This window comes from Flavobacterium sp. CYK-55 (assembly GCF_018413465.1).
In the GTDB taxonomy this organism is placed as follows: domain Bacteria; phylum Bacteroidota; class Bacteroidia; order Flavobacteriales; family Flavobacteriaceae; genus Flavobacterium.
Genome location: NZ_JAHCDK010000015.1, coordinates 1 through 57,671, shown reverse-complemented (window position 1 = coordinate 57,671; position 57,671 = coordinate 1). Strand labels below are relative to the sequence as shown.

47 protein-coding genes (1 of these 47 running past the window's edge) are annotated in these 57,671 nt (G+C 41.8%); 11 read left to right on the top strand and 36 right to left on the bottom strand.

The window, feature by feature from the left end:
- On the bottom strand, nt 1-16 hold the 5' portion of the coding sequence (gene uvrB / locus KIH23_RS13180) for an excinuclease ABC subunit UvrB (RefSeq protein ID WP_213213971.1). The gene continues 1,979 nt to the left of window position 1, outside the view; 16 of the gene's 1,995 nt are visible here — the first part of the coding sequence; the start codon lies at nt 14-16; the stop codon falls past the left edge of the window.
- Nucleotides 17-358: 342 nt separating this feature from the next.
- Nucleotides 359-946, bottom strand: a complete 588-nt coding sequence (nudK, locus tag KIH23_RS13175) for a GDP-mannose pyrophosphatase NudK (protein ID WP_213213970.1) — start codon at nt 944-946, stop codon at nt 359-361.
- Nucleotides 947-1,082: 136 nt separating this feature from the next.
- Here nudK and KIH23_RS13170 point away from each other — a divergent pair, with 136 nt between their 5' ends.
- A complete protein-coding gene (locus tag KIH23_RS13170; RefSeq protein ID WP_213213969.1) occupies nt 1,083-1,721 on the top strand; it encodes a hypothetical protein in 639 nt (212 codons plus the stop codon).
- Here KIH23_RS13170 and KIH23_RS13165 read toward each other — a convergent pair.
- Nucleotides 1,718-2,380, bottom strand: coding sequence for a thiamine diphosphokinase (locus tag KIH23_RS13165; protein WP_213213968.1), 663 nt, complete (start codon nt 2,378-2,380; stop codon nt 1,718-1,720). The genes KIH23_RS13170 and KIH23_RS13165 overlap by 4 nt on opposite strands.
- 150 nt (nt 2,381-2,530) lie before the next feature.
- On the opposite strand from KIH23_RS13165, the gene KIH23_RS13160 reads away from it, so the two are divergent.
- Nucleotides 2,531-2,815: a hypothetical protein gene (locus KIH23_RS13160; protein WP_213213967.1), complete on the top strand. Its 285-nt coding sequence runs from the start codon at nt 2,531-2,533 to the stop codon at nt 2,813-2,815.
- Between the two features lie 395 nt (nt 2,816-3,210).
- Here the strand turns inward: KIH23_RS13160 and KIH23_RS13155 are convergent, their stop codons facing one another.
- The 6 genes from KIH23_RS13155 to KIH23_RS13130 form a co-directional block, all read right to left on the bottom strand.
- Nucleotides 3,211-4,035 carry a DUF4249 domain-containing protein gene (locus KIH23_RS13155; protein WP_213213966.1) on the bottom strand — a complete coding sequence of 275 codons (825 nt, stop codon included), beginning with the start codon at nt 4,033-4,035 and terminating at the stop codon, nt 3,211-3,213.
- Between the two features lie 6 nt (nt 4,036-4,041).
- Nucleotides 4,042-6,423 carry a TonB-dependent receptor gene (locus KIH23_RS13150; RefSeq protein ID WP_249684934.1) on the bottom strand — a complete coding sequence of 794 codons (2,382 nt, stop codon included), beginning with the start codon at nt 6,421-6,423 and terminating at the stop codon, nt 4,042-4,044.
- A gap of 270 nt (nt 6,424-6,693) precedes the next feature.
- Entirely contained in the window at nt 6,694-7,917 is a 1,224-nt protein-coding gene (locus KIH23_RS13145) for an NADP-dependent isocitrate dehydrogenase (RefSeq protein ID WP_213213964.1), read from the bottom strand.
- Nucleotides 7,918-8,133: 216 nt separating this feature from the next.
- The gene (gene rplS / locus KIH23_RS13140) at nt 8,134-8,484 is read right to left on the bottom strand and encodes a 50S ribosomal protein L19 (protein WP_213213963.1); all 351 of its coding nucleotides are present in this window, start codon (nt 8,482-8,484) and stop codon (nt 8,134-8,136) included.
- Between the two features lie 235 nt (nt 8,485-8,719).
- Nucleotides 8,720-9,397, bottom strand: coding sequence for a tRNA (guanosine(37)-N1)-methyltransferase TrmD (gene trmD, locus KIH23_RS13135; RefSeq protein ID WP_213213962.1), 678 nt, complete (start codon nt 9,395-9,397; stop codon nt 8,720-8,722).
- A 162-nt stretch (nt 9,398-9,559) separates the two neighbouring features.
- On the bottom strand, nt 9,560-10,009 hold the full coding sequence (locus KIH23_RS13130) for a DUF1569 domain-containing protein (RefSeq protein ID WP_213213961.1): 450 nt from the start codon (nt 10,007-10,009) through the stop codon (nt 9,560-9,562).
- Between the two features lie 73 nt (nt 10,010-10,082).
- Here KIH23_RS13130 and KIH23_RS13125 point away from each other — a divergent pair, with 73 nt between their 5' ends.
- Together KIH23_RS13125 and KIH23_RS13120 are read left to right on the top strand one after the other, a co-directional pair.
- Complete coding sequence (locus KIH23_RS13125) at nt 10,083-11,015, top strand: peptidylprolyl isomerase (RefSeq protein WP_213213960.1); 933 nt, start codon at nt 10,083-10,085, stop codon at nt 11,013-11,015.
- Nucleotides 11,016-11,093: 78 nt separating this feature from the next.
- Nucleotides 11,094-11,456, top strand: a complete 363-nt coding sequence (locus KIH23_RS13120) for a c-type cytochrome (RefSeq protein WP_213213959.1) — start codon at nt 11,094-11,096, stop codon at nt 11,454-11,456.
- 30 nt (nt 11,457-11,486) lie between these two features.
- Here KIH23_RS13120 and KIH23_RS13115 read toward each other — a convergent pair whose 3' ends face one another.
- Genes KIH23_RS13115 through KIH23_RS13105 form a run of 3 tightly spaced genes read right to left on the bottom strand, consistent with a single transcriptional unit; the run spans nt 11,487 to nt 14,746 of the window.
- On the bottom strand, nt 11,487-12,761 hold the full coding sequence (locus tag KIH23_RS13115; RefSeq protein WP_213213958.1) for a glucose-1-phosphate adenylyltransferase: 1,275 nt from the start codon (nt 12,759-12,761) through the stop codon (nt 11,487-11,489).
- Nucleotides 12,758-14,182 (bottom strand): glycogen synthase, encoded by a 1,425-nt coding sequence (locus KIH23_RS13110; protein WP_213213957.1) that lies wholly within the window; start codon nt 14,180-14,182, stop codon nt 12,758-12,760. The genes KIH23_RS13115 and KIH23_RS13110 overlap by 4 nt, the downstream gene beginning before the upstream one ends.
- Nucleotides 14,183-14,188: 6 nt before the next feature.
- Nucleotides 14,189-14,746, bottom strand: coding sequence for a thioredoxin family protein (locus KIH23_RS13105; protein WP_213213956.1), 558 nt, complete (start codon nt 14,744-14,746; stop codon nt 14,189-14,191).
- An 80-nt stretch (nt 14,747-14,826) separates the two neighbouring features.
- On the opposite strand from KIH23_RS13105, the gene KIH23_RS13100 reads away from it, so the two are divergent.
- On the top strand, nt 14,827-15,165 hold the full coding sequence (locus KIH23_RS13100; protein ID WP_213213955.1) for a tRNA-binding protein: 339 nt from the start codon (nt 14,827-14,829) through the stop codon (nt 15,163-15,165).
- On the opposite strand, the gene murB is transcribed toward KIH23_RS13100, so the two are convergent.
- From murB to recF, 6 genes are all read right to left on the bottom strand, one after another.
- Nucleotides 15,162-16,175: a UDP-N-acetylmuramate dehydrogenase gene (gene murB, locus KIH23_RS13095; protein ID WP_213213954.1), complete on the bottom strand. Its 1,014-nt coding sequence runs from the start codon at nt 16,173-16,175 to the stop codon at nt 15,162-15,164. The two genes, KIH23_RS13100 and murB, sit on opposite strands and share 4 nt — an antisense overlap.
- Before the next feature lie 30 nt (nt 16,176-16,205).
- The gene (asnB, locus tag KIH23_RS13090) at nt 16,206-18,074 is read right to left on the bottom strand and encodes an asparagine synthase (glutamine-hydrolyzing) (protein WP_213213953.1); all 1,869 of its coding nucleotides are present in this window, start codon (nt 18,072-18,074) and stop codon (nt 16,206-16,208) included.
- A gap of 2 nt (nt 18,075-18,076) precedes the next feature.
- Nucleotides 18,077-19,144, bottom strand: a complete 1,068-nt coding sequence (locus KIH23_RS13085; protein ID WP_213213952.1) for a glycosyltransferase family 4 protein — start codon at nt 19,142-19,144, stop codon at nt 18,077-18,079.
- A 5-nt stretch (nt 19,145-19,149) separates the two neighbouring features.
- Nucleotides 19,150-19,824: a DUF2461 domain-containing protein gene (locus KIH23_RS13080; protein ID WP_213213951.1), complete on the bottom strand. Its 675-nt coding sequence runs from the start codon at nt 19,822-19,824 to the stop codon at nt 19,150-19,152.
- A gap of 1 nt (nt 19,825) precedes the next feature.
- Nucleotides 19,826-20,524 carry a thioredoxin domain-containing protein gene (locus tag KIH23_RS13075; protein ID WP_213213950.1) on the bottom strand — a complete coding sequence of 233 codons (699 nt, stop codon included), beginning with the start codon at nt 20,522-20,524 and terminating at the stop codon, nt 19,826-19,828.
- Between the two features lie 72 nt (nt 20,525-20,596).
- On the bottom strand, nt 20,597-21,676 hold the full coding sequence (gene recF / locus KIH23_RS13070) for a DNA replication/repair protein RecF (protein WP_213213949.1): 1,080 nt from the start codon (nt 21,674-21,676) through the stop codon (nt 20,597-20,599).
- A gap of 190 nt (nt 21,677-21,866) precedes the next feature.
- Here recF and KIH23_RS13065 point away from each other — a divergent pair, with 190 nt between their 5' ends.
- The 6 genes from KIH23_RS13065 (at nt 21,867) to KIH23_RS13040 (ending at nt 27,850) form a co-directional block, all read left to right on the top strand.
- Nucleotides 21,867-22,655: a tetratricopeptide repeat protein gene (locus KIH23_RS13065; protein WP_213213948.1), complete on the top strand. Its 789-nt coding sequence runs from the start codon at nt 21,867-21,869 to the stop codon at nt 22,653-22,655.
- Between the two features lie 22 nt (nt 22,656-22,677).
- Nucleotides 22,678-23,172 carry a 6,7-dimethyl-8-ribityllumazine synthase gene (gene ribH / locus KIH23_RS13060; RefSeq protein WP_213213947.1) on the top strand — a complete coding sequence of 165 codons (495 nt, stop codon included), beginning with the start codon at nt 22,678-22,680 and terminating at the stop codon, nt 23,170-23,172.
- A 134-nt stretch (nt 23,173-23,306) separates the two neighbouring features.
- Nucleotides 23,307-25,178, top strand: a complete 1,872-nt coding sequence (gene mutL / locus KIH23_RS13055; protein WP_213213946.1) for a DNA mismatch repair endonuclease MutL — start codon at nt 23,307-23,309, stop codon at nt 25,176-25,178.
- Nucleotides 25,175-25,924 (top strand): rhomboid family intramembrane serine protease, encoded by a 750-nt coding sequence (locus KIH23_RS13050; RefSeq protein WP_213213945.1) that lies wholly within the window; start codon nt 25,175-25,177, stop codon nt 25,922-25,924. The genes mutL and KIH23_RS13050 overlap by 4 nt, the downstream gene beginning before the upstream one ends.
- Nucleotides 25,925-25,934: 10 nt before the next feature.
- The gene (locus tag KIH23_RS13045) at nt 25,935-26,807 is read left to right on the top strand and encodes a rhomboid family protein (RefSeq protein ID WP_213213944.1); all 873 of its coding nucleotides are present in this window, start codon (nt 25,935-25,937) and stop codon (nt 26,805-26,807) included.
- Entirely contained in the window at nt 26,804-27,850 is a 1,047-nt protein-coding gene (locus tag KIH23_RS13040; RefSeq protein WP_213213943.1) for an endonuclease/exonuclease/phosphatase family protein, read from the top strand. Before KIH23_RS13045 ends, KIH23_RS13040 begins: the two co-directional genes overlap by 4 nt.
- Here the strand turns inward: KIH23_RS13040 and KIH23_RS13035 are convergent.
- The 18 genes from KIH23_RS13035 to KIH23_RS12950 form a co-directional block, all read right to left on the bottom strand.
- A complete protein-coding gene (locus KIH23_RS13035) occupies nt 27,847-28,458 on the bottom strand; it encodes a WbqC family protein (RefSeq protein ID WP_213213942.1) in 612 nt (203 codons plus the stop codon). The genes KIH23_RS13040 and KIH23_RS13035 overlap by 4 nt on opposite strands.
- A 5-nt stretch (nt 28,459-28,463) precedes the next feature.
- A complete protein-coding gene (gene lepB, locus KIH23_RS13030; protein ID WP_213213941.1) occupies nt 28,464-30,002 on the bottom strand; it encodes a signal peptidase I in 1,539 nt (512 codons plus the stop codon).
- A 42-nt stretch (nt 30,003-30,044) separates the two neighbouring features.
- Nucleotides 30,045-30,752, bottom strand: a complete 708-nt coding sequence (gene dapB / locus KIH23_RS13025; RefSeq protein WP_213213940.1) for a 4-hydroxy-tetrahydrodipicolinate reductase — start codon at nt 30,750-30,752, stop codon at nt 30,045-30,047.
- Nucleotides 30,752-31,228, bottom strand: coding sequence for a DUF5683 domain-containing protein (locus KIH23_RS13020; protein WP_317197043.1), 477 nt, complete (start codon nt 31,226-31,228; stop codon nt 30,752-30,754). The genes dapB and KIH23_RS13020 overlap by 1 nt, the downstream gene beginning before the upstream one ends.
- Nucleotides 31,229-31,311: 83 nt before the next feature.
- Nucleotides 31,312-32,211, bottom strand: a complete 900-nt coding sequence (locus KIH23_RS13015; RefSeq protein ID WP_213213938.1) for a ParB/RepB/Spo0J family partition protein — start codon at nt 32,209-32,211, stop codon at nt 31,312-31,314.
- A gap of 6 nt (nt 32,212-32,217) precedes the next feature.
- Nucleotides 32,218-32,985, bottom strand: a complete 768-nt coding sequence (locus tag KIH23_RS13010) for a ParA family protein (protein ID WP_213213937.1) — start codon at nt 32,983-32,985, stop codon at nt 32,218-32,220.
- A 730-nt stretch (nt 32,986-33,715) separates the two neighbouring features.
- Nucleotides 33,716-34,597: an SDR family oxidoreductase gene (locus KIH23_RS13005; protein ID WP_213213936.1), complete on the bottom strand. Its 882-nt coding sequence runs from the start codon at nt 34,595-34,597 to the stop codon at nt 33,716-33,718.
- Nucleotides 34,598-34,663: 66 nt separating this feature from the next.
- Nucleotides 34,664-36,427 (bottom strand): T9SS type A sorting domain-containing protein, encoded by a 1,764-nt coding sequence (locus KIH23_RS13000; RefSeq protein ID WP_213213935.1) that lies wholly within the window; start codon nt 36,425-36,427, stop codon nt 34,664-34,666.
- Between the two features lie 133 nt (nt 36,428-36,560).
- Nucleotides 36,561-39,860, bottom strand: coding sequence for a T9SS type B sorting domain-containing protein (locus tag KIH23_RS12995; RefSeq protein WP_213213934.1), 3,300 nt, complete (start codon nt 39,858-39,860; stop codon nt 36,561-36,563).
- Between the two features lie 77 nt (nt 39,861-39,937).
- A complete protein-coding gene (locus tag KIH23_RS12990) occupies nt 39,938-41,056 on the bottom strand; it encodes a methionine aminotransferase (RefSeq protein ID WP_213213933.1) in 1,119 nt (372 codons plus the stop codon).
- Between the two features lie 86 nt (nt 41,057-41,142).
- The gene (locus KIH23_RS12985; RefSeq protein ID WP_213213932.1) at nt 41,143-41,823 is read right to left on the bottom strand and encodes a hypothetical protein; all 681 of its coding nucleotides are present in this window, start codon (nt 41,821-41,823) and stop codon (nt 41,143-41,145) included.
- A 160-nt stretch (nt 41,824-41,983) separates the two neighbouring features.
- Nucleotides 41,984-42,910 (bottom strand): T9SS type A sorting domain-containing protein, encoded by a 927-nt coding sequence (locus KIH23_RS12980; protein ID WP_213213931.1) that lies wholly within the window; start codon nt 42,908-42,910, stop codon nt 41,984-41,986.
- Nucleotides 42,911-43,050: 140 nt separating this feature from the next.
- Nucleotides 43,051-44,652: a helix-turn-helix transcriptional regulator gene (locus tag KIH23_RS12975; RefSeq protein WP_213213930.1), complete on the bottom strand. Its 1,602-nt coding sequence runs from the start codon at nt 44,650-44,652 to the stop codon at nt 43,051-43,053.
- A gap of 137 nt (nt 44,653-44,789) precedes the next feature.
- Entirely contained in the window at nt 44,790-46,919 is a 2,130-nt protein-coding gene (gene scpA / locus KIH23_RS12970; protein WP_213213929.1) for a methylmalonyl-CoA mutase, read from the bottom strand.
- A gap of 1 nt (nt 46,920) precedes the next feature.
- Nucleotides 46,921-48,288: a methylmalonyl-CoA mutase subunit beta gene (locus KIH23_RS12965; protein WP_213213928.1), complete on the bottom strand. Its 1,368-nt coding sequence runs from the start codon at nt 48,286-48,288 to the stop codon at nt 46,921-46,923.
- A 27-nt stretch (nt 48,289-48,315) separates the two neighbouring features.
- Nucleotides 48,316-48,669: an FtsB family cell division protein gene (locus KIH23_RS12960; RefSeq protein WP_213213927.1), complete on the bottom strand. Its 354-nt coding sequence runs from the start codon at nt 48,667-48,669 to the stop codon at nt 48,316-48,318.
- Nucleotides 48,670-48,770: 101 nt separating this feature from the next.
- Nucleotides 48,771-49,379 carry a uridine kinase gene (udk, locus tag KIH23_RS12955; RefSeq protein ID WP_213213972.1) on the bottom strand — a complete coding sequence of 203 codons (609 nt, stop codon included), beginning with the start codon at nt 49,377-49,379 and terminating at the stop codon, nt 48,771-48,773.
- A 112-nt stretch (nt 49,380-49,491) separates the two neighbouring features.
- Complete coding sequence (locus KIH23_RS12950; RefSeq protein WP_213213926.1) at nt 49,492-57,624, bottom strand: T9SS type B sorting domain-containing protein; 8,133 nt, start codon at nt 57,622-57,624, stop codon at nt 49,492-49,494.
- Nucleotides 57,625-57,671: the final 47 nt, after the last annotated feature.

Sequence of the window (57,671 nt, the reverse complement as noted above, 5' to 3'; positions counted from 1 at the left end):
TTACTTGAAATGGCATAAGTTGGTAGCGGGTTGTTGATGTTGCAAATTTAAAGAATTAAAGTTCGTGGTTTAAAAGTTGTAAAAAGTTGAAAAGGTTTAAAAAGTTTAAGAAGTTTAAGAAGTTTAAGAAGTTTAAGAAGTTTAGTTTGAAGCATCATTCGTAATTCTTAATTCCTAATTCGTAATTCTAACAGCGCAGCGTGTCTAAAGGCTTTTGCCGTGTCCAACAGCGCAGCGGTCTGTTTAAAAGGTTTAAGAAGTTTAGTTTGAAGCATCATTCGTAATTCTTAATTCCTAATTCTAACAGCGCAGCGTGTCTAAAGGCGTTAGTCGTGTCCAACAGCGCAGCGGTCTTTTTTTAATCAACAATCAACTGATGAATTTTAGCATATTGCAACAGCATAATGGTTTTGGCATCTTTGATTTCGCCACTGGCGATGAGGTTATAGGCGGTGTTAAAATCATATTCGAGCACTTCAATGTTTTCTTGTTCTGAGGCTACTCCGCCGCCATCGTTGATTTTCATGTCTGAGGCATATTCGCCGATAAAAAAAGTAACGGTTTCAGTTACCGAGCCCGGTGACATATACACCTCAAATAACTTTCGAACCTCGCGCACCAAATAACCGGTTTCTTCTTCGGTTTCGCGTTTGATGCAATCTTCGGCATTGTCGCGATCGAGTAGGCCGGCACAGGCTTCAATCATCATTCCGGTGGTGTTTCCGTTTACATAAGTCGGAAGCCTAAACTGTCGGGTTAGGATGACGGTCTTCTGTGTTGGATTGTACAGTAAAATGCAAGCACCGTTTCCGCGGTCATAAGCTTCGCGTTGTTGCGTTTGCCAAGTACCGTCTTTTTTGCGGTATTCAAAGGTGTATTTGTGCAGTTTGTACCAATTGTCAGACAATAGTTTTGCTTCAGAGATTTTAATTTCGGGCACGTACATAACAAAGATTTAAAAGTGATGCTAAAGTACAGATTCACGGGCTGTTTTAGGGCCTTGAAATGATAAAAATATGATAAAAAGCTTCAGGCTCTGACCAAAAAACGTAATTTTAGACCGCTTTTTTAAGGCTTTATTGATGAAACAGATACACAAGCTTTTGATGGTTTTTGGATGTTTGCTGGGTGCGACTGCACTTCAGGCGCAATCTGAATTTTCAAGTATGGGCAGTACGTTACCGCCGTCGGGCAGCGGACTGAGTACTCCTAAGATCATCAAGCCGACGATGTTTCCGCCTAAAACAACTACGCCAAGTAATTCCGGTTCGATTCTTGAAAATCAGAAAATTGAATTTACTAAGAATAATCAATTTCAAAATCCGGGTGACCCTATTAAAGATAAATTAAACCAAAGCAAAGAGCTGTTTAATTCTGAGTATAAAAACAAGAACATGGATTTTGGATTAATTCATACAAAATCAGATGAAATCAAACTGTGTTACCGAGATTTTAGTGAGATTGATGGAGATATGGTGAGCATATATACTTATGATATGATGATTGCTCCCAAGGTGGTTCTTGCCGATGATTGTGTATACAAAACGTTAGGATTGGTCAAAGGGAACAATATCATTTATTTTGAAGCGCTCAACGAAGGTTTTGGGTCTCCCAACACAGGAGAACTTCAGATCATTGATAAAGATGGTCAAGTGCTATCTTCAAACCGATGGGGCTTAGAAAGAGGTTTTAAGGCGAGTATTAATATTATTCGAGATTAATCCACACACTCCATGAGCAGCAAATCTCCGCTATGATGCTCAATACAAACCAAGCCGTCTTGTACTACTAAATTGCTGTTGCCGTGGCGATAACCCATGTGTAATGATTCATTGTTGAGCGGATACTCAAGGTTTTGTGTGGTGATGCCTTCAGCCAAACCCAGCGGAACCAGTGATAATTTTGTTTTGGCTGGATACCATTTCTTGAAGCTGCGCGGCAATAAATACACTTTTGAATGATCATCGTGGATGACTATTTTGAGTTTTTCGCGATATGCGGCAATGGTCGTTAAATTTGTGATGGTGTGATCAGCGCGCTTGCCGGTAGCCCATACGACATTGGCGGCCGGAAATCCTTTTTCAATTAAGTAATCAAAGGCCTTTTCAAGGTCGGTTTTGTTTTGATCAGGCGTGTGGATGATTTCAAGCGGGAATTGCTTTTCTAAGTATTTATTCGGATCAAAGTCGCGGTCAAAATCACCCAACAAAACATCTACTTTGATGTTGTAGTCCAACACACGTTCAATAGCCGAATCTAAGACTACTACCCACGGAGACCATTCGAGCAATTGACCGAGCAGTTCCGGATGACATTCAGCGCCATTGGCAATGATGAGTGCGGGTTCTTGGTCGTCGCGGACAATGTGGTGTGAGGACATGATTGTTAAAAGTATAAAAAGTTTAGGAAGTTTAGTTGCTGGCGACCGTAAATATAGCGATATTGGTGAATTCAATTATTTTGACGGAGCAATTTAATGGGCAAACAATGAAATTCAATTCAGGGCGTTAAGGTTTAAAAGCAAACAAATATGAAAAACAGTTCTTTAAAAGTCATGTTCATCATGGCTACAGTTATTTTGCTGATTCCGGCCATAGCTATGTTGTTGACAGCCGAGGTTCGGTGGAGTTTGGGTGATTTTTTGGCAGCAGCGATTTTGTTGTACGCAAACGCCTTTTTAGCGCATTGGATGTTGGGTAAAATAACTTCGACGCGCGGACGATTGATGGCCGTTGGCTTGTTGTTGGCCGTTTTGATTTTGATTTGGATGGAATTGGCTGTGGGTGTTTTTGGTTCGCCGTTTGCAGGAAGTTAGCTAGTTCGCTGTTGATGGTGAAGAGAACTAAAATCTTTAAAGATTTTTTGTGAACCTGAGCTGCTGAGCTGCTGAGTACCTGAGAAGCGGCGCATAATAAATGCGGCGTTTATCATTGTTGCTTGTGTTTTGCTGAATGATTTTTTGAAACACTAGGTTGTCTTTATTTCTTCTTTAATCTTTTTTGTCTTAAAGCGCAGCGTGTCTGTAGGCTTAGCCATGTCTAACAGCGCAGCGGTCACTTCGCAGCCCCGATGGAAACAAAAAGCCCCGCCCTGCGAACGATGTACGGTTGTGGTTTTGAGGTGGCGACCGGCGGAAGCCGACTCAAAGCCTACAAAAGTATCGAGCGCACGGCGGGCTTGAAGTGCACAGCGGGTAAAGCTGCCCTAACTTTATTGAATGGTATAACTCAAGCGGTCGGTTTCAGAAAGTGAGAAATAACCCAAGGCAAAATTGTTGGTGTTGGTTTGATTTACGATGTTTCCGCGCACGGTGGCCGGTGGTGTCGAGAACGGTCCGTCACTGCCTTGTGCAATCAAAATGATCTTGCTCATGTATTCAAAATAGCGTTTTGAAATTCCGTACAAGGTAATGTCAAGAACATCGCCGGTTTTGATTTTGTCGTTGGTGTAGTACCCAAAAAACTCGTTGCCTTGTACAAATTCGTCGTTGTCAACGTTATAGGTTGGTACAGCGTTGATATTGGCTTTGTATCGAAACATGTAGTAGTTGTCTACACCGTCCGGGTCATTTAAAAATGTTTTGATCTCAATTTCGTCGCTGCCCAATCCGCCTTCGTTGTTTTGCTCTATTGAGGTAATCGGATTCACTTCTAAGAGTGTTTCGGTTGCCGTATAGGTTTGGCCATTGAGCACAACCATTAGTTGGTAATTTTGGTTGATTTCAGGTATAAAATCATGACACAAGTACAGGCCTGAGCCCGCTTGTTCTTCAATAAATGAAAAAGTTTGATTGTTGGCGTTGGTCACGCTTACCACAGCGCCTGAAACGGTAGGGATGGTGCTGTTGTAAAAACCGGTTGTTGTACTGAGTTTGATGCTTTGTTCGCGTCCGTCGGTGCTTTTTTGCCAGCGGATTGAGGCATCAATAACCAATCTCGGTTTTGCGGTTTCTAGGTCTACATCAACAACTTCTTCGCAAGAACTCAACATCAGGAGGTTTAATAAAATGATCGGAAGGATATATATCTTTTTCATAATAGCTTAGAATTTAAAATTATAACTCACACCCGGTACCATTCCGAATATAGACAAGCGAACGGCTTCATTGGCGCCGGTGGTTTGGTTTTGTCTGAACGAAATGGAGGCGGCATTTTTGCGGTTGTATACATTGTATAAACTAAAAACCCATTCGCTTTGCCAGCGTCTTTTTTTATCGGGTTTCGGTACATAAGTAGCCGATAAATCTAAGTGGTGATAGGCCGGAAGACGATTGGCATTGCGGGCTCCGTAGGTAGGAATGGTAATGCCGGGGTCTTGGTTTTGGGCTAAATATTCATATTGACCGTTTGGAAAAGTAACCGGTTGTCCGGTTTGAAAAACAAAGTTTGCTCCGAAACTCCATTTCTTGTTTAAAGCGTAATTTGAAGTAATTGATACATTGTGTGTTTTGTCATAGCCGTTGCTGTACCATTGGCCATTGTTGATTCCGGTTTCAGAGGCGTTTCGGCCCGGGGTGCGTTGCTCAGATTTTGACAACGTATAGGCGAGCCAACCAGTGAGTTTTCCGGTGTTTTTTCGGAAGAGCAATTCTAGGCCATATGAACGCATTTCGCCGTTCAGAACTACTTGTTCAATGGCTTCATTGGCAATCAAATCAGCTCCGTCAATATAATCCATACGGTTTTTTACTTTGCGGTAAAAGGTTTCTATTTCAACAGAATAGGCGTCATCTTTTAAATTCTGAAAATAACCAACAGCCCACTGGTCGAGGATTTGGGGTTTTAGATAACGATCACTCGGTGTCCAGACATCAAGCGGGGTTGGTGAGGCCGTATTGGATACCAATTGCAAGTACTGAACCATGCGGTTGTAGCTGGCTTTTACCGATTGGTCGTCGGTAAGCTGATACGCAACGGCCAAACGCGGTTCAAAGTTGTCGTAACTTTTCATGACTTTGTTTTGGCTGTAGTATTTTGTTCCGATGGGTTGGGCCTTTTCGTAAATCTGAAGTTCTGGGTTAAATACAACCGGTTGGTCTTGAGCATAAAGATTTAGTGTTGAGCCCCCTAGTCTGTAAAACATACTGTAGCGCAAGCCGTAGGCAACGGTTATTTTTTTGGAAACCGTTTGTTCGGCATCGAGGTAAATGGCCGGTTCAAAAGCGTATTTCTTTTCGAGTTGTTTGTAGTTAATGCCTGAAGTGCTTCCGGAGGGTTTGATTTCGCCAGGATTAAAATCATAATAAATACCGTTGATGCCGTAATTGAGTTTGATTTTATCGGTTAAGTAATGCTTGAAATCATATTTGAGGTTGTAGTTTTTGATGCCTGAGTTCCACAAAAAACCAAACAAATTCAAATCAAGTCCGTAGTAATAATCGCTGTAAATAGCAGATAAGTTTGAGAATAGTTTGTCGTTGAACAAATGGTTCCAACGCACATTGAGTGTTGCGTTTCCGTAGGTATTGACAAATTTACCGTTGAGGTCAAATACATCTCTTCCGAAATATCCCGACAAGTACATGTTGTTGTTCTCGTTGATTTTGTAGTTGAGTTTGGTGTTTAAATCATAAAAATAAGCTGAGTTTTTGTTGTTGGCTGCTTTTAAGAATAAATGGGCATATGATCCGCGACCGGCAATTAAGAATGAGCCTTTGTCTTTTACGATTGGCCCTTCAGCCAAAAGGCGGCTGGTAATAAGACCGATGCCTCCGCTCATGGAAAATTTATTGCTGTTTCCGTCTTTTTGATACATGTCTAGCACCGACGACACACGTCCGCCAAAGCGCGCCGGTATACCGCCTTTGTACAGTTTTAAATCTTTGATGGCATCGGGGTTAAATACTGAGAAAAAGCCAAATACGTGTGATGAGTTGTAAATCGTGGCTTCATCTAATAAAATTAAGTTTTGGTCAGCACCACCGCCGCGGACGTTAAAACCTGATTGTCCTTCGCCTGCATTGGTCACTCCAGGCAAGGTAAGCAGCGCTCTGAGTACATCAACTTCGCCCATAACCACGGGTATTTTTTTGATGGTTGCGGTTGAGAGTTTACTCACGCTCATTTCGGCCTTGCGGATGTTGGTTTTTTGGCGTTGATCAGTTATGACTACTTCATCTAATTGTTGTTCTTGGCCGTTGAGCTTGAAGTTCTTTTTGAGGTTTTGGTCTAATGATATGCTTTCGGTTATGGTTTGGTAACCCAAATAACTGATTTGCAAGGTGTAATTTCCGGACGGAAGCGTAATCGAGTAAAAACCGTAAGCATTGGTGTTGGTTCCGGTTTTGAGCTCGGGAATGTAGATATTGACCCCTATAAGTGTTTCATTGTTTTGAATGTCTGAGATGGTTCCGCTGAGGGTAAATTTTTCTTTTGAGGATGAGTTCTCTATAGAATTTTGGGCAGATAATGAGCCGGTAAACATCAGGATGAAGCCCAGCCAGCTATAAAATTTTGTTGTCATGTACATGATTTGTTTTTTGTTTTGATGAATGCTCTTAGGACTATTCTCACAAGAGATTGTTACAACGGCATAGCTAAATAATTATTATTAAAAGCCCTTTTTAGGTTTTTGTTTTTGCTAAATATGTTGCAAAACACTGTTTTTGATGCTAAAACACATGTAAAATTAGTAAAATCAATAAAAAAGGCAGCTCACTTCAGGCTGCCTTTTTGATATAAATTTAAATCTATGTTATGCTCGTTTTTTCTCTAAGTTGTCTTTGATGGCTTCTAAGAAAGCTTCGGTGGTGAGGTAATCATCAGCCGTTAAGCCTTCGGGTTTGACCAACATGGCTAAATCTTTGGTCATTTTTCCGCTTTCAACCGTATCAATACACACTTGCTCTAAATCATGACAGAAGTCTATGAGTTCTTGATTGTTGTCTAATTTGCCGCGGTGTTCCAAACCTCTGGTCCAGGCAAAAATAGAGGCAATCGGGTTGGTTGAGGTAGCGCGTCCTTTTTGGTGTTCGCGGTAGTGACGCGTTACGGTTCCGTGGGCAGCTTCGGCTTCAACGGTTTTTCCGTCCGGAGTTACCAATACTGATGTCATGAGTCCGAGTGAACCAAAACCTTGTGCTACAGTATCTGATTGTACGTCGCCATCGTAGTTTTTACAAGCCCAAACAAATCCGCCGTTCCATTTCATAGCCGAAGCGACCATGTCGTCAATCAAGCGGTGCTCATACACAATGCCTATGGCTTCAAACTGCGCTTTGTAATGTTGTTGATAGACTTCTTCAAAAATGTCTTTAAAACGCCCGTCGTAGGCTTTAAGGATGGTGTTTTTGGTTGAAAGGTATAACGGCCATTTTTTGGTGAGTGCCATTTGGAATGATGAATGTGCAAATCCGTAGATGCTCTCATCGGTGTTGTACATAGACATCGCTACGCCATCGCCTTTAAAATCATACACTTTCCACTCGGTGGTTTCGCCGGCTTCGTTGGTGAATGACATGGTTAAAGTTCCTTTGCCTTTGATGACTTTATCAGTAGCTTTATACTGATCGCCAAAAGCGTGACGGCCAATCACAATAGGCTGTGTCCAACCTTGTACATAGCGCGGAACATTGCTCATGATGATCGGCTCTCTAAAAACCGTTCCACCTACAATGTTGCGGATGGTTCCGTTGGGTGATTTCCACATTTCAGAAAGGTTGAATTCTTGAACACGGGCTTCATCCGGTGTAATGGTGGCACATTTAATACCTACGTTGTATTTTTTGATAGCTTCGGCTGAATCAATGGTTACTTGATCTTTGGTGGCTTCGCGGTGTTCGATGCCTAAATCGTAGTATTTGATATCTAGGTCTAAATACGGAAGAATGAGTTTTTCTTTGATAAAAGTCCAAATGATTCGGGTCATTTCATCGCCATCCAATTCTACTACCGGATGGGCTACTTTAATTTTTGCCATGCTATGTTATTTTTGTGTTATTATATTTTTTTGCGGTAACAAATATAACAAAATGCATAGCACGATAGCGCGTTATGACTACGAAAACGATTGATTTGCGAATTTGATAATTTGGGTTTTAAAAAATATTAATGACGTAAAATTAGCCGTTGTTTTTTGTCAAAAAAAAAGTCCCGAACATGAGCTCGGGACTTTTTGTGTATGTTTTGCAAATCATTAGATACGTCTGTCTTTAATTTTTGCTTTTTTACCAGTAAGTTCTCTGAAGTAGAAAATACGAGCTCTGCGAACGTGACCTTTCTTGTTGATTTCAATTTTTTGCAATGCTGGCAAGTTTACCGGGAAGATACGCTCTACACCCACAGCACCTGACATTTTACGAATAGTAAAAGTTTCAGTAGCACCTGAACCTCTTCTTTGAATTACTACTCCTTTAAAGAACTGAGTTCTTGTTTTTTCACCCTCTTTAATTTCGTAGTATACAGTGATGGTATCACCAGCTCCGAATTCAGGGAAATCTTTTTTAGCAACTAATTCGTTTTGAACGAATTTCATTAAATCTGCCATGATAATATAAATTAAATATGGTTTAAAATCAGAGCAACGTTCACGGATATCGCCAGAGGTTGGTCTAAGTGGGCGCAAATATAAAAAAGAATTATGAATTACGAATTACGAATTATAAATTTTTCGAATCTTTTTCTGAAGCCTATGCGTTTGTATATCATTAAGTTACAAAAAGCATTCTGTGGGCTTATAATTCCTAATTCGTAATTCGCAATTCGTAATTCGTAATTTTTCACTATTTATCAAGCAAATCCGGCCTTCTGTTCTTGGTGTGCTCATACGCCATGTCTTCACGCCATTGGTCAATTTTGGCAGCATGACCGCTGAGTAAAACCTCCGGAACTTTCCAACCGTTGTAATCAGCCGGACGTGTATAAATAGGAGGTGAGAGCAAATTGTCTTGAAAACTATCGGTCAAGGCCGAAGTCTCATCACTCAAAACCCCGGGAATCAATCTAATAATGGCATCTGACAAAACCAATGCGCCTAATTCACCGCCCGAAAGCACATAATCGCCAATCGAGATTTCTTTGGTAATAAAATGATCGCGTACCCGTTGGTCCACACCTTTATAATGACCGCACAAAATAATTAGATTTTCATACAATGACATTGCATTGGCCATGGGCTGGTTGAGCGTTTCGCCATCGGGCGTCATATAAATAATCTCGTCGTAAGTGCGTTCGCTTTTGAGTTGGGTAATGCATTTGTCAATGGGTTCAATCAGCATCACCATTCCGGCACCGCCACCATACGGATAATCATCCACACTTTTGTATTTGCCAACGGTATAATCGCGCAAGTTGTGAAAATGCACTTCAACCAAACCTTTGTCAATAGCGCGTTTCATGATTGAGCCTTCAAACGGGCTGCGCAGTAATTCGGGTAAAACCGTAATGATGTCAATTCTCATGATGGAATAGCTAAGCTAATGGGCAGCAAAGATAGCAAGTTTTTTAGAAGCCGGGAACCTGCTGTGCGCTACAATCTTTGCTTTTCTAAAGAAAAAAAGCAAAGGATTTTCGCTGCCATCAGGGCTAGGGCATAGGTGCGCTCAGAAAGCCATTGGTTTTACTTAAACCCCAAATTGCTTCAAATGATGGTCCAAGTGTTTCCACATGAGCATATCCCATTCTTCCGTATTGAGTGGCCCCCAAAACGGATGATTCTTGAGTTTAATGCAGCTCGGCCCTTCTTGCGCAAACTTTTGCAAAGCTTCTATGAGTTGTTTTTTGCTTAGTTCAAAATCAGGTTGATCTTTAATGACAAATTCTTTGGCCGTCGGGCTGTTCTTATCAAGCTTTCCGTTGACAATGACTTTGTTTTTGAGCAATCTGCCCAGCAATTTAAAAATTAACATCACTTTTAATTCAACGTGACCAAAGGCAACTTCAATGGCTTTGGTGCAATGTACAAACATTTGATTGACACTCATTCTGCCCCACAAAGCTTGTGATTCTGGCGTGAGTTTTTCAATACGATCAATCATGAATTGGTTGTCGGCCGGGTTGAATACTGATGGCATAAGAAGTTGTTTTAGTGTTTCAAATGTAGCATAATAAAGTTACCTTTGCCGCTCAAATTTTAAAATTCACACAATGGAAAACGGAATATACGCCAAATTCAACACCACCAAAGGTGCTATTTTGGTAAAACTCACCCATGATTTAACACCCGGAACCGTGGGTAATTTTGTGGCTTTGGCCGAAGGGAATCTTGAAAACAACGCTCGTCCGCAAGGCAAACCTTATTACGACGGACTTAAATTTCACCGGGTAATTCCTGATTTTATGATTCAAGGCGGATGTCCGCAAGGCATCGGAACCGGTGGTCCGGGCTACAACTTTGACGATGAGTTTCACCCAGAGTTGCGTCATGATGGGCCAGGTGTTTTGTCTATGGCCAATTCAGGGCCGGGCAGCAATGGTTCGCAGTTTTTCATCACGCATGTATCAACTCCGTGGCTTGATGGCAAACACACCGTTTTTGGAAACGTAGTTGAAGGTCAAGACGTGGTGGATGCTGTGGCGCAAGGCGATGTGATGGACAGCGTTGAAATCATCCGCGTAGGCGATGAAGCTCAAAAATGGAATGCCGTTGAAGCGTTCAGAACTTTTGAAGGTTCTCGTGCCAAACGCGAAGCTGCCGAACGCGAAGCTGCCGAAGCTGCCATGGAAAAACTAGCTGCCGGTTTTGATAAAACCGAGAGCGGATTGCGTTATAAAATGATTCAAAAAGGCAACGGTAAACAAGCTGAGAAAGGCAAAACCGTATCGGTTCATTATTCAGGGTCGCTAGAGAACGGTCGTGTATTTGACTCGTCTTATGCCCGCAAAAAACCGATTGAATTTCCGCTCGGAATGGGCCATGTGATTGAAGGTTGGGACGAAGGTATTGCTTTGTTGCAAGTAGGCGATAAGGCTCGTTTTGTGATTCCGTCGCATTTAGGGTACGGAGCGCGCGGAGCCGGAGGTGTGATTCCACCCAACGCGACTTTGATTTTTGACGTTGAACTCATGGATGTTAAATAACCCATTTTCATGATAAAAAAGTAAAATCCCGATGTATTGTATATCGGGATTTTTTATTTTTACCCAAAACTTTACCATATGAAAAAATATTTTTTTTGCACTTTAGGGCTTTCGTTTTTATTTGCGGCTTGTGCTACAAAAAGCAATGTGTCTTCAGCAAGCAATAATCAAGAATCGCCTTCAAAAGTAGTAGAGGCAGCTCCGATTCAGGCCATGGAATCAATGTCAAGAAAAGAAACTGAAACAGTTTCGGCTAGTAGAATTGAAGAAGGCAGGGCTATGTATGCTAAAAATTGTGCGAGTTGCCATGATTTATTCAAACCGGCAGATTTTACAAAAGAACAGTGGGCGCCCATTTTGGTCAGTATGCAAAAGAAGGCTCGACTTTCAGATGACGATATGACGATGATCAGAAACTATATTCATTCAGAAATAAACTAATAAAAAAGCTGCTTAATCAAGCAGCTTTTTTTATTGAACGGTGAATCCGTCGGGCAGAACTGCGCCTTTTTTGACCACAATGATTCCATCTTTGATGGTATATAAATCTGTGTTGGCATCGGCTAAATGCTTGCCACCGTTAAGCCGAACATCGTTTCCGATGCGACAATTCTTATCTACGATGGTGTTGTGAATAAAGCAACGCTCGCCAATGCCTACATTCATGATATTCTGGGCGTCGTTGGCTCTGATTTCTTCAATATTCTGATAATAATCATTTCCCATCAAATACGAATTGATAATTGTTGAACCATAACCAATTCGGCTTCTGATGCCCACTACTGAATGCTCAACCGTTACTGAATTCATAATGCAACCTTCGGCAATCAGCGAGCGATCAATGGTTGAGGAACCTGTGATTTTTGAGGGCGGCAAAACACGCGCACGGGTGTATACTTTGCTGGCATTGTCAAACAAATTAAACTTCGGAATATCATCGGTTAAACCTAAATTGGCTTCAAAAAATGAATCGATGTTTCCGATGTCAGTCCAATAACCTTCGTATTGATAGCTCAAAACTTTGTGTTTGCCAATCGCTTGCGGAATAATTTCTTTACCAAAATCTTTGGTGTCCGGATTTTTCATCAGCGAAACCAACAAATCGCGATTGAATACATAAATACCCATCGAAGCCAAATAATGTCGGCCTTCGGCTTTCATTTCATCGCTCACTTCTGAAGTCCACTCGGGCAATAAACTTGCGTTGGGTTTTTCAATAAATGAACTGATAAAACTCTGATCGTCGGTTTTTAAAATACCAAACTCCGGTGCTTCTTTGGCACTGACCGGCAAAGTGGCAATTGAGATTTCAGCGCCCGAAGCATGATGCGCTTGGAGCATTTGGTTGAAATCCATTTGATAAAGTTGGTCACCCGATAAAATCAGCGCATACTCAAATTCGTGATTCAAGAAATGCTGCATGCATTGGCGCACGGCATCGGCAGTGCCTTGAAACCAGGTTGGGTTGTCTGGTGTTTGTTCGGCGGCCAAAATATCTACAAAAGCCGAACTAAACGTACTGAAGTGATAGGTGTTTTTGATGTGCTGGTTTAGCGATGCCGAGTTGAACTGCGTCAAAACAAACATGCGTTGAATTTGCGAGTTGATGCAATTAGAGATGGGAATATCAACCAAACGATATTTTCCGGCAATCGGAACGGCCGGTTTTGAACGGCTTTCGGTAAGCGGAGCCAAGCGAGAACCTTGTCCACCGCCCAAGATAATGGCTAAAGTTTTTTTATTCATAGGTGTTGTTTTGAGATCGATTGATAAACAGATATATAAGTCTCAGCGACAGAATTCCACGAATGGTCAATTTGCTGGATTTCTTTTCTGACAGCATCAAATTTTTTGGTGTCTGCAAATAATTGTATGGCTCGACCGATGGAATGAACTACATCAGAAACACTGGTTTGATCATAACACAAACCAAATCCTCCGTCGCCCACATCCATCACCGTATCGCGCAAACCGCCTGTTCTGCGAACCATCGGAATGGTTCCGTAGCGCAAGGCGTACATTTGGTTCAGACCACAAGGTTCAACGCGTGATGGCATGAGTAAAAAGTCGGCGCCGGCATAAATTTTATGCGCTAAGGCTTCGTTGTAACCGATATAGGCACTGTAGTGTCCTGAGTAAAAATGCTGCAATCCAGACAATTGTTGCTCGACTTCAGGGTCGCCTGAACCCAAGATCAGAATATTGATTTGACCGCTGAATTCATGTAAAGCAATGCTCGCCATATGCGGAAATAAATCGGCACCTTTCTCGCCCACGAGCCTTCCGATAAAAGTAAATAAAGGTTTTTCATGATCTAACCTAAATTGTTCACAAAGCCATTTTTTATTGGCTGCTTTTCCTTTTTTAAAATCGCGTAAACCGTAGTGATGTTCGAGCAAAGCATCGGTTTTTGGGTTCCATAATTCGGTGTCAATTCCGTTGAGAATGCCCAGTGATTTGGGTCGTTCCCAACGCAAAAGATTTTCGAGTCCGTTGGCTTTGTTGCTGATTTCATCCAAATAACTCGGCGAAACCGTCGTGACTTTCCAAGCGCATTTAATGCCTGATGCCAGCGGATTGATGGTGCCGTTCCATTCTAGGTAACCGATTTTTGACAAATCAAAAGCGGGTAAATAATGCAATTTATCATAACCAAACCAACCTTGATATTGTCCGTTGTGAATGGTGATTATCGTAGGTGTGAAGCGCAAAGATTCGTAGTTATAGCAATGTTGCACCATAAACGGAATCAGCGCGGTGTGGTGGTCGTGACAATGCAAAACATCCGGTTGCTGATTCGTCTCAACGAGCCAATTTAAAAACGCGATTTGAAAGGCCAAAAAGCGTTCGGTATCGTCTTCATAGGAATACACATTGGGCCGATCAAACAACTCAGGAATCGCAATCTGATACAATTCAAAACCCAATTGATTGGTAGGCTCATACAAAACGCTGTATGAAAACACAAAAGGCCCCAAACGCAATTTTCCTTGGTGAACGGTTTGGTATTCGGTTTTCTGAAAAAATGCATTGTTGTAAGCCGGAACTACCACGCGTGCGGTTTGCTGTGCTTGGTTGAGGTATTTGGGTAAAGCGCCTACCACATCGCCCAAGCCGCCTACTTTGGCCACCGGATAACATTCAGCACTAAGGTGATATATGAGCATCGTATTTTATATTTTCCATTTAATATTACAACCCAAACTCGGTTTTTGCTCGCCGGGTATATGTTGACCCAAAACCAAAGCTTCTAATGCCGCGCGCAAATCTTTTCCGCTCACGGGAATTCCGTTGCTGGGTCGTGAATCGTCCAATTGCCCGCGATATACCAATTGATTCTGCGCATCAAACAAATAAAAATCGGGGGTGCAAGCCGCATCATAAGCATGAGCTGTTTGCTGCGTTTCATCATATAAGTAGGCAAAATTCATTTGGTGTTCGAGCGCAAATGCTTTCATGAGTTCGGGGCTGTCTTGCGGATATTTAGCCACATCATTGCTTGATATGGCGATGGTGTTGATTCCATTGGTTTCGTATTCATGGGCGATGCGCACCACTTCATCCATCACATGAACCACAAAAGGGCAGTGGTTGCACATAAAAATAACCAGCGTGCCTTTTGTGCCTTTGAGCTCAACTAGTGAGCGTATTTGTCCTGAAACCGTATCAGGCAAAACAAACTCTGGAGCTTGCGTGCCCAGCGGTAACATATGGGAAGGAGTTTGCGCCATTGGTGACAAGTAAAGGTTACAGCATCGAAATTTAAACAAAAAATCCGAACTTTGAACGCTCACCAAAACAACAAAATGCAATGAATGATTTGAGCTGGACTGAATTTGAACGCGTTGAAATGAGGGTAGGAACCATTGTTGAAGCTCATGAATTTCCAGAGGCTAAAAAACCGGCTTATCAGCTCACGATTGATTTTGGTGCGGCCTTGGGTCTGAAGAAGACATCGGCACAAATCACCAAACGATATGCACCGGAAACCTTAATGGGTAGACAGGTCGTGGCTGTGGTGAATTTTCCGAAAAAACAAATCGGGCCTTTTATGAGCGAATGTTTGGTGCTCGGTAGCGTAGGCGAGGGCAACGATGTTGTTTTGCTCGCTCCGGATTTTGTGGTTGAAAACGGCCTGCGGATTGGTTAAATCACGTTGACTTCGGCCTCAATGCTGATGCCGAATTTTTCGCGTACGGTGTTTTGAATGTTTTGCGATAAAGCCAGAATTTCGGCTCCCTTGGCGTTTCCGTAGTTGACCAAAACGAGCGCTTGATTTTTGTGAACGCCTGCATCACCCACACGCATTCCTTTAAAACCGGCTTGTTCAATAAGCCAACCTGCCGGAACTTTCACCTGATTTTCTGATACCGGAAAGAATTTTACCTCTGGGAATTTCTGCTGAACTTGTTCAAAATCAGCTTTTGAAATCACCGGATTTTTAAAGAAGCTTCCACTGTTGCCGAGTTCTTTCGGGTCGGGCAATTTGCTCTGACGAATGGCAATTACCGCGCGGCTTACGTCTTGAATCGTCGGCTGTGAAATTTCGTTTTTGGCCAATTCAGCCTGAATATCTCCGTAACCGGTTTTGATGGTATGGTTGCGTTTGGTGAGCTTAAAAGTCACTGAAGTGATGATGTACTGATCTTTGGCTTCTTGTTTAAAAATACTTTCGCGATATCCAAAATGACAATCAGCATTGGTAAAGATGTGCAGAATTCCATCGGCTATTTTCATGGCTTCGCATTGGGTCATGGTATCTTTGATTTCACTGCCATAAGCGCCAATGTTCTGAACTGGCGTGGTGCCCACATTGCCCGGAATGAGTGACATATTCTCAAGCCCTCCGAAGTTTTGCTCGAGTGTCCACAAGACGAATGCATGCCAATTTTCGCCCGCTTGGCATTCAACCCAAACAAAATCATCATCTTCTTGAACAATTCTTTTACCCTTTAGATTTACATGAATTACTAAAGCGTCGATATCTTGCGTGAGCAGCATATTGCTTCCGCCGCCTAGAATGAACTTTTTTTCGTGGTTGTGATCTTGTAAAACTTGACGCAATTCATCGACTGAGTTTACGGCAATGAATGCGCGCGCTTTGGCGTCGATTCCGAAAGTGTTGTAGCGCTTTAATGAAAACTGACTTTGAATTTGCATAAAGTTTTTTTCAAAGATAAGGGTTGCTATTTAGACTATCTCAGCCAAAGCCGAAAACTTTTCTACATAATACTTCACCCAAATGTGTAACATAAACAGCGGAACGATGTAGGAAACCATACGTTTATCGCCGGCGCGCAATTGAGCAATCATTTTGTCAATTTTGATGTTTTCAAAATACGACCATTTAAAAATCTCGCTGTTGGTAAAGGACGACATTTCATCAGAGAATGCCGGGTTTTGCGTGAGGTATTCGCCCCAAGGTGTACTCAAACCAACTTTTCTGAATTTCAAAATATCATCTGGCAAGCGCTGTTGCATACTGGTTTTGAGAATGTATTTTCCTTTTTTTCCGGTAAAGAGCCATTGGTCGTCAAGCGATCCCAAACCAGTCAATAAGCGCTGATCTAAAAAGGGTTCGCGGCATTCTATCGATGCGCCCATCGTACAGCGATCATTACGGTCGAGCAACGAGCACAAATAAGTATGCTGATCAAAATATAAGGCTTGTCGTCTGAGGTTGTTTGGATATAATTCTTGCGCTTGGCGATAAATTTCGTTGCGGTATTGATTTTCTGGCGTTTTGTGAATGCCAAAGTTTTGCGCAATGTCTTTCGGGTAAATATTTGAGCCGTTATATAATACCAAATCACGCGAATTGTCAATGCTGGCATAGCGCGCGAGTTTGTCGTATCGCATTTTTTTGCTAAAAATATCGAGCTTGTTGATCACAGCCGCCGCTTGCAATAGTGATGGAAATTGCAAAGGTTTGTATCGAACATAACCACCCATGAGCTCATCGCCACCTTCGCCCGAAAGCAAGACTTTTACATTGGGCTGTGCTAGTTTTGAAAGCGCCAACAAATGCGGTTCGCTCAGGTGCATTAGTGGTTCATCTTGGTAATAGGTAGCTGACAAAAGCTGTTGGTATACTTGCTCATCACGCAATTCTAATTTGTTGAATCGGTAATTGAATTTATGGGTGAGCATTTCAGCCAAATGCGCTTCGTTGTGCTCGGCTTCTTGAAAACCAATGGTATAAGTTTGAATATCTGAGAACTTTTGATGGTGCATGGAGGCCAAAATAGAAGATGAGTCTAATCCGGCGCTGAGCAAAACACCCACAGGAACGTCGCTGACCATGCGCAGTTTTACTGAACTGTCAAAAGTTTCTCTGAACCAATCCAGTGGTTTTTGAATGGTGGCTTGTTGTTGGATTTCGGTTTTGAGATTCCACCAAGTATGCGTTTTTACCTGACCATCTTCTGAAATAACCATGCTGTGGCCCGGTAATAATTTTTGTACATTTTCAAAAAGAGTGTCTTGACCGGCAACAAAGCGGTTAAAGATATATTCTTCGATTCCGGATTGCGATATGCGCAGCGGAACACCGGCCGCAAAAAGGGCTTTTTGTTCTGAGGCAAAGTAAAAACTGCCTTCGTGCCAACTGTAATACAAAGGTTTTACACCCATGCGATCACGCGCAACGGTTAAAGTTCGTTCAACTTTATCCCAAATAGCAAAAGCAAACATTCCGTTGAGCTTACTGAGCATTTTGAGTCCGTGAATTTGATACAAGGCCAAAAGCACTTCGGTATCGCTTTGCGTTTGTATGTTGTAACCGCTGTTTTTGAGTTCAGCGTAAAAATCTCGGTAGTTGTATATTTCGCCATTAAAAACCATTACATACCTGCCTTCTGGTGAAATAAAAGGCTGATGTCCTGCGGCAGTTACATCAATAATGGAGAGTCGTCGATGGCCAAGTCCGAGATTTTTGTCTGTAAACATACCGTTGTCATCCGGCCCTCGGTGCTCAAGCACATCACGCATTTTGATGAGTGTATGGGCATCAACTTCTTTGGGTGTTCGTATGTGAAAAATACCGTTAATTCCGCACACGATTATTGATTTTGGTGGTGGTTAATCATTTGGTGATATCGTTCAGATATTTGTTTCATATTGTGGGTGTAGTTGGCTTTTTCTTCAACAAACTTGCGATTTTTGGCCACTACTTGTTTTCTAAATTCTTCATTCTTGAGGGCCCAAATTATTTCTTGAGCCAAAATTTCTTTTTGATCAACAGTTACCAACTGGCCATTTTCGCGATGGCTTATCCAGCTTTGGTTTCCGGGAATATCACTTACAATTGGGTAACAACCAACGGCCATGGCTTCAAACAAAGACGATGAAACCCCTTCGGTTATTGGCATGCTTATATAGAAATTGGCTTTGGCAAGTAATTTTGGCAGACTCTCATTGCTGATTCTACCCACAAAATGTACGTTTTTGTGTATGTCGAGGTTTTGGGTCAAACGCTGTAGTTTTTCTTTCATTGGGCCATCGCCTACAATGGTAAGCTCAAAAGGAATTTGCTGTTGTTGTAGTAAACCAAAGGCTTTTATAATGGTACTGTGTCTGTATTCGGGAAGTAATGAACGGGTAACAATTGCGTGAATTTTGGGCTGGCTTTGATTTTTAGCAAACGTAAATTTTGTTAAGTCAATACCTTTCGGGAGCACCATCACTTTGCTCATATCAACCTTGTTTTTCTTCATTGAAACAGTCATAGCCGGACCCCAGGCATGAATCAAATCAACGTTGTGAAATGCAAAAGATTGGATCATTCTTTTTAGCGGATACAGCAATGAATTCTCGGGCCATAAATCAGAAATGCCCTGTTGTGCAATGGCTGCCGGTTTAATACCTGAAAGTGCTGCCAGAAAACCGTAACTGGTTGTTCGTTCAGCAATCACCATGTCGGGCTTTTCAAGTCGGGCAATTTTTCGAATTTTGCGCCAAGCTGTAGCGTATTCTAAAATTCTGGAAAACCGATTCAATAAACCATTGCTGGGTGTTTTGAGTTCCCAAGTAATCACTTCAAATGAGCCAAGCTCTCTTAGACCTTTGATCCAAGTGATGGCATCAGCGCGATAAGTTTCGCCGAGAAATAGAATCTTTCTTTGCACCATAAATTTTATTCCTCAGAACTCAGCGCTCTGTTGAGGTAATCGTTAAGCGGTTTAAGCAAAATGAGTTTTTGGCTGATTTGCGATACAAAATCTTTTTGCGTTGCTTTTTTTGTGTCAAAATACTCGATGGCAGTAAAACTTTTGAGTTTTAAAAACTCAATTCCGGGATGATCTTTTTCAAAACCACGCGGAGGGTTTTTTAAAGTTGAATTCTCATCACGAGTCAGTGAACCAAAAGTTTGGGTAAACTTGGGAGCGTTTACAATTTCTTGAAGATCGTCGTAAAAAAAGTTGATTTCTCTTCTGATTTTTTGCAGTTGTTCCGGCATCGGACAATACAAACCGCCACCAACAAATGATTTTTCAGGATCAATCTGAATGTAATAACCCGGCGCTTCATTGTTTAATGAACCTGATTTGAGCCAAATGCCCATGTGCGTTTTGTAGGGCGATTTGTCTTTTGAAAAGCGAATGTCACGGTTGATGCGAAACGTACAATGTTTTACCTCAAGCATGGCCAATGATTCATCAAGCGGCTTCATTGCTTCAAGTAATTTTTCAATAAGTTGATGATAATCGGCTTTGTAGGCTTCATATCGTTTTTTCTGAGCCAGAAACCAATCGCGGTTGTTGTTTTCTTTTAAATCGGCCAGAAACTGAAGGCTTTCTTTCGACAACATTTTATTCTAATCCTTTTTTCAGTTCTGCTTCGCTCATAAAACCTTGGTGTTTCCATTTGAGCGTTCCGTTTTCATAATACAGCAATACCGGAAGGCCGTCAATTTTTAAATCTGAAATCATGGTTTTGTGCTCATCAGCATTCAGGCGAACAATATTTACCTTTCCTTTTAAATCACTTTGCATTTTGAGTAAATAGGGTTCCATTTGTTTGCAAGGCGCACACCACGGGGCATAAAAATCAACCAAAACTTTTGCATCGGCTTTGATCATATCACCATATTCTTGCGGGCACATACCGATTATTTTTTCGCTGGGTTTTGTCATGCCGGCTGCGTTCCATTTCATCATGCCGCCTTCTAAATCGTATACTTGGCTAAAACCCATTTCGATGAGTTTGTCTGAAGCTTTTTTACTGCGCCCGCCCACCATACAATAAACAAATACGGGTTCGTTTTTATTGAGCTTGCCCACTTGAGCTTCAAAATCATCACCGTTCCAGTTGATGTTTTTGGCGTTGTCAATGTGTTGGCTGTTGTATTCTGAAGGCGTGCGTACGTCTATAATTTGCGCCTTAGGTGTTGCTTTGATTTTATCTGCAAAAGCCTGAGCATTGATGTTCTGATAATGAGCGCTAGGTTGCCCTTGACAAGAAGCGATAATCAACGCCGAAAAAATCAGTAAAAAGTGACGAAATTTCATAGCCCGAAATTTTAAAAATAATGAGCAAAAGTAGGTAAAAATTGAATTGACAAAACGAAATATTAACTTAAATTATAAGTTGAAAATTTTATAGCTCTGATGCGTTTGTTTTACAATGTTTTCGGTGCGTTCAGGATGGGTGTCAGAAATGAATAATTGGCCAAATTCATCGTTGTTGACCATTGATATGATTTGTGCTACACGATGCTCATCAAGTTTGTCAAAAATATCGTCAAACAAAAGAATAGGTTTATTGCCGCATTGCTTTTTAAGAAATTCAAATTGAGCCAGTTTAAGTGCAATCAAAAAAGATTTTTGTTGTCCTTGGGAACCAAATTTTTTAATCGGATGATTATTGATTTCAAACAACAAATCATCCTTGTGAATGCCCGCACCTGTGTATTGAAGAATGCGGTCTTTAGAGATATTTTCGTTGAGTAATTGTGCTAATTTATGTGTGGTTAATTGCGATTCATAAATAAGTTGTACTTGCTCAGAATCTGCACTAATTATGCGGTAATACTGATTGAATATCGGTGTAAACAATTCAATGAACGTCTGTCTTTTGTAATGTATTTGATGGCCTAGCATATCTAGTTGTTCATTGTAGATGTCTAGTGTATCGGTTTCAAAAACCTGATTGAGTGCAAAGTATTTTAATAGGGCATTTCGCTGTTGCAATACTTTTTGGTATTGTATCAGTTGTTGTAAATAAATTTTGTCTGATTGCGAGATAACGCTGTCTAAAAAACCGCGTCTTGTTTCGCTGCCTTCAACAATCAAATCACGGTCAGAAGGTGAAATAATCACCAACGGAATAAGCCCAATGTGATCAGAGAATTTCTCATAAATGCGACCGTTGCGCTTGAGGATTTTCTTTTGGTTTTTCTTTAAGCTGCAAACAATTTGCTCTTTTTTAGCATCAATTTCAAAATAACCATCAAGCACAAAAAAATCTTCGTTGTGTTTGATGTTTTGAATTGCCATCGGATTGAAATAGCTTTTTCCGTAGGCCAAATGATAAATGGCATCCAAAATATTGGTTTTTCCTACACCGTTGCGCCCAACCATACAATTGATTTTGTTGTCGAATTCAAAAACGGCATCCGAGAAATTTTTGTAATTGATAAGTGAAATAGACTTGAGTTGCATGATCAAAAAGCAGAGCCTTTAAAAGTGAGCGCAAATTATTGAAAATAATCGTTCACAACTGAAGATTATTTAAAAGTTCTCACGAATTTGACTTTCTGGTGTTAAGCTTCAAAAAATTAACAGAAATCAATTTTTTTTTGTGCGTGTTAGAATAAAAATTTTATTTTTGCGGCTCATTAAATTAAAATAAATGGCTACTTATAACAAAAGAGGTTACAAAGCTCCCAAAGAAAAAGAAACAGTTGTAGATAATAACTTCATTGAAGAAGATATCAAAGTTGATGAGAATGACAGTACCACGGCGGGTGTTTTTAACTCGTTAGACAATACGGCATCAAAAGCTGAAGAGTGGGTAGAGCGCAATCAGAAATATATTTTTGGTATTGTAGGCGCGGTTGCTTTGGTTACTATTGGTTATTTAATGTATCAAAAATTTATTGTTGAGCCTAAAGAAGACGAAGCTGCTGCTGAAATGTTCACAGCGCAACAAAATTTCCAAAAAGCTGTAGATGCTACTAAAGGAGCAGACTCATTGTTCAACTTGGCTTTGAATGGTGCTGAAGGTAAATTTGGTTTCAAAGATATTGCTGAAAAATTCTCGGGTACTGCTGCGGGTAATTTGGCAAACTACTATTCAGGAATTGCATACCTAAATACAGGTAAATACGACCAAGCTATTGCTTCACTTGAAAAGTTCAAGTCTGAAGATCAAATTTTAAGTGTTTTGGCTGTAGGTGCTGTAGGTGATGCTTACGCTCAGAAAAAACAACCGAAACAAGCTTTAGAATATTATGTAAAAGCTTCAGAAATGCACAAGAATAATATGACTACTCCGCGTTTCTTGCTCAAAGCCGGTCAAACCAATTTAGAATTGGGTCAGAAAGCTGAAGCCTTGAAATATTTCACACAGATCAAAGAACAATATGAAACCACTCCTGAAGGCGGAATGGTAGACGGATTGATTGGTTTGGCGCAATAATCCTGCGAAATACTGCCGATTTATGGCTACTGAAAATAAAAATTTATCACAATACGATAAAAATACAATCCCAAGCGCGAAAAATTTTCGGTTTGGGATTGTTGTTTCTGAGTGGAACGACAAAATCACCAACGGCTTGTATACGGGAGCTGAAAAGGCTTTGCTCGATTGTGGAGCTTTGCCAGAAAACATCATTCGCTGGGATGTGCCAGGCAGTTTTGAGCTGGTTTATGGCAGCAAGCGCATGATTCAAACCCAAAGAGTTGATGTAGTTATTGCGATAGGTTGTGTGATCAAAGGTGAAACCATGCACTTTGAATTTGTCTGCGAAGGCGTTACCCAAGGTATCAAAGATCTCAATATACAAACCGATGTTCCGGTAATCTTTTGTTTACTCACTGATAACAATGAGCAGCAATCTATTGATCGCAGTGGTGGAAAACACGGAAACAAAGGAACCGAAGCTGCTATAGCAGCAATTAAAATGGCAGATTTGCAACATAAGTCTACACGTTAGTTTTTGTAAATTAACTTCTTTAAAAGTCTGTAAAACCATAGTTTTTTATCGTCTCGTTAACTGTTTTTGCTAATATAAAATAGTTAAATTTGTACGCGTTGTTCAATCAAATACAACTACTCAATCACACATTCATGCCAGGCATCATTCAGTTACTTCCCGATCATGTCGCCAATCAGATTGCTGCCGGCGAGGTTGTTCAGCGTCCGTCCTCTGTGGTCAAGGAATTGCTTGAAAATGCCGTTGATGCCGGAGCAACTGACATCAAACTCATCATCAAAGATGCCGGTAAAACCCTGATTCAAGTGATTGACAACGGAAAAGGCATGAATGCTACCGATGCTCATATGTGTTTTGAGCGTCATGCTACTTCTAAGATTCGTCAAGCCGAAGATTTGTTTGCGTTGCATACCAAAGGTTTTCGCGGTGAAGCATTGGCCTCGATTGCTGCGGTGGCTCATGTTGAGCTCAAAACACGTCAACCACAAGATGAATTGGGTTTGCATTTGACTATTGAAGGCGGAAAATTTTTGCAAGAAGATGTGGCCGCTTTGCCTGAAGGTAGTTCGTTTTCGGTGAAGAATTTATTTTTCAATATTCCGGCGCGACGCAATTTCTTGAAGTCAGACGTGATTGAATTTCGCCACATTGTTGATGAATTCCAGCGAGTTGCTTTGGTACATCCTGAAATTTATTTTTCGTTTTACCACAATTCATCTGAAGTACACATTTTGCCACCCGGAAATTTCCGTCAGCGCATCGTGGGCATTTTTGCCGGAAAAACCAATGAAAAGCTGGTTCCTGTTCAGGAAGAAACCGATATTTTGCGCATTGGCGGTTTTGTCGGAAAACCTGAATTCTCTAAAAAGAACAAAGGCGAACAGTTTTTCTTTGTCAACGGTCGATACATCAAAAGTGGTTATTTGCATCATGCCATTATGAATGCCTATGAAGGTTTGCTTAAAGACGGTATGCAACCGAGTTATTATTTATTGCTCGAGGTTCCGACACAAAGCATCGATATCAATATTCATCCCACCAAAACCGAAGTTAAATTTGACGATGAGCAAGCGCTTTATGCCATTTTGCGTTCATCGGTCAAACACAGTTTAGGTCAATTTAATGTGGCGCCTATTCTTGATTTTGAGCGCGATGCGAATTTAGACACACCCTATCATTACAAGGACAAAGATGCGGATTCGGTATATCCGACCATACAAGTTGATGCCGGATTCAATCCGTTTGCCGATGAAAAACCCGCTAAAGCACCTTCATCAAGCAGCAAACAGAAATACAAAATCCCAGAAACATCTTCATGGGAAAGCTTATATGTTGGGCTTCAATCTGACACTGACAGCGTTTGGGAACCTGAGCAAGTTGCTTTTGAAAGCGAACCAATACACTCAGTTTTGTTTGCTGAAGCAGAAACAGATCAAACTACACCTGCACGTTGTTATCAATTGCAAAGAAAATATATTGTTAATCCAATTAAGTCAGGTTTGGTGGTAATTGACCAACAACGAGCGCATCAACGCATACTATATGAACAGTTTCTGGGCAACATGACAGTTGAACAAGCCGCTAGTCAGCAATTGTTGTTTCCGATTGAATTGACATTTTCAACCCACGAAATTGGTGCTATACTAGAACTTGAAGCTTCGCTCACTGCAACAGGATTTACCTTTGACGCGATTGTCAACGATCGAATTGTATTGTCGGGCATTCCGCCGCAGATTACTCCAGATCAAATTTCAGAAGTTTTGCATGAACTGTTGCACGATTTGCAAGAAGGCATTCCCGGGAATAGTTTTAGTCAAAACGACATCATCGCACAATCAATGGCCAAAAGCATGAGCATTAAAAACGGGATGTTTTTATCTGAAAAAGAACAAGAAAACCTGATCAATGCTTTGTTTGCTTGTAAAGCGCCCGACGTTTCACCTTTTCAAAAAACTACTTTCATCACTTTGCGGGTGGAAGACTTAGATAAAAGATTTGCCCTATGATGCAGATAACCCCAACAGTCAAGCAGTTGTTAATTGTCAACGTTTTGTTTTTTGTGGGCACTTTGTGGCTCGGAGACCAGGCGTATACATGGCTGTCGTTGTTTTATTTTGAAAATCCGCTATATCATCCGTGGCAATTTTTAACGCATATGTTCATGCACGGCAATTTGATGCATATTTTCTTCAATATGTTTGCGCTGTATTCGTTTGGCTCTGCTCTGGAATATTTTTGGGGTGGACGCAAGTTTTTGTTTTTTTATATTTCTTGCGGATTGGGCGCAGCTTTATTGCATTCAGGAGTTAATTATATACTTTTTCACAACGGATTAAACGAACTAATTCAAGCAGGTTTCAAAACAGAAGATATTATAAGTTTACTGAACCAAGAACAAATGGATACCCGTTGGAGCGAAGTGCTCGGGCGTTCTGGGTTACAAAATTTTATAGGTTCGTTTGCCAGTCCGGCAGTCGGAGCATCAGGTGCTATATATGGTTTGTTGGCCGCTTTTGCTTTCATGATGCCTGATGCGGAGCTTGCATTAATGTTTATTCCGGTACCTATTAAAGCCAAATATTTTGTTCCGGGTTTGATTGTCATTGATTTGGTTTTGGGCTTGTACGGAAATTCTATTTTTGGCGGATCAAGCGGCATTGCTCATTTTGCGCACGTAGGTGGCGCGCTTGTTGGCTTCTTGATGATGTGGTATTGGCGCGGTAATCAATTCAATCGAAATCGCTGGAATTAAAATTGGCAATATGAATTTGTTGGACGATTTGAAATGGCAGTATAAAAGCGGTGGTTATGAGCAAAAACTCATTTACTGGAACTGCGGTGTGTATTTGCTATCTATTTTGTTCTTCTATCAGTTTCAATGGGGTGTTTTTAACTTTCCGTCTTGGTTGGCTTTGTCGTCTGATATCGCTGAAGTAGCTACAAAACCTTGGACTTTACTCACGTATTTCTTTTTTCATGCGAGCTTTTTTCATTTGCTCTTTAACATGATTGTGCTCAATTATGCTGGGCGAATGTTTTTGACTTTTTTCAATCAGAAGCAACTTTTAGGATTGTATTTGCTCAGCGGAATTTTTTCAGGAATAGATTTTAGTTTGCTCTATCAGTTATTCACACCGGGCAGTCACTCGCTCATTGTGGGTGCTTCAGGCGCGATTATGGCTATTTTGGTAGCTACCGCAACTTATGCTCCGATGATGGATATTCGACTTTTGCTGATTGGTCACGTTAGGTTATGGCAATTTACCGCAGTGATTTTGTTTTTAGATTTGATTCAGATTTTTACTGAAAATACCGGCGGACACATCGCTCATTTATCGGGTGCTTTATTTGGGTTTCTCTACGTAAAATTGCTCCAAAGCGGAACTGACCTGAGTCAGCCCATTACTTTTATTTTTGATGTATTGGCTATGCGTTCCAATAAGAAAGGAACGCCTTTTAAAAAAGTGCATCGCAATGCGCCATCGCCATCGCCGCAACGTCCAACTATGCGTGTGGTAACAAAAGATAAGACCCAACAACAAATTGATGAAATTTTAGATAAAATCAGTCAGTCGGGCTATGATAGTTTGACCCAAGAAGAAAAAGAATTCTTATTCAAAGCCGGAAAACAGTGAAAAAACTCTCGTGGTTCAATAAAGGCATGTTTTTCTTCAACAGCGTACTCGCGGTGTTGACGTTTTTGGCTTATGTGTTGCCGTTTTTGGCACCCAAGCTTTTTCCGCTTTTGTCTGTATTAACCTTACTTCTTCCGTTGTTTCTCATTTTAAACGGACTTTTTTTTATCTATTGGCTTATTCAGTTTAAAAAGCAAATCATCCTTTCGGGTTTGGTGTTGCTTTTGGGCATTACGTTTATCAATAAATTCTACAAATTTTCTGAGGTGAATCAACCGGTAGCCGAAAATGACTTTGTGGTCATGAGCTATAATGTGCGTTTGTTCAATTTATTTGATTGGTTGCCTGATACCGATGTGGTCACCTATATTCGCACGTTTGTCAATGATAAAAACCCTGATATTCTCTGTATTCAAGAATATTCTGAATCGGCCAAAATTGATCTAAAAGTCTATCCGTATAAATATGTTTATATGCAAGGCAAGAAGATCAAAACAGGCATGGCTATTTTTTCAAAATTCCCCATTATTGACGAAGGAAATCTGGTGTTCCCGGAATCAAACAACTGTACCATTTTTGCCGATATTAAAAAAGGAAAAGACATCATTCGCGTCTATAATATGCAGTTGCAATCCATCAAGATTTCGCCCGATGTCAATGAGATTTCTGAAAACATCGACGGAATCAATCAGCAAAAATCGCAAATGGTTTTTAAACGCATCAGTCGCGCTTTTAGAAAACAACAACAACAAGCCGAGATTTTAATGAACCACCGTAACGAGTGTGAATATCCGGTGATTATTTGCGGAGATATGAACAACAGTGCGTATTCATATGTTTATCGAAGTGTTAAAGGAAGTCTCAATGATGCTTTTGAAGAAGCCGGAAGCGGTTTTGGCAATACCTATCACTTCAAGTATTATCCGGCGCGCATTGATTACATTTTTGCTGATTCAGCCATGAAAGTCAAGCATTTTGAATGCTTTCAAGATTTTGTCAATTCTGATCATTACCCAATAATGGCCAGATTTAGTTTCGACTAAAGACTTTGTTTTTTGAGATAATCCAGCGCGTATCGCCCTTCATTGAACAGCAAATCTAAGATGCTCAAATTGTTCAGGTATCCGTGTTTATCACCAAAAACTTGGGTGTATTCTTCAAAAACGGATGGATCTTTTTTTCCATTGGCCAGTTTTCTGTAATCGTCAAAACCTTCTGCCGTGTGAAAGTATTCGTCTGTTTTTTGATACGCTAAAGGCATGCCCAAACATTTAGATACTAGCTCAATGCACTCTAAGTTTAAATCTAAAAGAAACTCGTGTTTTCTGTTAAAAATAGGCACAAAAGCATCTTCGTAAAACTCAAAAAAAGGCGAGGAGCGATAAGCAGCTTCCAACGATTTAAAGTGTTGTTTTTGCCAATCAAAAGCGTTTTCTATACGCACATCACGTGTTTTCTGATGCGCCGCTTTACTGTGTTTGATCGGAATGTTGAGTAGCTGAACACCGTTTGGGCTGTATATCAGCATGCGGTTTCGGCTGGTTTGTTTTTGATAGTTATCATCTACCTCAAAAGTAACCGAATCGGCTTGTGCCATGGCTACAAAATGGCTTACAGACGAAAAATAAGTGGGATGGATTAAAAGATTCATCGCAATTAGGCTTGTTTCTTTTTGTTCATGAAAAACGTAATCCCAAAATAAGCGGCCAATCCTATCAAGAAAAATTTAAAGTATGAATACGGTTGACCATCTCCGCCAACTGTAGTGAATAAGCGTTCCCAACGAATTTTGCTCAAACCGCTACCGTGTGAATCTAAACTCATCCAAATAAACACTGGTTTTCCTACAATGTGATCTTCCGGAACAAAGCCCCAATAGCGGCTGTCTTCAGAGTTGTGTCGGTTGTCACCCATCATCCAGTAGTAATTTTGTTTAAAGGTATAACTGTTGGCAATTTGCCCGTTGATTTTAATTTCAGAGCCACTTACTTTTAAGTCATTTCCTTCGTAAACAGTAATAATGCGTTTGTAAAGTGGTAAATTTTCGGCCGTTAATGGTACTGTTTTTCCTGCTTGAGGAATGACAATCGGGCCAAAATTGTCTTTGTTCCAGCCATTGTTGTTTTGCGGAAAAACACTTGGTTCGGCTTCGTGTGAAATATTTTTGGTCACCCCTGTAATAATCGGATTTGATTTGAGTCTGGCGGCTTCATCATCCGGAAGTGAAGAGAACAAATAAGTATTTGGAGCCGTTTGATAGACCGCATCAGTTACTTTTAAATCGCGAATTACATAATCCGGATTCAATGGTGTTCCGTTGGTGGTTACGGTGTATGAAAACTGTGGTCTGGCGCGTTCGGGTAATATAAGTTTTTGATCATTTACAAAAATAACTCCGTCTTTGATTTGGAACTTATCGCCAGGAGTTCCCACACATCTTTTAACGTAATTTGATTTTTTATCAATAGGTTTGTCTGCTTTTCGAGTAGAACGATCAAAGAATTTATAGACCGTATCTACCGGCCAGTTAAAGACGACAATGTCATTTTTTTCGACTTTTTCAAAACCGGGAAACCGCAAATACGGCAACTGAGGTTTATTGAGATAAGATTTTGTATTAATCACTGGAATTGTGTCGTGTACCATAGGCGCAGCTACTGTCGTCATTGGAACGCGGGCTCCATAATGAAATTTACTCACAAACAAAAAGTCACCAACGAGTAAAGTTTTTTCAAGCGATGAAGTCGGAATCTGAAAAGGCTGCATCACATAAGTATGCACGATGGTAGCCACAACAATCGCAAACAACAACGAACTAATCGTGTCAGCGCCTTTGCTGTTTGACTCTAAACTGCGGTTCGGAATGTGGTTCAGCGGTTGCGTATAATTGACATACATCACATACAAACCAAAAGTAGCAATGCCCAAAATAGTATCTAAAGTGGTGTTTTTGCCAAAACTTCTGAGTGTTTCTACCCAAACCACCGGAAACATAATCAAGTTGACAATAGGAATAAACAACAAAATCGTCCACCAAGTCGGGCGGTTGATGATTTTCATCAAAACAATGGCGTTGTATACCGGAACAGCTGCTTCCCAGCGTTTGCGGTTGGCTGCTTCATATATTTTCCAAGTTCCAATAAAATGAACTACTTGTACAATCAAGAAAAAAATAAACCATTGAGCTAGTGTCATAAGAAATCAATTTGGTTGTATATTATATTTTATGTTTGAATTTTAAAGATTCAAAACTTCTTTCATGGTATAAACGCCTTTTTTTCCGACGAGCCATTCAGCAGCAACCACCGCGCCCAGAGCAAAACCTTTGCGGTTGTGAGCGATGTGTTTGATTTCAATAGCATCAATGTCAGAATCATAGGTGATGCTGTGTGTACCCGGAACATTTTCAATGCGCAAAGCATCAATTTCAATCGTTTGTTGGTGCGGCGGAGTAGTATTCTTCAGCGACCAATCTAAATAATCAGATTCTTCAATAATACCTTGCGCCAAACTAATGGCTGTTCCGCTCGGAGCATCTAATTTTTGGGTGTGGTGAATTTCTTCCATTGAAACTTTGTATTGCTCAAACTGCGCCATTACGCGCGCCAAATGGCGATTGAGTTCAAAAAAGATATTCACGCCCAAACTAAAATTTGAACCGTAAATGAAGGCTCCGTTTTGCTTTTGGCATAAATCAACCATGGTTTGATATTCATCCAACCAACCGGTCGTGCCCGAAACAATCGGAACGTTGGTATGCAAGCATTCAGAAATGTTACGAACTGCTGCACTCGGAACGCTAAAATCAATGGCTACATCGGCATTTTCAAGTCCGTCAAAACTGCTTTCACTGGTTTTGCGCAACACAATTTGATGTCCGCGTGAAAGGGCAATTTCTTCAATGATTTTACCCATTTTTCCGTATCCGAGTAAAGCTATTTTCATTAGAATTGATAATTAAAGGCCACGCCAAAATTGGGTCTGATGTATTGTTCGTCGGGTTTGATTTCAGGTCTGAGCGATAAATTGCTGTTGACATTGAATTGCCCTAAATGTGCGTCAACGTTGGCGTCAATAATGTTCAAAGCATAAAAAGCAACGGTGAGCAACAACGATAAATCGCGGTTTCTTTGATAAAACCTTTGCGCTTGTATCAATCGGTTATTATCCAAATAAGCGTATTTCGGATCCGGATTTCCGGCGAGTCGGTCTTTGTATGCTTCGCGAAATTCTTGGTATTTTTTGTTGTTGGATTGATAAAAATACAGCGTGGTTCCGATGGCTCCATATACGAGCGGAATTTTCCAGTATTTTTTGTTGTAGGCTTGCCCAAGTCCGGGTAAAACAGCCGAATAAAAAGCAGCCTTGGCCGGTGAAAGCGGATTGATTTCTTGCGATTTGGTCGAATCTTTTATAATCACAAAAGGGTCTGACTTTCTTTGCCCGAAAACCGAAAAGTTCCCGAAGACAACAAGACAGAGTAGTATGATAATCGCTTTATGCACTAACCTTTGATGAGTTTGACAATGCGGTGAAAGTCTTCTTCAGAATGAAACGGAATTGCAATTTTACCCTTTCCGTTCCCAGCCATTTTGATGTCAATTTTAGCGCCGAAATATTCAGAAATAGCTTTTTTCTCAGCATCTGCCACATCAAATGAACTTCCTTTTTTGGCTGATTTAGCCGAAGGTTTCAAGCTGTCTTGATATTTTTTAACCAAGGTTTCGGTTTCGCGTACCGATAAGTTTTGGCTGACAATTTTCTGGTAAATATCGGTCTGAACGTCTTGATCTTCAATGTTGATGATCGCACGTCCGTGGCCCATACTGATAAACCCATCGCGGATACCTGTCTGAATAATCGGATCAAGTTTGAGCAAACGCAAATAGTTGGCAATGGTTGAACGTTTCTTGCCCACGCGCTCGCTCATTTGCTCTTGCGTGAGTTGAATTTCGTCCATGAGGCGTTGGTATGAAAGCGCAATCTCAATCGGATCCAGGTCGTGTCTTTGAATGTTCTCCACCAAAGCCATCTCAAGCGATTCTTGATCGTTGGCAATGCGAATATAAGCAGGAACCGTTTTAAATCCGTTGATTTTAGAGGCACGCAAACGTCTTTCACCCGAAATCAATTGATATTTATTGAAGTCGAGTTTGCGCACAGTAATCGGCTGAATCACACCCAACTCGCGGATGGAAATCGCCAATTCCTGCAAAGCTTCTTCATTAAAGTTGCTGCGTGGCTGAAACGGATTGATTTCAATAGCATCTACTTCAAGCTCAATGATGTTGCCAACTACTTTATCAGCATTTTTGTCACTCACTGATTGAATGTTGTTGTCCGGATCTTTGAGCAAGGCAGATAATCCTCTTCCCAATGCTTGTTTTTTGACTACTTGCGACATATTTTTTTACAAAGTATTTTTTCTGATAATTTCTTGCGCTAGGTGTAAATAGTTGGTAGCACCTTTGCTCGTTGCGTCGTAATTGATGATGCTTTCACCAAAACTCGGCGCCTCGCTGAGTTTTACGTTGCGCTGAATAATGGTTTCAAAAACCATATCGTTAAAGTGTTTCTGCACTTCTTCAACCACTTGATTTGAAAGGCGCAAACGCGAATCATACATCGTGAGCAGCAAACCTTCAATATCCAGCGACGGATTGTGAATTTTTTGAACGCTTTTGATCGTGTTGAGCAATTTGCCCAAACCTTCGAGCGCATAGTATTCGCATTGAATCGGAATAATCACCGAATCAGCAGCGGTCAGCGCATTGAGCGTTAGCAATCCGAGTGACGGAGCGCAATCAATCAAAATATAATCAAACTGATCTTTGATTTTTTCTAAAGCCTGCTTGAGCATATACTCGCGGTTTTCTTTGTCCACCAGTTCAATTTCAATGGCCACCAAATCAATGTGCGCGGCAATGATTGAAACATTGGGCGTGCTGCACGCAATAATGGCTTCTTCGGGTAAATGGCTGTGCTCAAGAATCTGATACGTACCAATGCTGATACTTTCAATATCCAAACCCAAACCTGAACTCGCGTTGGCTTGCGGGTCGGCATCAATCAATAAAACTTTTTTCTCGAGAACACCCAAAGCAGCCGCCAGATTCACCGAAGTGGTGGTTTTTCCGACGCCGCCTTTCTGATTGGCTATAGCAATGATTTTACCCATCTAAACTTTAAAAATTTTAAGCCGTAAAAATACAATTAATTATGGGTTTTTCAAGGCTAATTTGTTAACAAAAGTTAATAGTTTGAGGCTCACGTAAATTGGTTGTGAGTTGTCCATTTTTTGTTGTCAGTTCTTCAAATCATAAATCTAAAATCAACAATCGTTAATCATAAATCTTCATTGGGCGTGCCCCTGCGGGTCGGGCTGTTCGCTCATAGTCCTCGCCACTGCGTGTCTGCGGGCTAACCGCTGCCATCCCTCACGCACACGACTATACTTCAAGCATTTGTCAAAAATGAAACTTAGTAAGATACCTGAAGTCCACCGGACTTCCTCCTTTTAATTTGCTTCGCCTGTTCGCTCCGCTCGAGTCACCCGAGGCTTTAGCCGAACTGAGCGAAGCTAAATCTCACGCAAGAGAATGTAGCGTTTAACAGAAAAAGTGAAGTCAAAATTTAAAATCAAATCAAATGTATCCGACAGACACCCGCGTGAGCGGTTGTAGCTAAGTGCCGCGCACTGCGAAAAACGCGACCCGCAGGGGCACGCCCCAATAAATGATGCATGATAAATGCTAAATGTTGCATTTAAATTTGCGTGTTGAGCAGCGATTGGTGCTCAGAAATTGACCCGCACAATAGGTGGTTAAGAACCTTGAGCTGAATAAAATAAAGTATGTTGTCTGATTTGTAAATCATTCAACATTCATCACACAACATTCAAAATAATTTTATCCGTTTTTCTTGGCTTTGATCATCATCTCGAGCATATCCCACATTTCTTCGGGAATTTGTTCGAGCAAGTTGAACTGTCCGGCGCCTTTGAGCCATTCGCCGCCATCAATGACCACAACTTCACCGTTGATATAGGCCGAAAAATCAGACACCAAATAAGCTGCTAAATTGGCCAGTTCTTGGTGGTCGCCCACGCGTTTGAGCGGCACTTTTTTGGCCATATCAAATTTATCGGCCAAGTCGCCGGGCAAAAGCCGGTCCCAAGCGCCTTTGGTCGGAAACGGTCCCGGAGCAATCGCGTTGGTTCGGATGCCATATTTGGCCCATTCTACAGCCAGACTGCGCGTCATAGCCAAAACACCGGCTTTGGCGGTAGCACTCGGCACCACATAAGCCGAGCCGGTAAAAGCATAAGTGGTAACAATATTGAGTACGGTAGCGCTGGTTTGTTGGGTGTCAATCCAATGTTTGCCAAAGGCCAAAGTACAGTTTTTGGTTCCTTTGAGCACAATGTCAATGACGGTATCAAAAGCGTTGGCCGAGAGTCGCTCGGTGGGTGAAATAAAATTGCCCGCGGCATTGTTGAGTAAAACATCTACTTTTCCGTAGGCTTTGAGTACCTCGGCGAGCATGTTTTCAACTTGATCGTAATGGCGCACATCACAAGCCAATGGTAAGCATTTGGCCCCGGTAGATTGCTCAAGTTCGGCTGCGGTGGTTTGTAGTTTTTCTAAATTTCTAGAAGTGATGGCAACGTTTGCGCCGAGTTCCATGAAGTAGCGCGTCATGGCTTTGCCCAGCCCGCTTCCGCCGCCGGTAATAACAATTACTTTTCCGGACAAAGCGTTGTCACGGAGCATTTTTTGAGAAAAATCCATCGGTTTCAATTTGGGTAAAGATAACAAAACCTTTTTTGATTCCGATGGATTGAGCGGGCTGTTGTTTTACTGAAGGATGATTTTTTGTGTAAAAGTTTGTTTGTCTGTTTGCATTTTTAGCAAATAAACGCCCGCGGGGATATTTTTGGTTTCAAGTGTAAAACGCTGGTTGTTTTGATTTTTTTCTTGCAATACAATTCGGCCTTGCATATCGATGAGTTGGGCCGTAAAATGACTTTGTGTTTCTTTAAAATGTATGTTGATTTGATCATGCGCCGGATTCGGAAAAACGCTCCACGCGTCCTCGGTAAAAGTTTGATTGGCCAAGGCACAAGAATTTGGATTTGGGTATTTAGCCAAGTAAACACCGGCTATTGAACTGCTTGCATTTACCGATGAATGCAGCTCAAGTGTAGCAGCGGTCGGATCAAAATCAAGGGTGTTTCTGAACGTTCCACCTGCTAGAAGATTTTGTTCGGCATCAACCGCAATGGGCAAATAACCAGTGAATTCTACAAAATCAGGCGTGCCCAATCCTTTGAGGTCAAAGGCAGAAAGATAATTTCCATCGGGTGAATAACTCGCCAGAAATACGGCGCGCGTGTTGGTCAATGATTGCAATTCATGCGTTGTTGCCGAAGGATCAAAATCACAAGTGCCGGTAAATTCACCCGAAACATAAATGTTATCGCAACCATCAATGGCCATATTGGCTCCGTTGGCAGTTTGAATAAAACCATCATTTTGAACAATTTTCTTGGCCCAAAGCAAAGTGCCGTTGCTGTCGGCCTTAGATAAAAAAGTGTTGTAATTGGTGGTTGAAGATACGTTAGTAGTTGTTGAAAATGAAGTGCTTCCTCTAAAATCACTCAGGACAATCGCATTGCCTTGGCTGTCGGTTTTAACCAAAGTTGTCAAGAAATCGGTTGTGGCTGTTCCGCGGTAGTGTTTGCTCCAAATCAAGTTACCTGTGCTTGAATATTTGGCTGCAAAAACAGAACTAAACGCACTAAAAGAAGTTGATTGCGAAGTAAATATTGATTGAATATTTGGGTCAGGATTCAAATCAACAGAGCCGACAAAAACACCTGAAGTTACAATTTCACCTTGCGCAGTGGTATCAAGTCCGGTCAGAATCACAGCGCCATTGGTTTCAATTTGTTTGGCCCAAGCGAAGTTTCCGTCGCTGTTAAGTGAAACCAGAAAAGCATCGTTATTAAACGCGGTTAATGAGTTTACGGAAGTTGGCGAAGGGTTAAAATCTAAAGTTCCGGTAAAAAAGCCATTCACTACCACACCGCCCGGAATAGGTTTAATACCAAAAGTCAGCGCATTGTTATCGGGCGCATCGTCAAAATAACGCGTCCAGATTTCGTTACCTTCGACGGACCATTTACTAATGAAAAAACCACGGGTATTGGTAAATCCGCACAGATATAGATTGTTTTGGTTGTCTAGCGTAATAGCAGTCGGCCGCTCTTCATTCATGCCATCAAAAGTGGGCTCAATCAAACTTTTGGCCCAAATGAGGTTTCCGGCCGCATCGTATTTACTGATAAAAACATCAGATTCTCCGTCAACATCGCCGGGTGTTCCGCCCAAATAGGTGAGGTTTTGTACGCTTCCGGAAGGGTCAAAATCACAGGTACCGTGAAAAAGCCCCGTAAGATATACATTGTTTTGTGCATCAGTAGTCATGGCGCGGGCCCAGACGCCTTGGTCGTGTGCACTCTGGAATGCATGTGCATAAATTGGAGCGTTTTGCGCCGAAGCTGTAATTTGCGTCAGCATCAGAATGGCGAGTAGTTTAAAGGTAAATTTCTTTTTCATAAGCTAAAATTTTGAAAGTCAGTGTGATTTTCTGACGGTTCAAAATTAAATGCTAATCAAAAGTAAGCCTCAAAAATTAGGTAGACATCAGGTTGACAAAGCCTGATTTTGTGGTAGATACGCGGTAGACAAGCTATCTTTTTAAAGTAAAATGTCCTTTGTGTATGCGGCCATCTTGTCGGTTGACTACAAACCAATAATCGGTGGATACAGCTTGATGGTCATTGTACTGTCCATTCCATTTTGGATTTGTTTTGTCAAGCTCGGTGATGAGTTTTCCGTAGCGATCATAAATGTATACGGTCATATTGGGTTCAAGCGTACCGTTTTCAATAAACCAAGTATCGTTGTAACCGTCGTCGTTGGGCGTAAAAAAGTTCGGATAATACAACAGCCATATACTTTCGGTATCTATGCCGCAACCGAGTTGATCGCGTACATAAATCGTATAGATTCCGGGGTCTAACCCAGTAAATAAAGACGAATCCTGATAATTTGTTCCATCAATTGAATATTCAAACTGACCGGAATTTTGTGTAAAAACCGCAATGGTGTTTTCATTCTGAGTCCAGTCGGAGGTTTCTAAATGATCAATCACAGGCGTTTCTGAAATATGAACCTCAATATCTTTGGTGTTGGTACAAACTTGTCCGTTGCCGTAATCATTGGTGGCGGTAATAGTTAACTGCGTGATTCCGGGTTGTGTTACCGTAAGATTGGGTTGGTTGGTTCCGTCTGACCAGAAGTAGGTTGTGGTGGGTAAATTTCCAGGCGATGCATCTAAAGCTACTGGGTTTAAAAAGCAACTTTGGTACAAATCATTGAGCGCAATGGTAGGCGTTTGTCCGGCAATCAAATCAAATGATTTAATTTCATAGCAATTGGGAACCGCGTTGTAAATCATACGAGCGTAAATAGTCGCCGGATTTGCATTCGGATTATACAAGGTTAAGTTGTTGATTTGGTTGGTATTGTTTTGTGCGTCAGTAAGTGACGGATGATAACTTAGGGTGAAATCTAAAGTTGATTGTTGGTTGAAAATGACGTTGTTTTGCTGTGTCAAATCAAAAGTTTCATTGCCGGTAATGACATTGTAACATTGTACCATGTTTTGCGGTTGACCAATTTGTACCAACGATAGTAAAGTGTTTACATCAAAAATCCGGTTGACAATATTTCCGCAAGGATCTTCAACCTGAAAAGTGTAGATGCCCGGTGGTAAATTGTAAAAAATATTTGAGTTGAGATTGTCTAAAAAAAAAGGGACACCATCTTTGTCAATAATGGTGTAATGAATTGGGCTTTTGCCATTGGCTTCTATGATTACATCTAGATTTCCGTTGTTGGTGCAAGGCATTCTGTAGGCGTCGGTAATTTCTAGCACTTGATTAAACGATAAAGTCGGACTCAAGATTTCAATACAACTTTTGTCAGCTCCTAAACTACTGTTGTTGATGTCATTTCCGTTGTTAAAACTAAAAAAACTCCGAACAATTCTAAAAACGCCATTAAAACTCAAATTGTAGTTGGTGGTATGATTTCCGAGCTGAAAGCTGTTGTTTCCATCAGGAATCGTTCCTTCAGTGTAAGGCTGTAAAGAACCGGGATGTCCCCATTGGTTCGGAGCAATTTCTTTTTGCAACCAATACGTTTCTCCTGTCGTGGCATTACTCACGAAATCTATTGGAATGTCAAAAGAGCCACAGTTTTCTTGAAGTGAAAAAGTATTGTTCGTGATAGCATATCCATCAACAATTACCGAAATTTGATTGGCAAAATTGCATTGGTCAATTCCGCTAAAAGTATAGCTTCCCGGCGGTAAATTATTGAGATAACAACTACCATCGCCTGTAATATAAGCAGAAGCATCATAGGGTAGTGCTTGATTGAAAGTGCTCGGAGCAGCAGTAATTTTTAATGAAGTCAGGCCAATGTTATTACTCCATATCCGAATACTACCTTGACCCAAGCTGCAGCCCGGACGTTGCTCAGAATTCATGCCTTGGTCAGCATAGGCAGGAACAGTAATTTGCATGGGTAGCATTGTAGCGCCGCAATTATTTATAACCTCAATTGAGTAATCTCCGAGTGGAACAGAATTTAGCGTTAAAACACCTAGAGTAGGGTCAACATTAATGGAAACGTCATGAGGTAATGCAAAAGGATATGAAGCAGGCGCTGAAAGAATAGTTGCAGTCACTACTCTATATCCTATAATATTGATATAGATGGTTCCGCTATTGGTTGAACAACCATTGTTGGTGGCTGTAGCAGTGGGAACCGATGGTAGATTTATAATCGTAAAAGACAAAACTTTACTTCTTCCGCAGAAGTCAGTAATGGTTACTTCATAATTGCCTATTGGGGTGTTAAGATTGGTGTCGCCAAACTGAACAGTATCTGTGTTATACGGTCCGGGATAATTTGTTGTATAAGTGGCTGGGTCAAATCCGATTGGGAAAGAACTAAAGTTTAAAGTGTACGGAGGAGTGAAATTAAGCGCCTTGAGTTCAAAGTAATAACTGTTGCAATCTAAATCATAAATTGTAGGCAATAAGTTGATGTTGTTGGTCACCAAAAAATTCTGTGTAAAAGTGGTTCCGCAGGCATCGAGTATGTTAACATCGTAATTAAAATCCAGATTCGGAAAAGCCGGAATGGTTTCAGAAATTTGTTCAGATGATAAATCACCATTATTTAATACGCTATTGAAGGTCTGATCAGGTGCGCCTCCGGGCGGATGTACTACAAATTCAATTTGCAAAGGATAACCAATAACGGTACCGTTGGCCGGAGTTATGGTGTGTTCAACAACAGTAAAATTGCATGAAGGTGGCGTAGTGTTCGAGAAAGTTGGCTGGGCTATATTGAGTGCAGTAACGTTTAAAGTTACTGTAAAGGTTGATACCACTCCGGTTCCGCAAGCATCAAAAACACGAATGCGGTAAACGCCCACAGGCAAATTATTAAACGTGTTTGAACTTTGAAGCGGAAAAGTAACCGGTCCAGAAAAAATCTCATAATTGACCGGAGTTCCTGATAGGGCATTGACTACAATGTTGCTATTGGCTGAACAAGCTTGATTAATGCTGTCTACATCAATCACTAAAGGTTGAATGGTGTTGTTGATGGTAGTCTGTATTTCTTGTGAAGTGGTCACTCCATTGATGGTTTCTTGCGCAATGATTTTATAAGTTCCGGCTGATAATCCACCTAGATTGTTGTTTGTAACCGTTGCTAAAGGCACTGATAAATTCGGAAGTTTATATACTTCATAAACAATGGTCCCGTTTGGATCGGCATTGGTTGCTGTAAAAGTTAGCTCGCCATTACCTGAACAACTTTCGTTGGTGGTGGTTACCGTAAATGAAAATGCGTTTCCGATCCAAGGCATTAACCATAGCAAGCACATTGTAATGAACCATTTTTTCATAAGGAATAATTGCTTTTTTTTGGGATGAATCTCTGATTCAGAGAACGTTTTTTTGAGGTGAAAATTTTGTAATGAGTCTATAATTTTGACAACAACTCTGCTGCCATTTCTAAAGTTTCATTTTTCTTGGCAAAACAAAATCGAATGTGTTTTTGGTCTAATTCATCTTCTCGAAACGGACGAACCGGAATCACCGCAATTCCGTGTTTTTGAACCAGTCTTAATGTAAAATCGATTTCGTTTTCATCGCTGATATTTGCATAAGAAGCCAACTGAAAATACGAACCTTCACAAGGCAATAAATCAAACCGAGCACCTGAGAGCAAGTTTCTAAAATAATCTCTTTTGGCCTGATAAAATGCGCTGATGTGGCTGGTTACATCTTCTGATAAATAAGCATTGATGACTTGTTGCGCTAATCCGTTCACGCAGAAAACCAAAAACTGATGCACTTTTTTAACTTCGTTCATCAAATTTTTGGGCGCGATCAAATAACCAATTTTCCAACCGGTAATATGCAACGATTTGCCAAACGATGAAATCACAATGCTTTTCTCTTGAAGTTTTGGTCGCTCATGCACCGAAATATGCTTTTGCTCAAAAGTCATGTATTCATAAACTTCATCAGACAAAACCAAAATATTCGGGTGGTTTTCAAGAATTGTTTCAAACGTTTCAAAATCAGTTTCTTGCCAAATTCTGCCCGATGGATTGTGCGGATTATTGATCACAATCATTCGTGTTTTATCTGTAATTGCTTTAGAAATAGTTTCCCAGTTGGGCGTGTAATCATGATTGAGCGGAATTCGAATGGCGCGCGCATTTCTCAAAACAACGGGCGTCACATAGCAATCATAAGACGGATCTAAAATAATCACTTCATCGCCCGGTTGCACCAAAGCCTGAATGGCCGTGTATATTCCTTGAGTTGCGCCGGCAGTAATCAAGATTTCAGTTTGAGGGTCTACTTTTCGATGGTAATTTTTTTGGGTCAGCAAAGCTATTTTTTCCCGCAAGCCCAAATGCCCCATCATGGGTTGATATTGGTGTTGTCCTTCAAAAACCAATGAAGCGGTGATTTCTTTGAGTTTTGGGTCAATGTCAAAATCAGGAAATCCTTGCGCCAGATTGATCGCGCCGTATTGTTGCGCCAATTGTGACATGACCGTAAAAATGGTGGTTTCAGCAGTAATCATTTGGGTTGATGAGCATTTGCTAGCTAAAATAATGATTATTACGCTGCTGCTTTCAATTTTAAAGAATTGTTTTAAACAGCTTGATGTTAGGAATCAACAGCTTTTTTAGAACGACTGTTTTGATTTAGCTTGAACTGGTAATTGAACATTTTGAGTTTACTACGACGTTCAGCCGAGCGCAATTTGAGTTTGAGTTCAAAGTTCATTTCTGCCGATTTTAACTGACGCAGCGCCTCATTGAACTCAGATTTGTTTTCATCTTTTGCCACTGCGGAACTTTGTTTTTGATCCTCATGCGTGGTTATTTCTTGAGTTGAAACAGACTCTTTTTTAGGCGAAGGAAAATCAAATGACAAAATGATTTCTTCGTTTTTGGGTTGCATTTTCATCACAAACTCATCGACAATGAAATGGTCTGAGAAGATTCGGTTTTTGAGCAACATCGCTTCGTCCAAAATACCGTTGGTGTTGAATAATACACTGTGGTCATTGAGATAATGAATGATTTCATCAATGGCAGACGGCGCATCATTGTAGTGAATATATCCATCTTTCCCCACAAAAACCAGTGCGCCTTTTTGGTTGGTACTAAATTTTTTAGAAAGGTATAAAGTGCAGAAATTTTGATTGGGTTGCGTTTCTACAAAGGCAATAACATTGTGACGCTCATCGGTTGTATGCGTGTACATTTTGCCTTTTTTGTCAGCATAAACAGGCCGCTGAAAAGCATTTTCTTTTTGATTGTTGATGTATCCTACAAGTTTCATCGGCGTAATTTTTTAGTGAGCAGACAAACTGTAAGTTAAAGCAAATTATAGGACTGGGACCTTAAGCGTCACTAAAGTAATGATTTATTCAATTCAAAAACTTTTCTGCATTAAAAAAGCCCGAATTTTGATTTCGGGCTTTCGTGGCTTTGGGCTTTTTTTATTTTTTAGCGAATTTGGTTGTGTAACCGTTGGCCGAAATGAGATAAATTCCTTTAGGTAGCGTGCTCACATCAATTTGCACAGAGTTTTGTCCTAGTAATTCAGAGCTGGTTTGTTGGATGATTTTTCCATCCATATTGGTGATGGTAAACTCGTATAATCCGCTGGGTGATTTTTGGCCTCGAACCACATTTATTTCTTGATCGGCTAGAGTAGGATAAACTCCAAAATGCGATGATTCAAATTGATTTTGTGCAAGTGCTGCGAAGTTTACAAATACATCGTCTACAATTAAGGTGCCTCCACCCGGATTTGTACTTTCTGCTTGCATTGAAAAGCTGATGTACATAAAAGACGGAATTCCTGATTTGGTAAATTGTACTGGTGAATATAAATATTGATACGTTGAAGTGGCTTGCGTAATGTTGGCAGTAGCGCGCCCCATTTCTGTTCCTTCTTCATCTAAAACAATCAATTCGGCTACCGCTTGTTCATCGTTTTGCACCGGATAATATTTGTAATAAAACCCAAGCATGGTTACTTGATTGCCGGCTTCAATGGGCACTCCGGCATTCCAACCCGGAAAATCTTGTGTTGCATCGTTGAATATTTCAGCTTTAGCATTGATCACTTGGTTTTGGGTCAAATTATAACCGTTGCTGATTTGCATGGCGTAACCTCCGGTATGCGCGTCTGAGGTACCAAAAACAAATGATGGCATACAAGCACCATACAAAATTACATCGCTGGTGTTTTGTCCTGTTTCTAAATCTATTGAAACCGGTATTGAAAAATTCATCCCCCAATTGCTCACTAAACTGTTGGGTTTGATGGTTTCAAAATTTCCGTTTACTACTTGCGCTTGAAGCGAACCTAAAGCCAAAATAGATAGGCTGGTGAATGCGAATAAGTAATTTCTTTTCATAATCGTTGAGGTTTGTTTAGTTGATTGATTTTGTTTCCGGCAATTTTACCATCCAAAAGTAAACAATCGTTTTACTCAAACTCAAAAACGCAGGTAGACAATAGGTAGACAAAGGTTTAAAATATTGAAAATCAATTGTTTTAAATAGATAAAATAAACTCTGTAAGATTGTCTTCGGTTGAAAGTTGCAGCTTTTTTCTCAATCGATACCGCGCAGTTTTAACACTATCCGGCGAAATATTCAAGATAGAAGCCATTTCTTTGATGGATAAATTGAGCTTAATAAGCGCGCAAATTTTCATATCGTTGGCGCTAATATCCGGATATTTCAATTTGAGTTTGTTGTAGAAATTCTTGTTGACGCTTTCAAAATATTTGTCAAAATCGCTCCAATTGTTGTCTTGTGTAAAATGGCGATTGATCATTTGCACCAGTTGTTTTTCCGGAACCATTTCATTGCTGTTGACAATGGTTTTGATTTCTTCCAACAACTCATTTTTCTGAACCATTTGCAGCGTAATCGCACTCAATTGGCTTTCGCGATATTCAATATCATACTCAAATTGCTGTTCTTTCATGCGTTTTTGTTCTTCGAGCGCTACAAATAAATCTTCTTTGGCTTGCAGTAATTCTTTGTCACGTTTGTTGATGCGCTTAAATGATAAGTATAAAACCGTAAAAACAATCACCAGCAACAGCACCAAACTCACCAGTAAAATGTTGGTCAAGCGCGAAACTTCTTTTTCTTTTGAAACGAGTTCAAGTTTGCGGTCTTTTTCAGCTACTTCAAACTGAACTTCTAAGTTTTTGGCAATTTGTTCGCGCTCTAATGAGTAGTACCGATCTTTAATTTTGAGTGCTTCGTCTTGCCATTGACTTACTTTTTCAAAATCGTTTTGTTGCTTTTTGAGCTCAATAAGTGCTTCAATCGCCTTGATTTCAAATACTTTGTCAGAGAGTGATGTGGCTATTTTTTTGGCTTTTTCAAAATGCGCTTCCGCAGATGTTACGCTGTGGTTAAATTCAAGCTCCCAACGTCCCAGAGCCAACAGGCAAATTACTTGTGCTTGTTTGTTTTCAGAATCAAAAGCTACTTCAGAAGCTTTTTTGTACCACTGATAACTTACATTTTTCTGATTGTTTTTTTGTGCCAATTCGCCCATTTTAGCGTAGGCGGTTGGTAAATATGCACTGTTTTTGGCGCGTTCAAATTCATGAATAGCATGTTGAAAAAAATAAGCAGCCGAATCATTTTTTTGCTGAATTTCATAATATGATCCCAAACTGTTATAAGCCAAGCCCAAAGTTCCTTCTTGATCATTGGTGCCTTCTAAATCTTGAACCACACTTCGGCTCAAAGCAATGGCCTGCGCAAATTTTTTCTGACGACTGTAAATGGTACTGATGAGTTGCAAACAACGCGCACGGCCTTTTTGAGCAAATTCAGGTTCTTGCTCAGTTAGTTTTTTATAGGCGCTCAGTGATTGCGTGGCATAAAGTAAGCCTTTTTCGGCACTTGAGCCATAAGAGCAAATGCCCAAATAAAGCAAAGATTCGGCTTGGTCGTGGGTGTTTTTTTCTGTCTTGGCTTTTTCAAAAGCCTGCCAAAAATACGAGAACGCTTGGTTTTCTTGGTCTTTTACCAAAGCATTCCAGCCTTTTTCAAGCAACGGATTTTGCAGCGATTGCCCTTGTATAAAAGAGCATAAGAAAAGCAGTAAAATGCAAATACATTTCTTCATTATTCGATTTTTTCAAAATCAATTAGTAGATCAAGCCATCGCGCTTTTGTCAAACAAAAACAACAGTCAGCTTCTATAAGAAAATGTAAATTGCCGGAGCCTCAAAGATAACATAAACCCTCAGACAAACAAGTTTTTTATTGTTCGTCTAAAAGAATATTCAAAATACTAATTGCCGCTTCACTGATTTTGGTGCCCGGGCCAAATACTGCCACCGCGCCCGCATCAAACAAATATTGGTAATCTTGCGCCGGAATCACTCCGCCTACAATCACCATAATATCTTCGCGGCCGTATTTTTTGAGCTCTTCAATCACCTGCGGAACCAAGGTTTTATGACCAGCCGCCAAAGATGAAACGCCTAAAATATGCACATCGTTTTCAACGGCTTGTTTGGCTGCTTCGGCCGGCGTTTGAAACAGCGGTCCTATATCTACATCAAAACCAACATCGGCATAACCGGTTGCCACGACTTTGGCACCGCGGTCGTGTCCGTCTTGTCCCATTTTGGCAATCATGATTCTTGGGCGACGGCCTTCTTTTTGAGCAAATGCATCAGCCAGTTGACGCGCCTTTTCAAAATGCTCGTCGTTTTTAATTTCTTTACTATACACGCCACTAAATGATTTAATTTGTGCTTTGTATCGACCAAAAACAGTTTCAAGTGCATCGCTGATTTCGCCCAAAGTGGCACGGTTGCGCGCTGATGTCACAGCCAAATCCAATAAATTTCCTTGGCCGGTCTGTGCACAAAGAGTGAGTTGATCAAGTGATTTTTGTACTTCTTGCGCATTGCGAGAAGTTTTGATTTGCTGTAAACGATCAATTTGTTGCTGACGCACGAGTTGATTGTCTACATCTAAAATATGCAACGGATCTTCTTTTTCCAATCGGTATTTATTGACACCCACGATGATATCTTGTCCGCTGTCAATGCGCGCTTGCTTTTTGGCTGCGGCTTCTTCAATACGCAACTTCGGAATTCCGGCTTCAATGGCTTTGGTCATTCCGCCGAGTTCTTCAACTTCTTGAATGAGTATCCAAGCTTTATGCGCAATTTCATGCGTGAGTTTTTCTACATAATAACTGCCAGCCCACGGATCAACCGTTTTGCAAATTTTTGTTTCTTCTTGTAAATAAATCTGGGTATTTCGGGCAATACGCGCCGAGAAATCTGTGGGCAAAGCTATGGCTTCATCCAAAGCGTTGGTGTGTAATGATTGGGTTCCGCCAAAAGCGGCTGCGGCTGCTTCAATTGCGGTGCGGGCTACATTGTTAAACGGATCTTGCTCGGTCAAACTCCAGCCCGATGTTTGACAATGCGTACGCAAAGCCAGTGATTTATCATCTTTAGGGTTGAATGGTTTTAAAAGCTTGGCCCAAAGCATTCGCGCGGCTCTCATTTTGGCAATTTCCATAAAGTGATTCATGCCAATGGCCCAGAAAAACGATAGGCGCGGAGCAAAATCATCAATTTGCATTCCGGCGGCCAATCCGGTGCGGATGTATTCTAAACCATCGGCCAAAGTATACGCGAGCTCAATATCAGCCGTAGCTCCGGCTTCTTGCATATGATAGCCAGAAATAGATATTGAGTTGAATTTGGGCATTTTTTTACTGGTGAACTCAAAAATATCCGCAATGATTTTCATTGAGGGAGTAGGCGGATAAATATAAGTGTTGCGCACCATGAATTCTTTGAGAATATCATTCTGAATCGTTCCTGAAAGCAGTTCTGGTGCTACGCCTTGTTCTTCTGCGGCTACAATATAAAAAGCCATGATGGGCAATACGGCTCCGTTCATGGTCATAGATACCGACATTTCGTTCAATGGAATTTGGTCAAAGAGCACCTTCATGTCTTCCACCGAATCAATGGCTACACCGGCTTTTCCGACATCGCCCACCACACGTTCGTGGTCTGAATCATATCCGCGATGCGTAGCCAAATCAAAAGCTACCGATAAACCTTTTTGTCCGGCTGCTAAGTTGCGACGGTAAAAAGCGTTGCTTTCTTCGGCGGTTGAAAACCCAGCATATTGACGAATGGTCCACGGGCGCCGCACATACATGGTAGCATATGGCCCGCGGAGGTTCGGAGCAAAACCGGCAGCAAAATCAAGATGTTCTGTGTCTTGAAGATCGGCTGCGGTATAAGTCGATTTTAGGTCAATGCCTTCAGCGGTGTGAAAGTTTTCGGTGGTCGATTGACTGTTTTTCGTTGTAGGCTTATTGAGCGTAATATGTTGGAGGTCTTTTCTTTTCATCTTATGCTTCACTGGCTAATCGTTCTTGTTCCATTTTTTCGGCCAATCTTCGCTCGATAATCGGGCTGATGAGCGTTTTGCGCGGTTTGATTTTGACAAACGGATACAACTCTAAATCATCTTTCATGCGGTCAGCTTTGTTCGGATATTTGTTGGTGCCGAGTAAGATTTCTTTGCCTTGATCAAAGGCGAGTTGTTCTTCTTGAGCGCTTTCACTGATTTTGCGCTGAATAGTTCCTTCAGTCAATTGTTTGATCAATCCGCCGCTGGCTTCGATTTCTTTAAACAATGCCAAAGCTTTCTCAGCCAGTTGCTGGGTTAAGCTTTCAATATAATAACTTCCGTCAGCCGGATTGTCAACTTTGTCAAAATAACTTTCGTTTTTGAGAATCAGCAATTGATTGCGCGAAATTCGGCTTCCAAACTCATTGTCTTTGTGGTACAAAGCATCATAAGCTAAATTGGTCACCGTATCGGCTCCGCCCAAAATGGCACTCATGCATTCGGTGGTGGTACGCAGCATATTGACATTGTAGTCGTATAAAGTTTTGTTTCTTTTAGAAGGAATAACCAACAAATGACAACCGCTGGTATGGTTGTATTCTTGGGCTAAAGTTTCAAACAAGATTCTGAGTGCGCGTAATTTGGCGATTTCAAAAAAGTAGTTCGAACCCACGGCAGCATGGATGATAAAAGGTTGACTTTGGGCGCCCAATTGATTGAAATATTCATTGGTGTGTGCCAGAGTGTAGGCGAGTTGTTGCACCATATCGGCACCGGCATTTTGATATAAATCCGCATGAATACCAACTACAGAAATGTTCTGGTTTGATGAAGTTATTTTTTTGAGTGTTTCAAAGTTGTCTTTGTCTGCTGATTCCATCCAGTTACCGTCTAGGGCTAAATGACCAATCGGGTCGAGGCTCACCAACACTTTTCTGGGATGATTCGCCGCTGCTGAATTGATTTTCTGTACAAAAGATTCTGACAAAAACGACAACTCAAGATGCACGTTGATTTTGTCTAAGGGCAAACTTTCTAGCAAACGCTTTACGTCGGTTTGTGGGTCTGTGATGGTAAAACACAAACTTTCGGCTCCGCGCGTAATGTTGTCTAAAGAACGCGCGATGGTTTTGTCAAGATCATGAACAAATATGGCTTGCCCAATTTTAAATTGGCTTGCCTGTGTTGAAACTTGTATTGGTTGCGTTTTTTCATCGGCATGGTAAAACGGTTTTACGTTAATACCTTCAGGTGATTTCCAAACCAAAGTTTCATTGTAATCGGCTCCTTTGAGTTCAAACTGAATTTGTTGCTTCCATTGTTTGGATGAAACCGGTTCGAATTCATTAAAAAGTTTATCAGACATAAGCTGGGATATTTTCTGCGTGAGATATTAAGGCTCTTTTTTGATTGTGTCGCCTTCGTATTCAACAATGTACACGTCTTCGCTGTCGCGTTTCATGTAGTATTTTTCACGGGCATACCGCTCAACCTCATTGGGGTTTTTGAGCTGTTTTATTTTTTGCTCGTCTTTTTTGATTTCGTCTTGGTAGTATTTTTTATTGTCTTCGAGTTCTTCAATTTCTTGGTCAAGAACACGGTGGTCAAAATAGGAGTAGTTATCTAAAAATAGCATCCAAACGCCAAAGAAAAGCAATACCCAAACATAGCGATTGCTCACAAATTTGAACCAAGCTTTGTCTTTATAAGAAGTTTCGGGTTGTGGATTTTCTTGAGGTGTTTCCATGGTTGCGCAACTAGCCCCGATTGTAGCGGATATCCTTTTGTGCCGACAGGCCAAAAGATATGAGCGAAAAGCGGGAAAAAGCTCCTAAAACTACAAAAAAATTATGATATACGCTGATTAATTACCGCGCGCACAACATCAATGGCCACCGTGTTGTATTTGTCGTTCGGGATGATGATATCGGCGAAGGCTTTGGTGGGTTCAATGAATTGTTGGTGCATGGGTTTGAGTGTGGTTTGGTAGCGGTTCAGAACCTCGTCCATATCGCGCCCGCGCTCGGCAATATCGCGACGCAAACGGCGAATGAGTCGTTCGTCAGAATCAGCATGCACGAATATTTTTACATCAAATAAGTTGCGCAGTTCCGGATGGGTGAGGATCAAAATACCTTCAACAATCATCACTTTTCGAGGGTGGGTAATGATGGTGTCTTCGGTGCGGTTGTGCGTGACAAATGAATAAACCGGTTGCTCAATGTTGTTGCCCGCTTTGAGTTCTTGCAGATGATGCACTAAAAGTTCAAAATCAATAGCACGTGGGTGATCAAAATTAATCAAGGCGCGCTCTTCAAAACTCAGATTAGAATTGTCGCGGTAATAAGAATCTTGAGAGATAATGCCCACTTCGGTCTGGGGCAATTCGTTCATGATTTGGTGCACTACGGTGGTTTTTCCGCTTCCGGTTCCGCCGGCAATACCGATAATAAGCATAGAGGTTTTAGTTATGGTTTTCATCGCAAAAATAGGAATTTAATTCAAAGTCGATTTGTTTTTTGACGAAATCAAAACTGAATTAAATTCCTATATTAAATGCCTTTTTATCTTACCGAACCAATGAAAAATGGCTCTTAAATTCTTTGCGTTGGCCTTTGTCAGTATATTCAACTCTAAACCAATAATCTGTGGCAGGTAAAAGCTGTCCGTTCATAGTTCCGTCCCAACCATCGGTGGTTGAACTGATTTGTTTGATGAATTTTCCGTGGCGATCAAAAATGTAAATTTCTGTATCAGGTTGTTTTTCTAAACCTACAATGTTCCAAGTGTCGTTAAAGCCGTCGCCATTAGGCGTAAAGAAATTTGGATAACCCAAAACCAGTACTTCATCGGTTATATCAGTACAGCCATTTTCATCAGTTACATGAACTTGATGTATACCCGGATTTACTGATGTAAATATATTTGACGCTTGTTGCGGCCCGAAATCTATTTGATACAAAAACGGACCGGTTCCCGAATTGACTGTGACTAGAACCGAAGTTTGATTGCTGAATTGATTACTTACCTCTGTATCTATGCTTAAGCCTGGGGTGGAAGCTGTAATCTGAGCAGTGACTAAAGCCGACGTACATCCATTGATGTTAGTAGCTATTACTCCGTAAATACCCGGTTGGGTAGCTTGAATAGCGTTACCCGTATCGGGCAATACATTTCCGTCAAGATACCAGACAAAAGTGTGGGTTGCTAAATTGAGCTGTGTATCTAAAATGTATGTTTTAAACGGTACGCCAGTGAGTTCATCAACACAGATAACACCATCATATAATATTGGCAATGGAGTAATCGGTTGTGGATTGATGTTAATGACTGTAGCTGTTGATTCACAGTTAAAACTGTTTTGTGCTACAATAGTGTGTGTAGAGGCCGATGGTAAATTCGGATAGTTTAAAGTGGCACTAAACGGACCTCCGTCAAAACTATACAATTCACCCGGTACCTGAATAATATTTACCGACCCAAAATCGTCACTGCAAGTAGGAGGAACCATCGTATATGATGGAGCACCCGGTGTTGGTGGTTGCGGATCTAAAGTAAACGAACTGGCTACCGATATACATCCTGCAGCATTCTGCGCACGAACATTATGGGTTGAACCTGCCGCCAAGTTCGGATAAACCAAATTGCTTGTAAATGGACCGCCATCAATACTATAGGTTTCGCCAATGCTTCCGGTTATGCTAATGCTTCCGGTTGAAATGGCACATGTTGGTTGCGTAGCGGTTAATATAGGTGCTGTTGGTGTTGTTGGTTGAACATCTAACTGAACAGTTGTCAGCACTGAAAAGCAACCAGCTGAATTTTTAGCTCTGATGGTGTGCGTTGAACCATCAATTAAATTCGGGTAATTAAATACAGCTACAAACGGACCATTGTCAAAACTATAGGTTTCACCCGGAATTGGTGTAATGTCAATAATACCTGTAGCAACTGTGCAGTTTGGTTGGGTAACCAAAACTACAGGGGCATTGGGCGTAGTAGGTTGTTGTTGAATCACAATTGTTGTTGTTGCAGAAGTACAATTTGAAATATTCTGAGCTACTAAAGTGTGCGTTGAATTTTCAGGAATCAAATCATAAAAGGTGTTACCGGTAAACGGACTTCCGTCAAAACTATAAGTTACTCCGGGGGCTACCGGAAATACAGTAAATGAACCGGTGCTCGTTGTACAATCAGGCTGTGTTATTATAACCGTTGGAGCCGATGGTTTTGCATTAAGTGTCAAGGTAACAGCTGTTCTGGTCAATGACGGACACAATCCATTACTAGATTCAGCATAATAGGTAACTGCCCCAAAGGTGTTTAATTGTGGATTAGTAATCAGATTTCCTCCAGAAGGAGCATCAAACCAACTGATAACATCACCTATATTGGCCGGTGTTGCCGTGGCTGTTAAAGTTTGAATTGGATTATTGGCACATTGGGTAATATCACCTCCAGTAATTGGTGGTGCCGGAGACGGATCTATAGTCAACGTAACGGGTGTTCTTGTAAATGATTTACAATTTCCTTGGCTGGCTTCAGCATAAAAGGTTATAGTTCCTATAGCATTTAGGGTAGGGTTTGTAATAGCAATTCCGCCGGTTGGCGAAGTAAACCAACTAACCGATTGTCCAACACCTGCACTAGCTGTTGCTGTAATAGTTTGCAGCGGAGCTTGTGCGCACTGAGTAATATTACCACCCGAAATCGGAGCTGCCGGAGCAGGTTCAATAGTCAAAGTTACTGCAGTTCGGGTCAAAGATTGACAAATTCCATCAGTAGCTTCGGCATAATAAGTTACACTACCCGGAGTGTTGAGTATGGCATTTGAAACTACGTTTCCACCGGTTTGAGCATCATACCAAACTATAGTTTGTCCTGAAGGAACGCTGGCAGTTGCGGTCAAAGTTTGTATTGGCGATTGTTCGCATTCAGTTATATTTCCGCCAGATACCGGAGCCGCCGGCGAAGGATTAATAGTTAAAACAACCGGGAGCCTTGTAGTTGAAGCACATGTTCCATTAAAAGCTTCACCGTAATAGGTTATGGTTCCTATGCTATTCAAACTTGGGTTCGGCACTAAGTTCCCACCGGTTGGGGCGTCATACCAACGAACAGACTGACCTGGCGGAACTACGGCCATAGCCGTGAGCGTTTGCAATGGTGATTGTGCACATTCTGTAGTGTCATTTCCAAAAATTGGTACACCAGGCGCAGGAATAATCGTTAAGGTAACTTGAGTTCGTACGTTTGATTCACAGGTTCCGTCATAAGATGCCCCGTAACAAATAAAACTTCCCAGAGAACTCCATGTAGGAGAGGCAATAATATTTCCGCCAACTGGGGCATCATACCAAATTACCGTCTGTCCGGTCACAGCAGTAATTGCATCATTTGCATCCAAGGTTTGAATAGGTAATTGTTCACATTCAGTAATATTTCCGGTTGAAATAGGTGCTGCAGGTGCAGGTTCAATAGTGAGAGTTACCGGAGTTCTTGTATACGATGGACAATTTATATCATTTGCTTCAGCATAATAGGTAATGGTCCCGATAACACTTAAAGTAGGTGTGCTGACAATAGATCCTCCGGTTGGTAAGTTATACCAAACAATATTGATTCCCGGCACTGATACGATAGCATTGTTCGCATCCAAGGTTTGAATTGGGAAAGATTCACATTGTGTAATATTTCCGGTTGAAGTTGGAGCAGCAGGAGCCGGATTGATGGTTAAAGTTAGGGATGTTCGGGTGAGTGAATTACAAGTTCCATCGTTGGCCTCAGCGTAATAAGTTACCGTTCCAACGGTGTTGAGTGTTGGTGAAGCCACAACCAGTCCACCAATCGGTGCATCATACCAAGTGATGGTTTGTGCAGCCGGAACCGAAGCTGTAGCGGTAATGGTTTGAATAGGTGATTGTTCACATTGGGTGATATTGCCAGCTGATACCGGAGCAGCAGGTGCCGGATTGATGGTGAGTGTTACCGCAGTTCTTGTATAAGACGGACAAGTTCCATCGTTGGCCTCAGCATAATAAGTCACCGTTCCAACAGTGCTAAGTGTTGGAGAAGCTACAACCAGTCCACCGATTGGCGCATCATACCAAGTGATGGTTTGTGCAACCGGAACCGAAGCCGTAGCGGTAAGGGTTTGAATAGGCGATTGTTCACATTGTGTGATATTGCCACCTGATACCGGAGCAGCAGGAGCCGGATTGATGGTTAAAGTTAGGGATGTTCGGGTGAGTGAATTACAAGTTCCATCGTTGGCCTCAGCGTAATAAGTCACCGTTCCAACGGTGTTGAGTGTTGGAGAAGCCACAACCAGTCCACCAATCGGTGCATCATACCAAGTGATGGTTTGTGCAACCGGAACCGAAGCTGTAGCGGTAAGGGTTTGAATAGGCGATTGTTCACATTGGGTGATATTGCCAGCTGATACCGGAGCAGTAGGTGCCGGATTGATGGTGAGTGTTACCGCAGTTCTTGCATAAGACGGACAAGTTCCATCGTTGGCCTCAGCGTAATAAGTCACCGTTCCAACGGTGCTAAGTGTTGGAGAAGCCACAACCAGCCCACCGATTGGCGCATCATACCAAGTGATGGTTTGTGCAGCCGGAACCGAAGCCGTAGCGGTAAGGGTTTGAATAGGCGATTGTTCACATTGGGTGATATTGCCAGCTGATACCGGAGCAGCAGGTGCCGGATGGATGGTGAGTGTTACCGCAGTTCTTGTATAAGACGGACAAGTTCCATCGTTGGCCTCAGCGTAATAAGTCACCGTTCCAACAGTGTTGAGTGTTGGTGAAGCCACAACTAGTCCACCGATTGGCGCATCATACCAAGTGATGGTTTGTGAAGCCGGAACTGAAGCTGTAGCGGTAATGGTTTGAATAGGCGATTGTTCACATTGGGTGATATTGCCACCTGATACCGGAGCAGCAGGAGCCGAATTGATGGTGAGTGTTACCGCAGTTCTTGCATAAGACGGACAAGTTCCATCGTTGGCCTCAGCGTAATAAGTCACCGTTCCAACGGTGTTGAGTGTTGGTGAAGCCACAACCAGTCCACCAATCGGTGCATCATACCAAGTGATGGTTTGTGCAACAGGAACTGAAGCTGTAGCGGTAAGGGTTTGAATAGGTGATTGTTCACATTGTGTGATATTGCCAGCTGATACCGGAGCGGCAGGTGCCGGATTGATGGTGAGTGTTACCGCAGTTCTTGCATAAGACGGACAAGTTCCATCGTTTGCCTCAGCGTAATAAGTCACTGTTCCAACAGTGTTGAGTGTTGGTGAAGCCGCAACCAGTCCACCAATCGGTGCATCATACCAAGTGATGGTTTGTGCAACCGGAACCGAAGCCGTAGCGGTAATGGTTTGAATAGGCGATTGTTCACATTGGGTGATATTGCCACCTGATACCGGAGCAGCAGGTGCCGGATTGATGGTTAAAGTAACTGCTGTTCTAGCATAAGATGGGCAAGTTCCATCATTTGCTTCTACGTAATAAGTAACGGTTCCAACGGTATTTAAAGTAGGGGTTGCCACTACCAAACCGGCAGTTGGGGCATCATACCAAGTATAGCTAATTCCGGTTACTGTGGTAATGGCATTGCGCGCATCTAAAGTTTGAATAGGCGATTGTTCACATTGTGTGATGTTTCCGGTAGAAGTTGGCGCTGCTGGTGCCGGATTGATGGTGAGTGTTACCGCAGTTCTTGTATAAGACGGACAAGTTCCATCGTTGGTCTCAGCGTAATAAGTTACCGTTCCAACAGTGTTGAGTGTTGGTGAAGCCACAACCAGTCCACCAATCGGTGCATCATACCAAGTGATGGTTTGTGAAGCCGGAACCGAAGCTGTAGCGGTAATGGTTTGAATAGGCGATTGTTCACATTGGGTGATATTGCCACCTGATACCGGAGCAGCAGGAGCCGGATTGATGGTTAAAGTTAGGGATGTTCGGGTGAGTGAATTACAAGTTCCATCGTTGGCCTCAGCGTAATAAGTCACCGTTCCAACGGTGTTGAGTGTTGGAGAAGCCACAACCAGTCCACCAATCGGTGCATCATACCAAGTGATGGTTTGTGCAACCGGAACCGAAGCTGTAGCGGTAAGGGTTTGAATAGGCGATTGTTCACATTGGGTGATATTGCCAGCTGATACCGGAGCAGTAGGTGCCGGATTGATGGTGAGTGTTACCGCAGTTCTTGCATAAGACGGACAAGTTCCATCGTTGGCCTCAGCGTAATAAGTCACCGTTCCAACGGTGCTAAGTGTTGGAGAAGCCACAACCAGCCCACCGATTGGCGCATCATACCAAGTGATGGTTTGTGCAGCCGGAACCGAAGCCGTAGCGGTAAGGGTTTGAATAGGCGATTGTTCACATTGGGTGATATTGCCAGCTGATACCGGAGCAGCAGGTGCCGGATGGATGGTGAGTGTTACCGCAGTTCTTGTATAAGACGGACAAGTTCCATCGTTGGCCTCAGCGTAATAAGTCACCGTTCCAACAGTGTTGAGTGTTGGTGAAGCCACAACTAGTCCACCGATTGGCGCATCATACCAAGTGATGGTTTGTGAAGCCGGAACTGAAGCTGTAGCGGTAATGGTTTGAATAGGCGATTGTTCACATTGGGTGATATTGCCACCTGATACCGGAGCAGCAGGAGCCGAATTGATGGTGAGTGTTACCGCAGTTCTTGCATAAGACGGACAAGTTCCATCGTTGGCCTCAGCGTAATAAGTCACCGTTCCAACGGTGTTGAGTGTTGGTGAAGCCACAACCAGTCCACCAATCGGTGCATCATACCAAGTGATGGTTTGTGCAACCGGAACCGAAGCTGTAGCGGTAATGGTTTGAATAGGTGATTGTTCACATTGGGTGATGTTTCCGGTAGAAGTTGGCGCTGCTGGTGCCGGATTGATGGTGAGTGTTACCGCAGTTCTTGTATAAGACGGACAAGTTCCATCGTTGGCCTCAGCGTAATAAGTCACTGTTCCAACAGTGTTGAGTGTTGGTGAAGCCACAACCAGTCCACCAATCGGTGCATCATACCAAGTGATGGTTTGTGCAACCGGAACCGAAGCCGTAGCGGTAATGGTTTGAATAGGTGATTGTTCACATTGGGTGATATTGCCAGCTGATACCGGAGCGGCAGGTGCCGGATTGATGGTGAGTGTTACCGCAGTTCTAGTTAACGAAATGCAACCATTATTAGCTTCTACATAATAAGTTACAGTTCCAACAGTGTTGAGTGTTGGTGAAGCCACAAGATTACCAGCTGTTGGAGCATCAAACCAAGTATAGGTAGTACCGGTCACTTGAGTAATAGCATTATCAGCATTGAGAATTTGAATAGGTGATTGCTCGCACTGAACTATATTTCCGGTTGAAGTTGGAGCCGAAGGTGTTGGAGGCTGTGCGTTAATCGTTGCCGAAGCCGAAGCTACTGAAGTACAACCAACCGAATTGGTCACGGTAAAAGTATAACTGCCTGCTATCAAACCACTCACGGTGTAGGTAGCTCCTGAGCCTGCAATTGCCCCTGGATTAATGGTCCAAGTTCCGGCAGGAAGTCCGGTGAGTTCTATACTTCCGGTTGATGATGCGCAAGTGGTTTGCGTAATGGTTCCGATGGTTGGTGCCGAAGGCGTTGGAGGCTGTGCGTTAATCGTTGCCGATGCCGAAGCTACTGAAGTACAACCAACCGAATTGGTCACGGTAAAAGTATAACTACCAGCAGTTAATCCACTTACGGTGTAGGTAGCTCCTGAGCCTGCAATTGCTCCCGGATTAATGGTCCAAGTTCCGGCAGGAAGTCCGGTGAGTTCTATACTTCCGGTTGATGATGCGCAAGTGGTTTGCGTAATAGTTCCGATGGTGGGTGCCGAAGGCGTTGGAGGCTGTGCGTTAATCGTTGCCGAAGCCGAAGCTGCTGAAGTACAACCAACCGAATTGGTCACGGTAAAAGTATAACTACCAGCAGTTAATCCACTTACAGTATATGTTGCACCCGATCCGGCAATAGCCCCTGGATTAATGGTCCAAGTTCCGGCAGGAAGCCCGTTGAGTTCAATACTTCCGGTTGATGATGCGCAAGTGGTTTGCGTAATAGTTCCGATGGTGGGTGCCGAAGGTGTTGGAGGCTGTGCGTTAATCGTTGCCGATGCCGAAGCTACTGAAGTACAACCTACTGAATTGGTAACGGTGTAGCTATAACTACCTGCTGTTAATCCACTTACAGTATATGTTGCACCCGATCCGGCAATAGCTCCAGGATTAATGGTCCAAGTTCCGGCAGGAAGCCCGGTGAGTTCAATACTTCCGGTTGATGATGCGCAAGTGGTTTGCGTAATGGTTCCGATGGTGGGTGCCGAAGGCGTTGGAGGCTGTGCGTTAATCGTTGCCGAAGCCGAAGCTACTGAAGTACAACCAACCGAATTGGTCACGGTAAAAGTATAACTGCCTGCTATCAAACCACTCACGATGTAGGTAGCTCCTGAGCCTGCAATTGCCCCTGGATTAATGGTCCAAGTTCCGGCAGGAAGTCCGGTGAGTTCTATACTTCCGGTTGATGATGCGCAAGTGGTTTGCGTAATGGTTCCGATGGTGGGTGCCGAAGGCGTTGGAGGCTGTGCGTTAATCGTTGCCGATGCCGAAGCTACTGAAGTACAACCAACCGAATTGGTCACGGTAAAAGTATAACTACCAGCAGTTAATCCACTTACGGTGTAGGTAG

What these genes read in the sequence shown, in the direction of transcription:
- KIH23_RS13015 (WP_213213938.1), bottom strand. Translation starts at nt 32,211, where the DNA reads ATGTCGCAAGTAGTCAAAAAACAAGCATTGGGAAGAGGATTATCTGCC.
- KIH23_RS13100 (WP_213213955.1), top strand. Translation starts at nt 14,827, where the DNA reads ATGAATGATTTGAGCTGGACTGAATTTGAACGCGTTGAAATGAGGGTA.
- murB (WP_213213954.1), bottom strand. Translation starts at nt 16,175, where the DNA reads ATGCAAATTCAAAGTCAGTTTTCATTAAAGCGCTACAACACTTTCGGA.
- KIH23_RS13085 (WP_213213952.1), bottom strand. Translation starts at nt 19,144, where the DNA reads ATGGTGCAAAGAAAGATTCTATTTCTCGGCGAAACTTATCGCGCTGAT.
- trmD (WP_213213962.1), bottom strand. Translation starts at nt 9,397, where the DNA reads ATGAGAATTGACATCATTACGGTTTTACCCGAATTACTGCGCAGCCCG.
- KIH23_RS13075 (WP_213213950.1), bottom strand. Translation starts at nt 20,524, where the DNA reads ATGAAATTTCGTCACTTTTTACTGATTTTTTCGGCGTTGATTATCGCT.
- dapB (WP_213213940.1), bottom strand. Translation starts at nt 30,752, where the DNA reads ATGAAAATAGCTTTACTCGGATACGGAAAAATGGGTAAAATCATTGAA.
- KIH23_RS13145 (WP_213213964.1), bottom strand. Translation starts at nt 7,917, where the DNA reads ATGGCAAAAATTAAAGTAGCCCATCCGGTAGTAGAATTGGATGGCGAT.
- recF (WP_213213949.1), bottom strand. Translation starts at nt 21,676, where the DNA reads ATGCAACTCAAGTCTATTTCACTTATCAATTACAAAAATTTCTCGGAT.
- KIH23_RS12995 (WP_213213934.1), bottom strand. Translation starts at nt 39,860, where the DNA reads ATGAAAAAATGGTTCATTACAATGTGCTTGCTATGGTTAATGCCTTGG.
- lepB (WP_213213941.1), bottom strand. Translation starts at nt 30,002, where the DNA reads ATGACACTAGCTCAATGGTTTATTTTTTTCTTGATTGTACAAGTAGTT.
- KIH23_RS13120 (WP_213213959.1), top strand. Translation starts at nt 11,094, where the DNA reads ATGAAAAAATATTTTTTTTGCACTTTAGGGCTTTCGTTTTTATTTGCG.
- rplS (WP_213213963.1), bottom strand. Translation starts at nt 8,484, where the DNA reads ATGGCAGATTTAATGAAATTCGTTCAAAACGAATTAGTTGCTAAAAAA.
- nudK (WP_213213970.1), bottom strand. Translation starts at nt 946, where the DNA reads ATGTACGTGCCCGAAATTAAAATCTCTGAAGCAAAACTATTGTCTGAC.
- KIH23_RS13000 (WP_213213935.1), bottom strand. Translation starts at nt 36,427, where the DNA reads ATGAAAAAGAAATTTACCTTTAAACTACTCGCCATTCTGATGCTGACG.
- KIH23_RS12985 (WP_213213932.1), bottom strand. Translation starts at nt 41,823, where the DNA reads ATGAAACTTGTAGGATACATCAACAATCAAAAAGAAAATGCTTTTCAG.
- KIH23_RS13170 (WP_213213969.1), top strand. Translation starts at nt 1,083, where the DNA reads ATGAAACAGATACACAAGCTTTTGATGGTTTTTGGATGTTTGCTGGGT.
- KIH23_RS13065 (WP_213213948.1), top strand. Translation starts at nt 21,867, where the DNA reads ATGGCTACTTATAACAAAAGAGGTTACAAAGCTCCCAAAGAAAAAGAA.
- KIH23_RS13160 (WP_213213967.1), top strand. Translation starts at nt 2,531, where the DNA reads ATGAAAAACAGTTCTTTAAAAGTCATGTTCATCATGGCTACAGTTATT.
- KIH23_RS13125 (WP_213213960.1), top strand. Translation starts at nt 10,083, where the DNA reads ATGGAAAACGGAATATACGCCAAATTCAACACCACCAAAGGTGCTATT.
- ribH (WP_213213947.1), top strand. Translation starts at nt 22,678, where the DNA reads ATGGCTACTGAAAATAAAAATTTATCACAATACGATAAAAATACAATC.
- KIH23_RS13010 (WP_213213937.1), bottom strand. Translation starts at nt 32,985, where the DNA reads ATGGGTAAAATCATTGCTATAGCCAATCAGAAAGGCGGCGTCGGAAAA.
- KIH23_RS13080 (WP_213213951.1), bottom strand. Translation starts at nt 19,824, where the DNA reads ATGTTGTCGAAAGAAAGCCTTCAGTTTCTGGCCGATTTAAAAGAAAAC.
- KIH23_RS13045 (WP_213213944.1), top strand. Translation starts at nt 25,935, where the DNA reads ATGAATTTGTTGGACGATTTGAAATGGCAGTATAAAAGCGGTGGTTAT.
- udk (WP_213213972.1), bottom strand. Translation starts at nt 49,379, where the DNA reads ATGCTTATTATCGGTATTGCCGGCGGAACCGGAAGCGGAAAAACCACC.
- KIH23_RS13105 (WP_213213956.1), bottom strand. Translation starts at nt 14,746, where the DNA reads ATGGCGCAAACTCCTTCCCATATGTTACCGCTGGGCACGCAAGCTCCA.
- KIH23_RS12990 (WP_213213933.1), bottom strand. Translation starts at nt 41,056, where the DNA reads ATGATTACTGCTGAAACCACCATTTTTACGGTCATGTCACAATTGGCG.
- KIH23_RS12965 (WP_213213928.1), bottom strand. Translation starts at nt 48,288, where the DNA reads ATGTCTGATAAACTTTTTAATGAATTCGAACCGGTTTCATCCAAACAA.
- KIH23_RS13005 (WP_213213936.1), bottom strand. Translation starts at nt 34,597, where the DNA reads ATGGATTTTTCTCAAAAAATGCTCCGTGACAACGCTTTGTCCGGAAAA.
- KIH23_RS13110 (WP_213213957.1), bottom strand. Translation starts at nt 14,182, where the DNA reads ATGCTCATATATCACCTTAGTGCTGAATGTTATCCGGTGGCCAAAGTA.
- KIH23_RS12975 (WP_213213930.1), bottom strand. Translation starts at nt 44,652, where the DNA reads ATGAAGAAATGTATTTGCATTTTACTGCTTTTCTTATGCTCTTTTATA.
- KIH23_RS13115 (WP_213213958.1), bottom strand. Translation starts at nt 12,761, where the DNA reads ATGAATAAAAAAACTTTAGCCATTATCTTGGGCGGTGGACAAGGTTCT.
- KIH23_RS13155 (WP_213213966.1), bottom strand. Translation starts at nt 4,035, where the DNA reads ATGAAAAAGATATATATCCTTCCGATCATTTTATTAAACCTCCTGATG.
- mutL (WP_213213946.1), top strand. Translation starts at nt 23,307, where the DNA reads ATGCCAGGCATCATTCAGTTACTTCCCGATCATGTCGCCAATCAGATT.
- KIH23_RS13035 (WP_213213942.1), bottom strand. Translation starts at nt 28,458, where the DNA reads ATGAATCTTTTAATCCATCCCACTTATTTTTCGTCTGTAAGCCATTTT.
- KIH23_RS13165 (WP_213213968.1), bottom strand. Translation starts at nt 2,380, where the DNA reads ATGTCCTCACACCACATTGTCCGCGACGACCAAGAACCCGCACTCATC.
- KIH23_RS13050 (WP_213213945.1), top strand. Translation starts at nt 25,175, where the DNA reads ATGATGCAGATAACCCCAACAGTCAAGCAGTTGTTAATTGTCAACGTT.
- KIH23_RS12980 (WP_213213931.1), bottom strand. Translation starts at nt 42,910, where the DNA reads ATGAAAAGAAATTACTTATTCGCATTCACCAGCCTATCTATTTTGGCT.
- KIH23_RS13150 (WP_249684934.1), bottom strand. Translation starts at nt 6,423, where the DNA reads ATGTTTACCGGCTCATTATCTGCCCAAAATTCTATAGAGAACTCATCC.
- KIH23_RS12960 (WP_213213927.1), bottom strand. Translation starts at nt 48,669, where the DNA reads ATGGAAACACCTCAAGAAAATCCACAACCCGAAACTTCTTATAAAGAC.
- scpA (WP_213213929.1), bottom strand. Translation starts at nt 46,919, where the DNA reads ATGAAAAGAAAAGACCTCCAACATATTACGCTCAATAAGCCTACAACG.
- KIH23_RS13130 (WP_213213961.1), bottom strand. Translation starts at nt 10,009, where the DNA reads ATGCCATCAGTATTCAACCCGGCCGACAACCAATTCATGATTGATCGT.